Origin of the sequence: uncultured Muribaculum sp., from assembly GCF_910583865.1 — a bacterium.
Lineage (GTDB): Bacteria > Bacteroidota > Bacteroidia > Bacteroidales > Muribaculaceae > Muribaculum.
In genome coordinates this window covers 1-57,671 of the sequence record NZ_CAJTYX010000006.1, presented here as the reverse complement: position 1 = coordinate 57,671, position 57,671 = coordinate 1, and the positions used below count along the sequence as shown (strand labels likewise).

Annotated in this window: 46 protein-coding genes and 1 pseudogene (1 of these 47 running past the window's edge); 27 read left to right on the top strand and 20 right to left on the bottom strand. The window is 53.4% G+C overall.

Features of this window, described 5'->3' with window-relative positions:
* The 11 genes from QZ303_RS02530 to QZ303_RS02480 form a co-directional block, all read right to left on the bottom strand.
* Positions 1–652, bottom strand: partial view of an alpha-amylase family glycosyl hydrolase gene (locus tag QZ303_RS02530; protein ID WP_295728626.1) — the beginning only. Its footprint begins 1,061 nt before the window's first position; only the first 652 of its 1,713 coding nucleotides appear in the window; its start codon is at positions 650–652; its stop codon lies beyond the left edge, outside the window.
* Positions 653–659: 7 nt separating this feature from the next.
* Positions 660–1,454, bottom strand: a complete 795-nt coding sequence (locus QZ303_RS02525; RefSeq protein ID WP_295728622.1) for a patatin-like phospholipase family protein — start codon at positions 1,452–1,454, stop codon at positions 660–662.
* A gap of 164 nt (positions 1,455–1,618) precedes the next feature.
* Complete coding sequence (locus tag QZ303_RS02520) at positions 1,619–2,050, bottom strand: GtrA family protein (RefSeq protein ID WP_295728619.1); 432 nt, start codon at positions 2,048–2,050, stop codon at positions 1,619–1,621.
* A gap of 40 nt (positions 2,051–2,090) precedes the next feature.
* Positions 2,091–2,756, bottom strand: a complete 666-nt coding sequence (locus QZ303_RS02515) for a trimeric intracellular cation channel family protein (RefSeq protein ID WP_295728616.1) — start codon at positions 2,754–2,756, stop codon at positions 2,091–2,093.
* 21 nt (positions 2,757–2,777) lie between these two features.
* On the bottom strand, positions 2,778–3,458 hold the full coding sequence (gene nth / locus QZ303_RS02510) for an endonuclease III (protein ID WP_295728613.1): 681 nt from the start codon (positions 3,456–3,458) through the stop codon (positions 2,778–2,780).
* A 14-nt stretch (positions 3,459–3,472) separates the two neighbouring features.
* Positions 3,473–4,495: a phenylalanine--tRNA ligase subunit alpha gene (pheS, locus tag QZ303_RS02505; protein ID WP_295728610.1), complete on the bottom strand. Its 1,023-nt coding sequence runs from the start codon at positions 4,493–4,495 to the stop codon at positions 3,473–3,475.
* Between the two features lie 37 nt (positions 4,496–4,532).
* Positions 4,533–6,506: a dihydrofolate reductase gene (locus QZ303_RS02500; protein ID WP_295728705.1), complete on the bottom strand. Its 1,974-nt coding sequence runs from the start codon at positions 6,504–6,506 to the stop codon at positions 4,533–4,535.
* A 56-nt stretch (positions 6,507–6,562) separates the two neighbouring features.
* Positions 6,563–7,747, bottom strand: a complete 1,185-nt coding sequence (locus tag QZ303_RS02495) for a class I SAM-dependent rRNA methyltransferase (RefSeq protein WP_295728608.1) — start codon at positions 7,745–7,747, stop codon at positions 6,563–6,565.
* A 22-nt stretch (positions 7,748–7,769) separates the two neighbouring features.
* Positions 7,770–9,134: an RIP metalloprotease RseP gene (gene rseP, locus QZ303_RS02490; RefSeq protein WP_295728604.1), complete on the bottom strand. Its 1,365-nt coding sequence runs from the start codon at positions 9,132–9,134 to the stop codon at positions 7,770–7,772.
* A 3-nt stretch (positions 9,135–9,137) separates the two neighbouring features.
* Positions 9,138–10,304 carry a 1-deoxy-D-xylulose-5-phosphate reductoisomerase gene (locus QZ303_RS02485; protein ID WP_295728601.1) on the bottom strand — a complete coding sequence of 389 codons (1,167 nt, stop codon included), beginning with the start codon at positions 10,302–10,304 and terminating at the stop codon, positions 9,138–9,140.
* Positions 10,305–10,541: 237 nt separating this feature from the next.
* Positions 10,542–11,414, bottom strand: coding sequence for a M23 family metallopeptidase (locus QZ303_RS02480; protein ID WP_295728598.1), 873 nt, complete (start codon positions 11,412–11,414; stop codon positions 10,542–10,544).
* A gap of 346 nt (positions 11,415–11,760) precedes the next feature.
* On the opposite strand from QZ303_RS02480, the gene QZ303_RS02475 reads away from it, so the two are divergent.
* The 4 genes and pseudogenes from QZ303_RS02475 to QZ303_RS02460 all read left to right on the top strand — a co-directional run bounded on the left by QZ303_RS02475 (position 11,761) and on the right by QZ303_RS02460 (position 17,406).
* Complete coding sequence (locus QZ303_RS02475; protein WP_295728595.1) at positions 11,761–12,969, top strand: OmpA family protein; 1,209 nt, start codon at positions 11,761–11,763, stop codon at positions 12,967–12,969.
* 641 nt (positions 12,970–13,610) lie between these two features.
* Positions 13,611–14,258: pseudogene (locus QZ303_RS02470) on the top strand (succinate dehydrogenase cytochrome b subunit); the annotation flags it as partial.
* Positions 14,259–14,654: 396 nt separating this feature from the next.
* On the top strand, positions 14,655–16,634 hold the full coding sequence (locus QZ303_RS02465; protein WP_295728703.1) for a fumarate reductase/succinate dehydrogenase flavoprotein subunit: 1,980 nt from the start codon (positions 14,655–14,657) through the stop codon (positions 16,632–16,634).
* A 22-nt stretch (positions 16,635–16,656) separates the two neighbouring features.
* The gene (locus QZ303_RS02460; protein ID WP_295728593.1) at positions 16,657–17,406 is read left to right on the top strand and encodes a succinate dehydrogenase/fumarate reductase iron-sulfur subunit; all 750 of its coding nucleotides are present in this window, start codon (positions 16,657–16,659) and stop codon (positions 17,404–17,406) included.
* A gap of 103 nt (positions 17,407–17,509) precedes the next feature.
* Here QZ303_RS02460 and QZ303_RS02455 read toward each other — a convergent pair whose 3' ends face one another.
* Both QZ303_RS02455 and QZ303_RS02450 read right to left on the bottom strand, forming a co-directional pair.
* Positions 17,510–18,286, bottom strand: a complete 777-nt coding sequence (locus QZ303_RS02455) for an N-acetylmuramidase family protein (RefSeq protein ID WP_295728591.1) — start codon at positions 18,284–18,286, stop codon at positions 17,510–17,512.
* Positions 18,287–18,381: 95 nt separating this feature from the next.
* The gene (locus QZ303_RS02450; RefSeq protein WP_295728589.1) at positions 18,382–19,842 is read right to left on the bottom strand and encodes an aminoacyl-histidine dipeptidase; all 1,461 of its coding nucleotides are present in this window, start codon (positions 19,840–19,842) and stop codon (positions 18,382–18,384) included.
* A 370-nt stretch (positions 19,843–20,212) separates the two neighbouring features.
* On the opposite strand from QZ303_RS02450, the gene QZ303_RS02445 reads away from it, so the two are divergent.
* Positions 20,213–20,806 (top strand): OmpH family outer membrane protein, encoded by a 594-nt coding sequence (locus QZ303_RS02445; protein WP_295728587.1) that lies wholly within the window; start codon positions 20,213–20,215, stop codon positions 20,804–20,806.
* Positions 20,807–20,898: 92 nt separating this feature from the next.
* Here QZ303_RS02445 and QZ303_RS02440 read toward each other — a convergent pair whose 3' ends face one another.
* Together QZ303_RS02440 and QZ303_RS02435 are read right to left on the bottom strand one after the other, a co-directional pair.
* Positions 20,899–21,492 (bottom strand): sigma-70 family RNA polymerase sigma factor, encoded by a 594-nt coding sequence (locus QZ303_RS02440; protein ID WP_295728584.1) that lies wholly within the window; start codon positions 21,490–21,492, stop codon positions 20,899–20,901.
* Positions 21,493–22,094: 602 nt separating this feature from the next.
* Complete coding sequence (locus QZ303_RS02435; protein ID WP_295728581.1) at positions 22,095–23,114, bottom strand: hypothetical protein; 1,020 nt, start codon at positions 23,112–23,114, stop codon at positions 22,095–22,097.
* 209 nt (positions 23,115–23,323) lie between these two features.
* Between QZ303_RS02435 and QZ303_RS02430 the strand changes: the two genes are divergently transcribed.
* The 10 genes from QZ303_RS02430 (at position 23,324) to QZ303_RS02385 (ending at position 36,477) form a co-directional block, all read left to right on the top strand.
* Entirely contained in the window at positions 23,324–24,439 is a 1,116-nt protein-coding gene (locus QZ303_RS02430) for an N-acetylmuramoyl-L-alanine amidase (RefSeq protein WP_295728577.1), read from the top strand.
* Between the two features lie 56 nt (positions 24,440–24,495).
* Positions 24,496–25,395: an MlaD family protein gene (locus QZ303_RS02425; protein WP_295728573.1), complete on the top strand. Its 900-nt coding sequence runs from the start codon at positions 24,496–24,498 to the stop codon at positions 25,393–25,395.
* A 646-nt stretch (positions 25,396–26,041) separates the two neighbouring features.
* A complete protein-coding gene (dnaA, locus tag QZ303_RS02420) occupies positions 26,042–27,433 on the top strand; it encodes a chromosomal replication initiator protein DnaA (RefSeq protein ID WP_295728569.1) in 1,392 nt (463 codons plus the stop codon).
* Positions 27,434–27,635: 202 nt separating this feature from the next.
* Positions 27,636–28,070: a dUTP diphosphatase gene (gene dut, locus QZ303_RS02415; protein ID WP_295728700.1), complete on the top strand. Its 435-nt coding sequence runs from the start codon at positions 27,636–27,638 to the stop codon at positions 28,068–28,070.
* 51 nt (positions 28,071–28,121) lie between these two features.
* Positions 28,122–29,948 carry a tetratricopeptide repeat protein gene (locus QZ303_RS02410; protein ID WP_295728566.1) on the top strand — a complete coding sequence of 609 codons (1,827 nt, stop codon included), beginning with the start codon at positions 28,122–28,124 and terminating at the stop codon, positions 29,946–29,948.
* Positions 29,949–29,991: 43 nt separating this feature from the next.
* Complete coding sequence (locus QZ303_RS02405; protein ID WP_295728564.1) at positions 29,992–30,843, top strand: DUF4292 domain-containing protein; 852 nt, start codon at positions 29,992–29,994, stop codon at positions 30,841–30,843.
* Positions 30,844–30,850: 7 nt separating this feature from the next.
* On the top strand, positions 30,851–32,227 hold the full coding sequence (locus QZ303_RS02400; protein ID WP_295728562.1) for a peptidoglycan DD-metalloendopeptidase family protein: 1,377 nt from the start codon (positions 30,851–30,853) through the stop codon (positions 32,225–32,227).
* Positions 32,228–32,272: 45 nt separating this feature from the next.
* Entirely contained in the window at positions 32,273–33,745 is a 1,473-nt protein-coding gene (locus tag QZ303_RS02395) for an oligosaccharide flippase family protein (RefSeq protein WP_295728559.1), read from the top strand.
* A gap of 261 nt (positions 33,746–34,006) precedes the next feature.
* The gene (locus QZ303_RS02390; RefSeq protein ID WP_295728556.1) at positions 34,007–35,758 is read left to right on the top strand and encodes an LTA synthase family protein; all 1,752 of its coding nucleotides are present in this window, start codon (positions 34,007–34,009) and stop codon (positions 35,756–35,758) included.
* On the top strand, positions 35,755–36,477 hold the full coding sequence (locus QZ303_RS02385; protein WP_295728553.1) for a phosphatase PAP2 family protein: 723 nt from the start codon (positions 35,755–35,757) through the stop codon (positions 36,475–36,477). The genes QZ303_RS02390 and QZ303_RS02385 overlap by 4 nt, the downstream gene beginning before the upstream one ends.
* A gap of 193 nt (positions 36,478–36,670) precedes the next feature.
* Here the strand turns inward: QZ303_RS02385 and QZ303_RS02380 are convergent, their stop codons facing one another.
* Positions 36,671–38,215 carry an endonuclease gene (locus QZ303_RS02380; RefSeq protein ID WP_295728551.1) on the bottom strand — a complete coding sequence of 515 codons (1,545 nt, stop codon included), beginning with the start codon at positions 38,213–38,215 and terminating at the stop codon, positions 36,671–36,673.
* Positions 38,216–38,510: 295 nt separating this feature from the next.
* Here QZ303_RS02380 and QZ303_RS02375 point away from each other — a divergent pair, with 295 nt between their 5' ends.
* The 11 genes from QZ303_RS02375 to QZ303_RS02325 all read left to right on the top strand — a co-directional run bounded on the left by QZ303_RS02375 (position 38,511) and on the right by QZ303_RS02325 (position 51,822).
* Positions 38,511–39,764, top strand: coding sequence for a TrkH family potassium uptake protein (locus QZ303_RS02375; RefSeq protein ID WP_295728548.1), 1,254 nt, complete (start codon positions 38,511–38,513; stop codon positions 39,762–39,764).
* A gap of 109 nt (positions 39,765–39,873) precedes the next feature.
* On the top strand, positions 39,874–41,421 hold the full coding sequence (locus QZ303_RS02370) for a sulfatase (RefSeq protein WP_295728545.1): 1,548 nt from the start codon (positions 39,874–39,876) through the stop codon (positions 41,419–41,421).
* Between the two features lie 156 nt (positions 41,422–41,577).
* Positions 41,578–42,234 (top strand): chromate transporter, encoded by a 657-nt coding sequence (locus QZ303_RS02365; RefSeq protein WP_295728542.1) that lies wholly within the window; start codon positions 41,578–41,580, stop codon positions 42,232–42,234.
* Positions 42,231–42,761, top strand: coding sequence for a chromate transporter (locus tag QZ303_RS02360; protein WP_295728539.1), 531 nt, complete (start codon positions 42,231–42,233; stop codon positions 42,759–42,761). The genes QZ303_RS02365 and QZ303_RS02360 overlap by 4 nt, the downstream gene beginning before the upstream one ends.
* A gap of 31 nt (positions 42,762–42,792) precedes the next feature.
* On the top strand, positions 42,793–44,100 hold the full coding sequence (locus QZ303_RS02355; RefSeq protein ID WP_363322799.1) for a folylpolyglutamate synthase/dihydrofolate synthase family protein: 1,308 nt from the start codon (positions 42,793–42,795) through the stop codon (positions 44,098–44,100).
* 60 nt (positions 44,101–44,160) lie between these two features.
* Complete coding sequence (locus QZ303_RS02350; RefSeq protein WP_295728696.1) at positions 44,161–44,889, top strand: 1-acyl-sn-glycerol-3-phosphate acyltransferase; 729 nt, start codon at positions 44,161–44,163, stop codon at positions 44,887–44,889.
* A 37-nt stretch (positions 44,890–44,926) separates the two neighbouring features.
* Entirely contained in the window at positions 44,927–45,478 is a 552-nt protein-coding gene (locus QZ303_RS02345) for a hypothetical protein (RefSeq protein WP_295728537.1), read from the top strand.
* Between the two features lie 282 nt (positions 45,479–45,760).
* A complete protein-coding gene (locus QZ303_RS02340; protein WP_295728693.1) occupies positions 45,761–46,546 on the top strand; it encodes a DUF5715 family protein in 786 nt (261 codons plus the stop codon).
* Positions 46,547–46,566: 20 nt separating this feature from the next.
* Complete coding sequence (locus QZ303_RS02335) at positions 46,567–49,965, top strand: AsmA-like C-terminal region-containing protein (protein ID WP_295728534.1); 3,399 nt, start codon at positions 46,567–46,569, stop codon at positions 49,963–49,965.
* A gap of 4 nt (positions 49,966–49,969) precedes the next feature.
* Positions 49,970–50,719 (top strand): HAD family phosphatase, encoded by a 750-nt coding sequence (locus tag QZ303_RS02330; RefSeq protein ID WP_295728532.1) that lies wholly within the window; start codon positions 49,970–49,972, stop codon positions 50,717–50,719.
* A gap of 44 nt (positions 50,720–50,763) precedes the next feature.
* Positions 50,764–51,822 carry a 3-dehydroquinate synthase family protein gene (locus QZ303_RS02325; protein ID WP_295728529.1) on the top strand — a complete coding sequence of 353 codons (1,059 nt, stop codon included), beginning with the start codon at positions 50,764–50,766 and terminating at the stop codon, positions 51,820–51,822.
* 129 nt (positions 51,823–51,951) lie between these two features.
* Here the strand turns inward: QZ303_RS02325 and QZ303_RS02320 are convergent, their stop codons facing one another.
* Positions 51,952–52,149: an entericidin gene (locus tag QZ303_RS02320; RefSeq protein WP_295728526.1), complete on the bottom strand. Its 198-nt coding sequence runs from the start codon at positions 52,147–52,149 to the stop codon at positions 51,952–51,954.
* A gap of 272 nt (positions 52,150–52,421) precedes the next feature.
* Positions 52,422–53,912 carry a succinate CoA transferase gene (locus tag QZ303_RS02315; protein ID WP_295728523.1) on the bottom strand — a complete coding sequence of 497 codons (1,491 nt, stop codon included), beginning with the start codon at positions 53,910–53,912 and terminating at the stop codon, positions 52,422–52,424.
* A gap of 125 nt (positions 53,913–54,037) precedes the next feature.
* On the opposite strand from QZ303_RS02315, the gene miaB reads away from it, so the two are divergent.
* Positions 54,038–55,420 carry a tRNA (N6-isopentenyl adenosine(37)-C2)-methylthiotransferase MiaB gene (miaB, locus tag QZ303_RS02310; protein ID WP_295728520.1) on the top strand — a complete coding sequence of 461 codons (1,383 nt, stop codon included), beginning with the start codon at positions 54,038–54,040 and terminating at the stop codon, positions 55,418–55,420.
* A 37-nt stretch (positions 55,421–55,457) separates the two neighbouring features.
* Here miaB and QZ303_RS02305 read toward each other — a convergent pair whose 3' ends face one another.
* Both QZ303_RS02305 and QZ303_RS02300 read right to left on the bottom strand, forming a co-directional pair.
* A complete protein-coding gene (locus QZ303_RS02305) occupies positions 55,458–56,144 on the bottom strand; it encodes a Crp/Fnr family transcriptional regulator (RefSeq protein ID WP_295728517.1) in 687 nt (228 codons plus the stop codon).
* 66 nt (positions 56,145–56,210) lie between these two features.
* Positions 56,211–57,134, bottom strand: a complete 924-nt coding sequence (locus QZ303_RS02300) for a transporter (protein ID WP_295728515.1) — start codon at positions 57,132–57,134, stop codon at positions 56,211–56,213.
* Positions 57,135–57,671 lie beyond the last annotated feature (537 nt).

Genomic DNA, 57,671 nt, shown 5'->3' with positions numbered 1-57,671 from the left:
GCTTGACGGTCTCATACCAGTCATATTGCGAGGGGAATGCTGTGAAACAGTCGTTGCCCGAGGCTTTGGCGGGAAACTCCACGTATGCGTTGTCGCCCGAACCGAGGTTGATCGATGGCGCGAACAACTGGTGAGGTATGTAGTAGAAGCTGTTGTCGCGGGCAAAGAAGCGATTGCGGTCGTCGCCTACTCCGAAATCCTTTACTTTCGGAGGCTTGGCGTCGGAAATGTATTGGCGGGACACATGGTTGGGCACGAAGTCGATAATGACTTTCATCCCGGCATCGTGAGTACGGTCGACAAGCGCCTGGAATTCCTCGATACGCTTGTTTACGTTGACAGCGATGTCCGGGTCGATATCATAGTAGTCCTTTATCGCATACGGCGATCCTGCGCGTCCTTTTACGATGTATGGATTGTCGCGGGGTATGCCATAACGGCTATAGTCGGTCTTGTTGGAGTGCTCGATAACTCCGGTGTACCATATGTGTGTGACACCAAGTCCTTTTATGCTTTTGAGCACTTTCGAGGTGATGTCGTTCATCTTTCCCGAACCGTTCTGCTCAATGGTGCCGTCGGGCACGCAATGATCGCACGGGTTGGCAAACAGTCTGGGAAGAAGCTGATAGATGATCGGTTTTTCGGTGGTCATAAAACGGTCATAGGATTGAAAATGACGACTTCGGAATCGGAGATTCTGCGAGCGCTTTCTTTGTTGCATAGTAGCCGCTCTTGAACATCCTTTCCTTTTCTTTTAATGTAAACACGCCCATGTCGGCGATTGAATCTACCGACACTACAGTATCGCACAACTGTATGTCGGCAACGGCATTGTTTCTCGACATCAGGTGGAATGATCGTGTGGCGACATCCAGTATGTTGCCTGAGGAACGCTCGGGTTTTATCTGCGGGCTTACGTTTATCCCTATCAGGTGTGAGGTGTCGTCGCGTATTGCCCATGACGGCAGATTGTGGAGCACTCCACCATCGACATAATGTATTCCTCCGATGACTACCGGCTTGAACACTACAGGCATGGAGCATGAGGCGAGGACACGCTCCGATATTGAGCCTTTCCGCCACTGGACCGGTTTGCAGTTGTCGAGGTCGGTGGCGCATATCACTGTCGGTACGGGGCATTCTTCAAGTCTCCTGACTTTAAGATTCTCGTTGATGAAAGCGTGGAATCCTTTCATCGTGAAGAATCCTCCGCTGGGGACACCTATTTCGCAGAAGTCCCAGAAACGGGCCTTCATGAAGCAGCGCATTATCTCCATCGGGCGGAGTCCGCTTCCGTAGAGAGCCGCGGCTATGCTGCCGGCACTTACTCCGGCCACGATATCGGGATGTATACCCTGCTCTTCCAGGGCATACAGCGCGCCCAGATGGGCGAATCCTCTGGCTCCTCCTCCGCTGAGCGCAAGACCGATTTTATAGGGTCGACGTCGAAACATTACCATAGGTCTTATTTGTGAAATCAGATTTATTAAGTCATCTCACAAATATAACAAGTGAACACACAAATTTAGTTCTTTCAACTGAAAGAGTATGGGTCGTCGGGGAATAAAAAGCGGGCGTTGTGTATTAATGAATGTTAATAGCTGCACGTCCTCCTTGGTCAGCTGCGGAATGTGATAAGCTTGTTGTAGATGTAGTACGACACTGTGTATATGATGTTGCCGCAGACTGTAGCTATTCCGTAGCCGGAGAGGGTGAAAGAGAACAGCGTGTATTCCCATGTCCGTAGTCCGGTCTCATTGAACAGAAGCCACACAGTGAGGAGTTGCACGCCATAGCACACGGCCGCTCCCGACAGGAATGCTATCGCCTCACGGGCGTAGTTGCCTGATGTGCGGAACACCCACCGCTTGTTCCATATGAACGAGTTGACGATGCCGCAGATGTAGCCAAGGGCGTTGGATAACCATGGATTCAGGCCGAGGATTGATTTGCACAGAATAATCACACCGAAAGTCACGAGCGTGTTAATTACGCCTACGCAAGCGTATTTTATGAATTGTAGCGCTGACTGGTTTAGCGGGAGTTTCATGCTTTGTGTCTGTGATGTTTCCACGGGGGATTATGGTTGTTTATTTTTTGTCGCAGTCTTTGTGGTTCTGACGGTCGGGGGTGTCGAGGCAATATGTGTCGCCGAGTACGGGGAGCGACCATCCGTAGCGCAATGCGAGCACTCTCATGGCTATTACCGTGGCCGCGCATGCTATTCCCTGCACAGTTACCGGCGCGCCGAACGCGATCAGCATTCCGTAGACCAGCCCTCCGGCGAGGCATGCCGTGGCATAGAGGTCCTTCTTGAACAGGAGCGGCTCGCTGTTGATTAGTATGTCGCGTATCACACCTCCGATGGCTCCTGTGATTATTCCCATTATTATGGCCACCCATAGGGGATAGTCGGCGTCGATGGTCTTTTGTATGCCTATCACTACGAAAAGGGCTAACCCGATTGTGTCGAAGATGAAGAGCACGCGGGTGTGCACGAGTATGCGTCTGAACACTATCACCACAATCAGCGACAGCCCTGTCACAGCGAGATACCACCATGTCTGCATCCAGAATACCGGTATGTCGAGGAGGATGTCGCGCAAAGTTCCTCCGCCTATGGCAGTGACCAGCCCCACGGTATAGGCCCCGAACCAGTCGAACTGCTTTGCCGCTGCCATTCTTATGCCGGATATGGCAAACGCTACAGTGCCGATTACCTCGATGATGAATAGGAATGCCTGCTCGTAGTCCATGATGACGGGTCGTTATTTGGCTTATCTGTCTTGCCGAGGCATCTTGTCGGATACCGGCGCTTTCCTGGTGCCGTCAGAGTAATATCGGCAGACTTCGGTTAAATAACAGTTGAGGCAGTCGGGACGCCGGGCCTTGCAGACGTATCGTCCGTGTAGTATGAGCCAATGGTGGGCCTTGGGGATGACCTCCTCGGGGATATTGGCGCAAAGGGCCTTCTCGGTGGTGAGCGGATTCTTTGATCCGGTGGTCAGGCCGATGCGTTCGCTCACACGGAACACGTGGGTGTCTACAGCCATGGCGGCCTTGTTCCATACAACGGCGAGCATCACGTTGGCGGTCTTGCGGCCTACTCCCGGCAGGCGCATCAGCGAGTCGATGTCGGATGGCACTTCGCCACCGAACTCATCGACAAGCATCCGTGCCGCGCCCAACAGGGAACGGGTCTTGTTGTTGGGATATGATACGGAGCGGATGTATCCGAAAATCTCCTCCTCCGTGGCTGCAGCCATGTCGGCAGGGGTAGGGTAGGCCTCGAAGAGCGCGGGTGTGACCATGTTTATGCGCTTGTCAGTGCATTGTGCAGACAGGATTACCGCCACCAGAAGGTGGAACGGCGTGTCGTAGTGTAGTTCGGTCTCCGCCACGGGCATGGCCTTGTCAAAGATTTCCAATACCCGTCGGTAGCGCTCTTTCGTGGTCATGTCGTTGGCTCTTTTTATTTATGTGCCGCAGTGAACTCGTCGAGGAATCTTGTGTCGTTCTCCGAGAAGAGACGCAGGTCATTGACCTGGTATTTCAGGTTTGTGATACGCTCGACACCCATGCCGAGTGCGAATCCGGAATATACCGAGCTGTCTATGCCGCAGGCCTCGAGCACGGCAGGGTCGACCATGCCGCAACCGAGGATTTCGACCCATCCGGTGTGTTTGCAGAAAGAGCATCCCTTGCCTCCACACAGGTTGCAGGAGATATCCATCTCGGCCGAGGGTTCGGTGAAGGGGAAGTAGCTCGGGCGCAGGCGTATCTTTGTCTCCGGGCCGAACATTTCACGTGCGAAATACAGTAGGGTCTGGCGTAGGTCGGCAAACGATACGTTCTTGTCGACATACAGGGCCTCCACCTGATGGAAGAAGCAGTGGGCACGTGCCGATATGGCCTCATTGCGGTAGACGCGTCCGGGGCATATGATGCGTATAGGTGGCCGCGTGGTCTCCATCACGCGCGACTGCACAGACGATGTGTGGGTGCGCAGCAACACGTCGGGCGAGCGCTGGATGAAGAATGTGTCCTGCATGTCGCGTGCCGGATGGTCGGCTGCGAAGTTCATGGCCGAGAACACGTGCCAGTCATCCTCGATTTCGGGACCTTCGGCAAGTGTGAACCCGAGGCGCGAGAATATATCGATGATTTCTGCACGCACGAGCGACAGCGGATGGCGGGTGCCAAGCGCTAAGGGGGCTGCGGTTCGGCTCATGTCAATCGACACTTCGGAGGCCTCGCCGTTGTCGAGGGCATCGCGCAGGGCGTTGATCTTGTCGGTGGCGAATGTCTTTAGTTCGTTGAGCGGGGCGCCGATGGCGCGTTTCTCGTCGGGGGATAGCGCGCGGAAGTCGTTGAACAGTGCGTTTATCTCACCCTTCTTGCTGAGGTATTTGATGCGCAGTGACTCCACTTCGGCTGCGTCGGCGGCTTTCAGACCGTCGATTTCGGCATGGAGTGCTTGTATCTTGTCTAACATTTGCTAAGTAGATTTTACGGATGCAAAGTTACGGTTTTTATTTCAAAGTACGGTAGTCGCGTGAATAGCGCAGCATCTGCGGAATGTAATCTTCGGAGTAGGAGACTGTCACGTCGGTGATGGCGCCGTCGGAGTCGCGCACGAGTGAATAGACCGGGTTTACGAATCCACGGTAGGGGGCGATGTCGAGATGGCTGTAGCGCTCGAGCACCTCATTGTGGATGGCGGGATCGACCTTCACGGCATATTTTTCCACAAGGTCACGCCCGGCCTGATAGTCACCTTCACTCTTTATGCGCTGTATCTCTCCAAGGAGCTGTCCGAAGAGCTGTCGCAGCTTGGCATAGTCATTGATGCGGATGTAGGTCTTGCCGTCGCGTTTGACATATTCAATCACGTTGTCGGGCTTGCCATGCTCGTAGGCCCATTCCGAGATGAGCTTGCGGTTGCGCATGTGAGCCTCCTCGACATCCTTTCCAGGCTCTATGCGCATGAGCTGTGTCATGAGTCCGTTGAGGATATACTTATAATATTCGGCCTTGTAGGCGTCGGGGTTGTCGAGCAACCCGAGTTCGAGCAGCTTGGGGTCGGCCAGGTAGTAGAGCGCGAACAGGTCGGCGCGGGCCTCCTCAAGAGTGGAGCCGTGGGCTTTGAGCGCGTCGGGATCGACACCCGGGAGCAGACGGCCCGATGCATGGCCGAGGCATTCGTGGAGGTCGGTATGGAGATTATCGGTGATGAACAGATAGTCGTCGAGCAGCTTGGACGTGGCGTCATCAATCACGAACTCCTGATTGAAGCCGTTGCCGTGTGATGCCTCGTCGTAGGCCTGGGTGATATTTTCCAGTGTCACGGACTTAGAGCCGTGTGCCGCGCGAATCCAGTTGGCGTTGGGGAGATTGATGCCGATAGGTGTGGCAGGGTAGGCGTCACCGGCGAGAATGGCGGCGGTGATTACCTTGGCGGTCACCCCTTTCACTTTCTCCTTGCGGAAGCGCGGATCGACAGGCGAATGTTCTTCGAACCACTGGGCATTTCCGCTGATGGTCTCGGTGCGCTTAGATGCCGGGATGTTCTTGAAGTTGACGATAGATTCCCACGAGCCGGTCATACCGAGCGGGTCGCCGTAGCTTTCGATAAATCCGTTGATGAAGTCTACCTGCGAGTCGGTCTCCTCGGCCCAAAGGATGGAGTAGTCATCGAAGGTCTTGAGGTCGCCGGTGGTATAGAATTCAATGAGTTTGTCGATATAAGCTTTCTGAGCCGGATTCTCGGCATAAATCGAGGCGAGGGAGAGTTCGCGTACTATGCGCTGGATGGCCTTTGTGTATAGACCTCCCAGTTTGTAAGGGAGCTCCGTGACCTTGCCGTTGACTTTCACTTTCTTCGTATTGAGCCCGTAGGATACGGGAGTGAGCGAAGTGGTGTCCTTTATGGCATTGAAGTAATCCTCGATTTCTTTCTGGGTGAGACCTTCCTCATACATGTTGACAGCCGATGTCATGATAAGATCCTGACCTTCGGCCTGGTTGACGCGCTTGGCCATGAAGTCGGGATTGAATATCAGCTTTATGAGCTGTGGTTCGTGGGGTGGACGCTGATTGTCGGGAATCTTCACGAGCTGTGTCATGATCCACCGGCGTGAGAATTCGGGCTTGAACTTGTCCATCGAATAGTGGTGGTGGACGCCGTTGGCAAACCATACCTGCTTAAGGTATTTCTCGAACGCCTTGAATTCAGGATCCTCACGATTGCCGGTGTAGCCGGTGTAGATTTTTTCGAGCATGTCGCGCAACTCGAGGTTGAGTCGGCAGTTCTGATCCCAAAGTATGTCGCGTCCGGCCAGTGCGGCCTCGGTAAGGTGGTAGACGAGCATCTTCTGGCTCAGTGACAGTTTCTCGAAGTCGGGCACCGGATAGCGCAGTACCTCTATATCGGCGAACCGGTCGACCACGTAGTCGAATTTCTTATTGTCGGAGGCCATTGCGGATGAGGTTGAAGTAAGTGCCATGGCCGCTATGCAGCCGCAGGCGATATGTCGTGATATGTTCATGATGTACGGTTATTTCATTCTACATAAAGGATAAGCCCTTTGAGGTATTCGCCTTCAGGATGGTAGATGTTGACCGGATGGTCGGCGGGCTGTGTGAGCTGGTGGAGTATGCGCACCTTGCGGCCGCTCTGGGCTGCGGCGGAGAACACGGCGAGCCTGAACTGTTCGCGGCTCACAGCCTGTGAACATGAGAACGTGAACAGGATTCCTCCGGGGGCTATCTTGGCGAAAGCTGCGGCATTGAGACGCCGGTAGCCTGTGAGCGCGTTCTTTAAGGCGCTGCGGTGTTTGGCGAAGGCCGGAGGGTCGAGGATGATGAGGTCGAAAGCCCCACGCTCCATGCCGGCGAGATAGTCGAACGCATCCTGCGCTATAGCCGTGTGGCGTGTGTCGTCGGGGAAGTTGAGCGCAACATTTGCTTCGGTGAGCGTCACGGCCTTGGCGGAACTGTCTACGGAGCATACGGATGTCGCTCCTCCGCGCATGGCATAGACCGAGAATCCTCCGGTGTAGCAGAACATGTTGAGTACCCGTCGTCCTGCTGAATATTTTTCGAGCAGGGCGCGGTTGTCGCGTTGGTCGACGAAGAACCCTGTTTTTTGTCCTTTGAGCCAGTCGATATTGAATCGTAGCCCGTTTTCCATCGCCACGTTTGTGGAGAACGTGCCTATGATGTAGTCGTTCTGTGGATCGAGGTGAGCCTTGTAGGGGAGTGTTGTCTCCGACTTGTAGTAGACATTCTTTATGGCCGCTTCGGGAATTTCGGTGAGACACCGGGCTATGGTGTCGCGCATGAAGTGCATGCCCGGTGAGTGGGCCTGCAGTACTGCGGTGTCGCCGTAGATGTCGACCACGAGCCCCGGAAGAAAATCGCCTTCACCGTGCACCAGGCGGTAGGCGTTGTTGTCGGGACGTATCAGGCCGAGAGCACGACGCAGGCTGAAGGCCGCTTTCAGCCGTTCGGCGAAAAATGTCTCGTCGATGACGGCATCTCCCCACCGGAGAATGCGCACGATGATGCTCCCTATCTGGTAGTGTCCCACACCGATGAGACGTTTGTCGCTGCTTTCTACGGCCACCACGTCGCCCTCCTCGATCCCGTCGGGGATATGGGCGACAGCTCCGGAGAACACCCAGGGATGGAAACGCTCAAGCGATTGTTCTTTGCCGCGTCGTAGCGTGATGCGAGGATATTCCATAATTATATAGTCGGAGAGGGTGTTATTTTATGAAAAAACGGTAGATGTCGTTGGCATTGGCGTAGAGCAGGAGCATGACCAGGAACGCCATGCCGCATATCTGTGCATACTCCATGAATTTTTCCGACGGTTTTCGGCGAGATATGATTTCGTATAGAAGGAACATTATGTGGCCGCCGTCGAGCGCCGGGATTGGAAGAATGTTCATGAAAGCGAGCGCCACCGACAGGAATGCTGTGATTTCCCAAAATGAGATCCAGCTCCACCTGTCGGGAAACATGCTGCCGATGGCTCCGAATCCGCCGAGACTTTTAGCTCCCTCGGCTGTGGCCACATACTTCATCGAGCCGATGTAGGCCGACAGCTTGCCTGTGCCGTTCTCCCATCCTTTGGGGATTGACTCAAGCAGTCCATAGCGCTTCACATGCACGGGATATACGTCGGTGAGGGGACGGAGCTGTATGCCTATCTTGCCACCTTCGGTCGGGGTTATGGCTACGTTGACGCTGCGTCCGGAGCGCTCGATTCCAAGGTCTATCTGCTTGCCGCCGTTCTCGGCGAGCAGACGGGTGAAATCCGTATAGGACGATGCCCTTTCCCCGTTGATGGTCCTTATTTTGTCGCCCGGCTGTAGTCCTGCCTTGTCGGCAGGTTCACCACCCACAGTGTTGTCGACAACCACAGGGAGACGGTAGGTAAAGAAGCCTTTGTCGTCGTTGAGGCGGAATATGAAGTTCTCGGGTATTGCGATCTCCACCGAGTCACGCCCGTCGCGCAGCACTGTCACGGTCTTTGCCTCGGCCATCTTCATGAGGCTCGAAGGATCGGAGGCGTACATCTCCTCTCCGTCGGCCAGCAGCGGTATGTCACCGTCGCGGAATCCTATGTCCTTGGCCGACTGCACGAATTCCATTCCTTCGCTCGCGTCGCGGTACTCGATGTATTTTTCGCCCCAATACCATGCTATGCCGGCGTAAATCACTATGGCAAGGATGAAGTTCATCAGCACTCCGGCCACCATCACAAGCAGTCTCTGCCATGCCGGTTTTGAGCGGAATTCCCAAGGCTGTGCGGGCTTGTTCATCTGCTCGCGGTCCATCGATTCGTCGATCATGCCTGCGATTTTCACGTAGCCTCCGAGGGGAAGCCATCCTATACCGTACTCCGTGTCGCGCCATGTGGCCCGGCTGTCATCCTTGCCGCCCGGCAGGGCTTTCTTTTTTGGACGCCATTTCACCAAAGAGAACCAGGGGTCGAAAAAGAGGTAGAACTTCTCGACCTTTATGCCGAACATGCGGGCGAAAATGTAGTGGCCGAACTCGTGAATGATCACAAGCAGGGCGAATGCGGCGATCAGTTGCGCCGCTTTTATCAGAAATGCTTCCATTTATTATTTCTTGTTTTTGGAATGCTCGGCGGCGATACGCCTTGCGAGGGTGTTTGTGGCTACATAATCGTCGTAGCCGGGGTTGGCGATGAATGGCACGTCGGCGAGTGTCGCCTCGATTATGCGCCGGATGTCAAGGTAGCCGATACGCTCATGAAGGAATGCGTCGACGGCCACTTCGTTGGCGGCATTGATCACGCATGCCGTGTTGCCTCCTCGGCTCAGTGCGTAATATGCCATGTTGATGAGCGGGAACTTTTCGGTGTCGGGACGGAAAAATTCCAGCCGGGCATAGTCCTGGAGCCGTAGGCCGGGACGGTCGGTGGCGAGACGGGTGGCGTCGCCAAGTGCATAGCGTATGGGGAGATGCATGTCGGGCACGCCGAGCTGGGCTTTCACCGCCCCGTCGGCAAACTCTACCATTGAGTGGACTATCGACTGGGGATGTACAACGGCTTCTATCCTGTCGGGTGTGATACCGAAGAGCCATCGTGCCTCGATTATCTCGAAGGCTTTGTTGAGCATTGTAGCCGAGTCGATGGTAATCTTGGCTCCCATCGACCAGTTTGGGTGTGCGAGTGCGTCGCGCACTGTCACGCTTCCAAGATCCTCGATGCTGCGGGTACGGAACGGTCCTCCGGAGGCTGTGATGAGGAGACGTTTCACTGTCGATGGATCCTCTCCCTGGAAGCACTGGTATATGGCTGAATGTTCGGAATCTACCGGTATGACACGTGATGCCGAGCGTGCGAGGCGGCTTGTCACCAGCTCTCCCGCCACGACCATTGTCTCCTTGTTGGCGAGTGCTATTTGCTTGCCGGCATCGATGGCCCGAAGGGTAGGGGCCAGGCCGCTATATCCTACTGTTGCCGTGACTACGGTATCCACGTCATCCCGTTCCATGGAGTCGGCTATGGCTTCAGCTCCCGCCGCCGTCTCGATTCCCAGTGGCGACAAGGCGGCGTGCAGAGTGGGATATAGGCTTTTGTCGGCTATAACGGCCAGGGCCGGTTTGTAGCGTCTGGCCTGGTCGATGAGTCGATCCACGTTGTGTCCGGCCACGAGCACGGTGGCACGGAATCTGTCGGGGTATTCCGATATGATGTCGAGTGTCTGTACTCCGATAGAGCCTGTGCTCCCGAGTACCGCTATATTTTTCTGTGAATTCACGTATTAATATAAATATATGTGCAAAGATACGAATAAGTCGAGAGAAAAGGACAAGTTTACTTGTACTTTTCCGAGCGTGAGTATCTAAGGCGATAGCCAAAGATACGGATAAGTCGAGTGCAAAGCCAAATTTATTTGAGCTTTTCCGAGCGTGAGTATCTAAGACGATAGTCAAAGATACGAATAAGTCGAGAGCAAAAACAAATTTTATTTGATTTTGCCGAGCGATAGTATCTCTTACGGCGTCATGAAACGGAGCGGATCGATTTTGACTCCGGCGTTCCACATCTCTACGGTTATGTCGGAGATTGTGTCGGTTAGGCCTATTGTCTCTCCGGCGGTCACGTTCTTTCCCCGTTCGATTGTCGTCTCGGAGATTCCTCCTATGCGGGTCACATATCCGTCAGGATGCTGGATTATCACAGTCCATGCATCTTCGGGGGAGTAGCTTCTATCGACTATACTGCCTGAAGCGGGGGCTGTTACTGCCGAGTTGCGCGGGGCTGCTATGGACACACTTGTGGAGGGTGGTGCTGCGGTCAGCCTCCCTCCGCTCACCGGAAGGTGGAATAGTGCGGATCTTCCCGACGAAGGGGCGCGCTTGTCGAGTGTGTAGCGCTTTCGCTCCTCGACTCTGTGCACGAGTGCCTTCTCGGCTTCCGATGCCGGCATGAGCGAGTCGGGTGAGACGGCATGGTCCATTACGGCCATCCTGTTCGATTCCGAAGCGATTGTCGCGATGGTGTCGCTACGCAATATTGTCCCTAATGAGCTCAGGTAGCCGGAAGTGGTGCGTGCCGAGGTGAGCAGTGAATCGATACGGAACAGGTTTATAGTGTTTTCCTGCCTTTCCTCCTGCTTCAGGTATCCGGGTAGAAGGGTGCGTAGGGGCGTGAACACTATGAGGGTCGCTGCCATGCATCCGACTGCCACGAATATCAGTATGATGCATGCGACGACTTTTCTCTGCGACATTCTTATGGTCCAGACTTCATTGAAAGTGTTTTCGTTGATGAACGACAGGCGGAAACGCCGATGGGTGCGCAGTCGGTGGCGCACGTGGTTTTCAGTATGTGTCCTGTCTTTCCTGGGTATGTCGTTGCTGCTCATTGCGGTGATTTTGAATTTTGCAAATATAAGCATAAATTATGGGATTTGAAATTAACAATAGAATGAATGTAAATTGATAATTTTCTGATTTATAATAGTTTGCTAAAATGGATGTGGGCCGGTTTTTAACATTAGAATGTTAAAAACTGTCGAAAAAAGTTGCAGAGATTCTAATTAAACTTTACCTTTGTGAAAATTTTGCTGAACAAAGGAGAATGGTCCGGCGTTACAATAGCAAAATCACAAAACAACAATGGCTGCCATCTACCGGCGGTCGGCGGCGGATGAATAATCAACCGCATAATGAAGGGTTAAAACAATAGTATAAATCAAAAAACTAAAGAGAATGAAAAAGAACATCCTTTCCGGTTTTGCTGCCTGCGGCGCAATGCTGCTTTCGGCAAATGTCGCTACCGCTCAGGAAGCTGTGGCTGTTGAGGAAGTTACCATCACCGAGACTGAGGCCGTCGAGTGTGTCGACCATTACTACTCGGAGCGCGGAGCCAACTGGTTCCTCCAGATTGGCGCAGGTATGGAACTACCTATGACCGATCGTATCTCTGACGGTCAAGAGCACCACCGCCACATTACTGCTTCCTACAACATTGCATTCGGCAAGTGGTTTACCCCCTATTTGGCTTGGCGTATTGGCGCTACGGGCGGTGCTTACCATTTTGATGTTGATGAACTTGGTTACAACAAGGCTAAATATATCAATGCCAACGCCGACCTTATGTGGGATATGTTCAACAGCTTCGGATCAGTGAAGGCTGACCGCTTCTTCAGCGTTGTTCCTTTCGTGGGCGTAGGCGTTTCCCGCTCATGGGGTTGGGCAAAGGGTCCGGCTGTCACAACACAGCACGGTGCGGTAAAGAGCCGCATCTGGGAGTTCCCCGTATCTATGGGTCTCCAGCTCCGCTTCCGTCTCTGCAAATATGTTGACTTCTTCGCGGAAGGACGTTTCGGTCTCTTTGGTGATGAATTTGACGGTTCTCCAATCGGACAGAATGTTGACATGAACCTTAACGTTCTCGGTGGCTTCAACATCAACTTCGGTGGAAAGGAATTCAAGAAATTCAATCCTTGCGACTATCTGGGATATGTCAACCAGCTCAACGGTCAGGTGAATGACCTCCGTGGCGCTCTCGCCACATGCGGTGCCGCTCTTGCAGCCGCCGAGGCCCAGCTTCCCTGCCCCGAGGTAGTAGCTCCCGAATGCCCCGACGCACAGGCTCCTCTGCTCTCTACCGTTCGTTTCACCATCAACTCTGCCAAGATCACCTCTACCGAGACTGTCAATGTGTTCAACATCGCTCAGTGGATGAAGGCCAACCCCAACAGCAATGTAGTCATCAAGGGTTATGCCGACAAGGACACCGGTACTGCTGCTTACAATATGAAGCTTTCAGAGCGTCGCGCACAGAACGTCTACAACATGCTTACCAAGGAGTATGGCATTCCTGCCGACCGTCTGACCATCAAGGCTGAGGGATCTGATTCTCAGGTTTACGATGAGAACAACTGGAACCGTATCGTAATCTTCTCGCAGGACTAATCTCGGCGATACAGATAAATAAGATTATATAGAGTGGCACTCCGGATTTCCGGGGTGTCACTTTCTTTTTACCTTCCTGTGCGTTTCACCTATAAAAAAGCAGACGGCATTGCTTATCACAAGCTCTGCCGCCTTTCCATTCATGAGAAATCTATCTACTGTTTTAGAGTTCTTAGAATGAAGTTCTTTTAGTCCTGGTGTATTTAAAGGTATAGTCAGTATAGATAATTATTGTGTAAAAGCCATTGTCTATTCGCAGGAAATCCGATACATATCATATGTAGGTTTGTGCGAAATCATGTGCAAGTTTAGCGCTTTTTGATAATATGCGCATAATAATAAGTCAACAAAATTCAAAAATATGTTGTATAACATGTTTTGTGCCCGTAAGAACTCGGTAATCGCACCGTGGGAGGTAGAATACCGTGGTGTCATTATTCCTTTTGATTAGTGAATTTTTTCTTTAATGTTTGTATCGCTATGTAAATTGTCTTAAATTTGCATATCCAAGACGGTCATGTCTTTCAGTCTGCATCTTTTATTGAGTTAATGCAGAGGAATATGTGTAATCCGTCGGGGAGCGTACAGGCAGCATTACAGAACATCAATTACATAATTAACTTAATCCAAATTACACTACTATGTGGTTAACAAGCTCGTCTATAGGACGCAAGCTGGTAATGGCAGTTACCGGCATCTGTCTTGTCCTATTTGTAACTTTCCACTGCTTGATGAACGCGGTAGCGCTCGTGTATCCCGCCTCCTACAACGTGATCTGCGAGTTTCTCGGTGCCAACTGGTACGCTCTCATAGCGTCGATGGGGCTTGCCGTCCTCTTCATCATTCACATTATCTATGCCGTGTGGCTGACCCTTCAGAACCGCAAGGCCCGTGGCAATGACCGCTATGCCATCAACAGCATTCCCAAGGGGGTGGAGTGGTCGTCGCAGAACATGCTCGTGCTCGGCATTGTCGTGCTCGCTTTCCTTGTCGTGCACCTGATCCAGTTCTGGGCAAAGATGCAGCTCGTCGAGATTCGTGGCGTGGAAGAGGTGCTTCCACCCTCGATGGGTACTATCTTCATTCAGGAAGCATTCAGCTGTGTTGCCACTCCCATCATCTATATAATCGGTTTCGTAGCCCTGTGGTTCCATATGAATCACGGTTTCTGGTCGATGCTCCACACTGTGGGATGGGACAACAACGTTTGGATCGGTCGTCTGAAGAAGATCGGTTGCTGGTGGACATCGATTGTCGTTGTGCTCTTCATCGCACAAGCCATCGTATTCACCGTGCTTGCAAACCAGGATTTCTATAAGAAGGATGCCGCACTTCGTGACCAGTACAAGGAAGTGCTCGGCAAGATGGTAGGCATTCCCGCCGATCGTTTCGATTACGACCAGCTTCCCTCGGCTGAGGAGCTGAAGAACGCAGAGGCTCAGATGCAGGAGCTTAAGGGAAATCCCGAGATGGCCGCACAGTATCAGGCTACTCCAGAGCGCATCGAGAAGCAGATCGAGACTATCGGTCAGTGGCGTCGCGTGCTCGATTTCGTGGACTATCTCAACGACACCAAGGCTGCGTGCCCCGTGGCTGCTGAAGGTGACGCTGCCGCCGAAACAAATGTTGAACCTGCTAACTAATCAAGCGATATGGCAACTACAGATTTAGACAAAGTAAAAGTGATGAATCCGGCCGATTCTAAGATCCCGGAAGGTCCTATCGCTGAAAAATGGACCAATTATAAGGCTCACCAGAAGCTCGTCAATCCCGCCAACAAGCGCCGTCTGTCGGTAATCGTGGTCGGTACGGGTCTTGCAGGCGCCTCTGCCGCCTCCACCCTCGCCGAGATGGGCTTCAACGTGCTCAACTTCTGCATACAGGACAGCCCCCGCCGCGCCCACTCCATCGCAGCCCAGGGTGGTATAAACGCCGCCAAGAACTATCAGAACGACGGCGACTCCGTGTATCGTCTTTTCTACGATACCGTCAAAGGCGGCGACTATCGTGCACGCGAGGCCAACGTCTACCGTCTGGCCGAGGTGTCAAACAATATCATTGACCAGTGTGTGGCACAGGGTGTGCCTTTCGCACGTGAATACGGAGGCCTTCTCGCCAACCGTTCGTTCGGCGGCGCGCAGGTGTCGCGTACATTCTATGCCAAGGGACAGACCGGCCAGCAGCTCCTTCTCGGCGCTTACAGCTCGCTCAACCGCCAGATCAATCTCGGCAAGGTAAAGAGCTACAACCGCTATGAGATGCACGACGTGGTGATGATCGACGGACGTGCCCGCGGAATCATCGCCAAGAACCTCGTCACCGGCAAGTTCGAGCGTTTCGCGGCACATGCCGTGGTAATCGCTACCGGCGGCTATGGCAACGCCTACTTCCTTTCGACCAACGCTATGGGCTGCAACTGCTCCGCTGCGATGGCCTGCTACCGCAAGGGCGCTTATTTCGCCAACCCGTCATATGTGCAGATCCATCCGACATGTATCCCCGTGCATGGCGACCAGCAGTCGAAGCTGACGCTCATGTCGGAGTCGCTCCGCAACGACGGACGCATCTGGGTGCCAAAGGACATCGAGGATGCTAAGAAACTCCAGCGCGGTGAAATCAAAGGCTCCGACATCCCCGAGGATCGTCGCGACTACTATCTCGAGCGCCGCTATCCGGCATTCGGAAACCTTGTGCCCCGCGACGTGGCATCACGTGCCGCCAAAGAGCGTTGCGACAAGGGCTTCGGCGTGAACAACACCGGACTCGCCGTGTTCCTTGACTTCTCCGAGGCCATCAACCGTCTCGGCATCGATGTGGTGCGTCAGCGCTACGGCAACCTCTTTGACATGTATGAGGAGATTACCGATGTGAATCCCGGCGAAAAGGGCAATGAGATCAACGGTCAGGTTTACTACAACCCGATGATGATTTTCCCCGCAATCCACTACACTATGGGTGGTATCTGGGTAGACTACGAGCTGCAGACATCGCTCAAGGGCCTCTTCGCTATCGGTGAGTGCAACTTCTCCGACCACGGCGCCAACCGTCTGGGCGCGTCTGCCCTCATGCAGGGTCTTGCCGACGGTTACTTCGTGCTTCCATATACTATCCAGAACTACCTCAGCGACCAGATTACCGTTCCTTGCCCCGGCACCGACGGTCCCGAGTTTGACGAGGCCGAGAAGAAATGTATCGCAGCCCAGGAAGGATTCCTCAAGATTCAGGGCAAGCGCTCCGTCGATTCCCTTCATAAGGAACTTGGCCACATCATGTGGGAGTATGTCGGCATGGGCCGCACAAAGGAGGGTCTTACCCTTGCTCTCGACAAGCTCAAGGCTCTCCGCAAGGAGTTTGAGACCAATCTCTACGTGCCCGGCACCGCCGAGGGCATGAACAACGAGCTTGACAAGGCTTTCCGCCTCAAGGACTTCATCACTATGGGCGAGTTGGTTGCCTACGATGCTCTCAACCGCAACGAGAGTTGTGGCGGCCACTTCCGCGAGGAGTATCAGACCGAGGAAGGCGAGGCCAAGCGCGACGATGCTAACTACTTCTATGTGGCATGCTGGGACTATCAGGGAAGCGACGAGAAAGCTCCCGAGCTTATCAAGGAGCCGCTCCACTATGAGGCAATCAAGGTGCAGACACGTAACTATAAGTCGTAACTCTTAAAGAATTTTCTACAAAATGGCAAATATGACTGTTAATCTCAAGGTCTGGCGTCAGGCCGGTCCTAAGGAAAAAGGTGAGTTCCGCACTTATACCGTGGAGACCGATACCGACACCTCGTTCCTTGAAACTCTCGATATACTCAACGAGCAGCTCGTCAACAACCATGAGGAGCCTATCGCATTCGACCACGACTGCCGCGAGGGTATCTGCGGCATGTGCTCGCTCTACATCAACGGACATCCCCACGGACCCGCCACGGGAGCGACCACCTGCCAGCTCTACATGCGTCGCTTCAAGGATGGCGAGACAATCACTGTAGAGCCGTGGCGTTCTGCCGCATTCCCCGTGATCAAGGATCTTATGGTCAACCGTAACGCTTTCGACCAGATACAGCAGGCCGGCGGTTATGTGTCGTTCAATTGCGGCGGCGCACAGGATGCGAACTCGCTCCCCATCTCCAAGGTCAACGCCGATATGGCTATGGACTCCGCCACTTGCATCGGGTGTGGCGCATGTGTGGCAGCCTGCAAGAACGGATCGGCCATGCTCTTCGTGTCGGCCAAGGTCAGCCAGTTCGCACTCCTTCCCCAGGGACAGGTAGAGCGCAAGCGTCGTGCCCGTGCCATGGTGAAGAAGATGGACGAACTCGGTTTCGGCAACTGCACCAACACCGGCGCATGCGAGGCCGAATGCCCCAAGTGTATCAAAATCAGCAACATTGCGCGCCTCAACCGCGAATTTATCAAGGCAAAGTGCGCTGAGTAAGCAAATCCTGACCGTGATGGCGGTCATTTAAATCATAAGCGGGATTCGAGTCGACATAGACTCGAATCCCGCTTGGTATATTGGCGGATGTCACCGCAGTGATTCACTTCTTTCCGGCTTTCTCCTCCTTGCGGTATTTCTCGTAGGCTCTGGCGAGCCTTGTGTGGTAGCGGCGTTTGGCATACCCCGGTCCGTTGTAGCGACGCGCGAAGCCGGCCCAGTCCTTTTTCTGTAGATATTTGTCGAGGCCCTGCGATTTCACGAACTCAACGAATAGTTCCAGCTGCTCATGCTCGCTGGCCGACATGCGTTTTACAAACTCCTTTACCGATGATGTGCCGCATTTCTTCCAGTTGAATCCTCCGATCTGGAACATACCCCAGAAGCTGTTTTCCATGGCTGTCACGGAATCTATCGCCATGGCATCCTCCAGGCGCGCGTATTGGGCGGCCTGGTAGCTGCCGTAGCGGCTTCTGTCGGGACGCGCGAATGCCGTGGTATGTTGTTTCATGTATGGCGCAAGATTTATGCCCCGTCTGCGTGCGCCTCGCTTGAACATGGCGAGGTCGAAATTTAGAAGAGGTTTTCCAGGAGCATGAAATCCTTGGTGGGTGACCCCCGCTTCTATCGACACGACCGCTTTCATCGAGGCTACGTCTATACCGAGTTCGTTGGCGGCCATGCGGAAGTCATCTTCGTCCAGGCGCTTCACTGTGTTTCTCGCCGTCTCCGACCATGGATTCTCAGGGAGTTCCCATAGGTTCTCGGGCAGTATGTGCAATGAGTCCGGTGGCGTCACTCTCGGTTGCCGTGCTTCTACGGAATATGCAATCGTCGCTATAGCAAGCGCACCGAGGAGATATTGGTGGATTGTGCTCATGGTAAGGGATGAAAATCCCCGGCACGATAGCACGTCGCATGTACCATGCCGGGGAGTGTTATGGTTAAAATCTTGATTTTACGTTTTTTGCGGTATCAGCCCTTCAATTCCGCTACTTTGCGCAGGATTGTGGTCAGCTGGTCCCAGAAACGTGCCACGGCGGGTATGTGCATCTTCTCGCTCGGCGAGTGCACTCCACGTAGCGTCGGGCCGAATGATACCATGTCGAGGTGTGGGTATTTCGTCAGGAACAGCCCGCACTCGAGTCCGGCATGGATGGCGGTGATGAGTGGCTCCTCGCCGTAAAGCTCACGGTAGGTGTCGGCGGCAATCTTCATGATGGCTGAATCCATATTGGGCGCCCATCCGGGATACCCGTCACCGTGGGTTACCTTTGCCCCGGCCAGTAGGAACATGGCCTCTATCTGGTTGGCTATGTCATATTTGCGGCTCTCTACCGAGCTGCGCTGGCTTGTGGTGACGAGAATGGTGTTGTCGGGCTGCATCTTCACCGATGCGAGATTGGTCGATGTCTCCACGAGGCCTTCGAGGTCGTGGCTCATTGATATCACACCGTGGGGGCATGCGTAGAGCGAGCGTATAAGGCGCAGTGTGGTGTCGCTGTCGATAGCATATTCCGGCTTGTCGGTGGTGGCGATGGTGATGTCCATCGTCGGGTCGGTGTGGGAATATTCGTTCTTCACCTGCGCGACGAATTCGTTGAAGGCCACCATCACGTCCTCTTTCTTGGAAGTGTGCACGCCCACTATGGCATGTGCCGCGCGCGGTATGGCGTTTCGAAGGTTGCCGCCGCTTATTTCGCTAAGCACTATGTCGTGCTTCTGCGACAGGCCGAAGAGGAAGCGGGCCAGCAGCTTGTTGGAGTTGGCGCGGCCCTCGTGGATGTCACCCCCGGAGTGGCCTCCACTGAGGTTGGCGAGTTCGATGTCAAACCAGTGGTAGTCGGCAGGTGCCATTTCGCGCTTGTAGTCGAAAGTGATGGTAGTGTCGATTCCACCGGCGCATCCGATGAAGAACTGGCCGTCATCCTCCGAGTCGAGGTTGAGCAGTATAGAACCGTTCATCATGTCGGCTCCGAGATTGTTGGCTCCGGTCATGCCGGTCTCTTCGTCGACGGTGAACAGCGCTTCCAGCGGACCGTGCACGAGGCTGTTATCGGCCATTACAGCCAGCGATGCAGCCACGCCGATTCCGTTGTCGGCGCCGAGGGTGGTGTTGTCGGCATGAACCCACTCTCCGTCGATGATGGTGGTGATGGGGCTGTTGTCGAAATCGAAATCCTTCTTGTTGGACTCGCACACCATGTCCATGTGTCCCTGCATGATTACAGTAGGGGCGTTTTCATGGCCCGGAGTTGCGGGCTTGCTGAGCACGACGTTGCCTACCTCGTCGGTCTTGGCGGCGATGCCATGTTTCTTTGCGAATTCGAGAATGTAGTGGCGTATCTTTTCCTCTTTCTTGGAGGGACGCGGCACCTGCGTGATCTCGTCGAAGATCGTCCAGACTGCCGTCGGTTTGAGATCCTTGATGGTCATAGTCATTATGGAATTTAGTCAGTTAATTGTCGCTTTGAATTGTATAAAATTGTTAAATTCTTTGCTTTTCGCACTCTAAGTTACAAAATAAAATTTAGATAATTCCAGATTTGTAATTCCTTTCTTATATTTGCAGTGCAAAAACATAGTGACACAGTGAAAACAGTGTTGTTGACCATCGCCATCATAGCCGTGTGCGTGGTGCTTTTGGGAGTTAAAGTGCTTTTTGTCAAAGGCGCACGCTTCCCATCAGGCTATGTTCACGATAATGTGGCGCTCCGTCGCAAAGGGATTTCCTGTGCTTCGGGCCACGGACAGCGTCCGACGGATAGAAAAATAACAAAAAATACCATACATTAAGCAACTTACAATGAAGAAAATCGCACTTTGTGCAAAGACACTCATCGTGGCGCTTGCCGTAATGGCGGTGTCATGCTCTTCGGGCAAAGAGGATGCCGCTCCCGTAGCGTCGTCCGCCGACAAGGCTGTCGCCGCTGCGGTAAACATCCGCTACATCGATGCCGATTCGATTGCCGCACACTACAACCTTGCCAAGGATTTCAAGGAGGCACAGCTGCGTCAGATTAATAAAATCGACAATGCCCAGCGCACCCGTGGCTCCGAACTACAGAAACTCGGCAACCAGATACAGCAGAAAATCAACAACAACGGCTACCTCTCCCAGGAAAGTTTCCAGTCCGACCAGGAGACGTTCAACAAGAAGCAGGCCGAAGCCCAGAACTATCTCGCCAGCCTTCAGCGTGAGGCCGAGCAGGAGATGATACAGCAGCAGATACAGCTTACCGACTCGATCGAGGCTTTCATCAAGGAATACAACAAGAAGAAGGGCTATGATGCGATTCTTTACAAAGCTGCAGGTGTCTACTTCAATCCGGCTCTCGACATAACCAACGAAGTCATCGATGGACTTAACAAGCGCTACAACAAAGTCGCTGAAAACTGATTCTCCGATTTTAACCGTAATACATAAAAGAGCGGGACACCAATTGGTGTCCCGCTCTTTTATGTATTCTCATCATGCAGGATTGACGGCGGTCAGGCGGTGGTGAGCTGGATGTTGTGCTTTGCCGCCATACGGCGCATGTTCAGCAACGCGTAGCGCATGCGTCCCAAAGCCGTATTGATACTTACTTCGGTGGCTTCGGCTATCTCCTTGAAGCTCATGTCGCGGTAATAGCGCATGGTGAGCACCTCGCGTTGAGGCTCGGGAAGGGCGTTTATCAGACGTCGCACGTCGGTGTGTATCTGGTTCTCGACAAGCCAGTCCTCTATGTTGGTGTCGCACAGGTCGCGGCGGTTGAGCATGTCCGTGTCGGTGTCGTCGGTCGATACGGTGTTTTCCACTCGTTCCTGGCGATAGAAGTCGATAATCAGGTTGTGGGCGATGCGGTGCAACCAGGCCGAGAACTTACCGTTCTCGGTGTAGCGTCCTTGCTTTAGCATCATGATAATCTTGACGAATGTCTCCTGGAAGATGTCGTCGGCGATGTCGCGGTTGCGCACGATGCGCATGATATATGAAAACAGTTTCGATTGGTGGCGCAACAAGAGCGCGTCGAAAGCTTCGTTGTTCCCTTCAACATACGATTTCACCAGCTGTTCGTCGGTGAATGAAGAAAAGATTTGCATTACTTGTGATTTTTTGATTTGAAGTAATGGTCGTCGCTATAGGCACTGAGATTTTTGGAGTAAATACTATATTTGCTGTGAGGTCTAGATTTGCCTCTGTCGAGGAGGATACGGTTCGCTATTGTCGTCGTGAATACGTGTTGTCGAAAGCGAATGTATCTAATGATGGCTCAAAGATAGGAATTAGCTACGTGTCCGGCAAATTATTTAAGAAAATTTTTATAGTTTCACACAATATTTTTGCATTTGCGTAGTTTGTGAGGCGATAGTTTTAAACGACCTCTTAATGAACTGAAAGTTTCCACTATGGTGGAGTAATAAAAGTCGGTTTCCGAGCGTTTAAGAGGTAAACCGCCAATACGTCTGCCTATGCTTAAAAAGTCTACATCGTATCTTACCGCCGATGACCGTCGTGTCTCGGCTCGCGATTCAAGGCGCGAACATGTCATGCCTCGGGAGTCAACTCTTGCATTTATCCGTCAGTTTGCGAGAGCGTACCATTTCGAATGCGCCCTTGCTCCGTCCCATGCGGGAATCGTTCTTAACTGATCTGCCACTTTAGGGTTGTTGGAAACGCTTAGAGGTTGTTTTTAAACAATCTCTTATTTGCCGAACGGATTATAGCCCGATTCTACGAGCGTCAAGGCATTGCCATAGAAATCTTTATTCAGGAGTTCCACGGCTTTCATGTCGGGATGACCTTTCATGTATGCGTCGACGATGCGCATTCCGATCCAGGTGCCGATTCTCCCCGGTGCCTCAGGGTTGATAAGCGGAGTTGCCGGCGCGGCCTGTGTGATGCGTTCTCCCATTGTCGGGTCGGTAGAATAGAGTATCTTGCGGTTTATCATTGATTTCCATACACTGGCTTCGTTGTCTGCCGCCCATCTCTTGTCGCGATCGTCCCATCCGAGCATTGCGCCGAAATCGTCGGTTGCGGTCAGTCTGGCGGTAATCCATTCCACCGCGCCGGTGTATAGCATGCGGCTCAACGCCGTTTCATCCCCCTCTGATGGGGCATACGGCATCTGTGTGTTCAGCAGGGATTCAGTGAGGTGTCGAGGAAGTACCCTGAGGCATTTTTCTTGCCTGATGTAGCTGTCAAATCCAAGGTATGCCTCGTCATCAGTGCCGAGATAATGGTTGGTACCTATGAGGGCCACGGAGTCGCCGCATAGTATTATCGATTGTGAATAAGATGATATTACGCCGTACAGGCGCGGCCATTTAATTTCCGGAATCAGCGTCATTGCCTGTCGGGATGCCGCTCCTAAGGCATGTTCCACCGAGTCAAGGCTTCCGAGACGTTCGCGTATGGCGCAGCCGAACATTCCGACGCCTCTGCTTGTGGCATACGCAAGGATGGTTGAATCTGTCGTCTCTGGCCTCACTTCCGGATGGCTTGAGGCATAGAGGCGTATCATTATATCGTTTATTGCGGCATATCGCTCTCGGAAATCAGCGCGCTCTGTTGAGTCTGCTCCCGGGTAGGCGCTGAGTCCCAGGTCATAACGTTCTATCTCCATCTTCTCGGCATCTCCTGTTCCGGACTGCCTCCAATCGGTGCATCCTTGGGCCGCGATAAGCGTCCCGATGAGGAGCAACGGTAAAATCAGTTTCATTATAGTGGTTGTCTTTTGATGACTTGCATGACTGCAAAAGTACTATTTTGCATGTGACGAGACAAGTCTGTTGGTCGAAACTTCTCTGCTTTTGGATAGAAACAGCCAAATTATATGTCCATCTTGCCATAATTAGCACATGTTTTCTTAATTTTGTACCGTAAATCATGCTTCGCAGACTATCCCTACATATTATATATAATATATGCATGCTGCTCGTCCTCCCGGTAGGGATCATGGCGCAGGAGCCTTTTGTCGTAGTGCTTGATGCCGGACACGGAGGGCATGATCCGGGCACGATAGGGAACAAGGCCAAGGAGAAGGACATAAACCTTGGTGTTGTACTGAAACTGGGAGAGATGATCGAGAAGAATCTTTCTGATGTGAAGGTCGTTTACACTCGCAAGGGTGATTATTTCAAGACGTTGCAGGAACGATGTGACATCGCTAACGATGCGAAAGGGTCGTTGTTCATATCCGTTCATGTGAATTCGGTAGATCGGAAGAACCGTCGCCGGTCCACTATACATGGCGCGGCTACCTATACCCTCGGTCTCCATCGTTCCGCCGACAACCTTGCTGTGGCCAAACGTGAAAATGCCGTGATGATGCTTGAGGATGATTATTCCGAGCGCTACTGCGGCTTCGATCCCAACTCCACGGAGTCATATATAATATTTGAATTAAATCAGAACAAGCACCTCGACCAAAGCATTGAATTTGCCGGAAAGGTGCAGAAGGAGTTGCGCACAACCGCGTCACGTGCCGACAACGGCGTGCGCCAGGCCGGATTCTGGGTATTGGCCAAGACCGGTATGCCTGCCGTGCTTGTCGAACTTGATTTCATCTGCAATCCTGCTTCGGAGGCTTTCATGGCATCAGAGTCAGGGCGTCGCAAGCTCGCCACGGCTATATACAATGCCGTGGACGACTACAAACGGGCTTATGATATATCGACGGGAAAGAAGGTGCCGGAAAAGAAAGTCTCATCCAAAAAGCAACGTCGGCAGGAAACCGGTGCGGAGGAAGCGCCGTCTGTCGAGTCCGCGACGGGCGGTTCGCCCTCGGTGGTTTCTCCCGGATCCGCATCGTCTGTACGCACTTATCGCGTGCAATTCATGACGAGTCCGCGGAAGGTCCCAAAAGGCTCAAGCAAGTTTCGTGGCATCGACGAGTATGTCGAGTACCATGAAGGCTCGATGTGGAAATACTCATCTACCGATCTCGCCGACATGCGGTCCGCGCGCCGTAGGCTTGCCGAATTGCGGAAAAAGTTTCCTGACGCGTTTATTATTACCATTGTCGACGGCCAACGTGTCAACTGAATTTGTTTAATAGTCAATAAGTGCTTTCACGGCATACTGCAAAAAAGTAAAAAACAATGAAACGTTTCTCTCACGAACTTATCATCGGACTCTCGGTACTGATTGCCGGTCTTGTGCTTTTCTTCGGTATCAACTACCTAAAAGGCATCAACATATTCAAAGCCGCCAACTACTATTACGCGTCCTACACCAATGTGGCAGGACTCAGCGTCTCATCACCGGTCACCTTGAATGGCTTCAAGGTGGGACAGGTACGCGATATTACGTATGAATATGACAATCCCGGTCATGTGCTTGTGGAGATGAGTCTCGACAAGCAACTGAGGGTTCCTGCGGGGTCGAAAGCGATGATTTCGTCCGATCTGCTCGGCACTGCTTCGGTCGTCCTGGAGTTTTCCAAATCCACAGATTTCCATACTGTAGGGGAGCGTCTTATAGGTGGGAATGCTCCCTCTCTCATGGAGAACGTCTCTACGGAGATCATGCCTACCGTAGGTGCGATATTCCCGAAAGTGGATTCGCTACTCACATCGGTCAATCGTCTCGTGGGTGATTCCGCGTTGCTTCAGTCGATAAAGAGGCTCGACGCTATCACGGCCAATCTTCAGGCCACGACCTTGTACCTTAACCGCACGATGGCTACGATGCCCGGCACTATGAAAACGGTCGACGGCGTGGCTCACAATCTTGATTCGATCACGTCGGATCTCGCAGTCTTGTCCGAGGAGCTTAAGACGATACCACTGAAGTCGACCATGGACAATATAGACCGAACCATGAGCAATATAAATTCCATCACCGCCAAGATGGATCGTCCTGACAACTCGATAGGGCTGCTTCTTAACGATCGTGCCCTTTATGATCATATAAATGGAGCCGCAATGGGACTTGACAGCATCATGTGGGATCTAAAGAAGAATCCGCGACGCTACGTTCCGCCAATCAAGATATTCTGATCAAGGCGTGGCCCTCTTCCTTTTAAACAACCTTTTGAATATGTCCGTCCGGCGATGCGTCAAATGTTGATGCATCGTCGTTTTTTATACGTATGTCCTGTGCTCTCAGTATTGATATATAATATGCAATACCGAAATAATTATTTAGAATTATTCCAAATAGTTGATAACTTTTTGGCAACGGGTGTTCCACGTCTTAAACGCCTATCTTTGCCATGTTAAGTAGTTCCACGTCTTTGCATCTGTTTGGAATGTTGATAACTTTGCTTTGTAATTTGTTGATAATCAAATTTAATTATAGTTATCATCATTTAAATGTTGATAACTTTGCCGAAAAACATAAACTCCTGAGATTCACCCGACTTGTATTTCGCCCGACTTTTCCAAATTTTACGCTGTTTGTTTTTGAAAAAAATATGGATGAAATTTGCAGTGTAGAAAGGGTGGATGATAAGGCCCTTTCAGGTACATTTTTATAAGGAGATTTGCTATCGCATTAAGATTTCAGGACGATCTTGAATCCGGAATTTTGTCGGCATCCGCAAGCCTGCCTCATGAATATGTGTCAACTTTCTTCTCGCACGAATTTTAGACGGGATCTAATCACTGTGCCTCTATCCTCTAAGAATTACAACCAACCATTGACATGGAAAAGACCCATATACAATTGTGGGAAGAGTGTCTGAAGATTTTTTCCGACAATCTCTCGCAGCAGCAATTCGACACTTGGTTTCGCCCGGTGACGTCGCTCGGATTCGAGGACGGCAATCTCACCCTGAGCGTACCTACCGCATTCTTCGTGGAGCAACTCGAGGAGCGCTTCATGCGTATAATAGCTCCTACGCTGATGCGTGTATATGGTGCCGGTGTAAAGCTTTTCTATGTATATAATCCCGTTAAGGAAGCGCCTGAGGCCACGGTCACGCAGCAGTCTGAGCGACCGAGTGCCGCAGTACAGCCCCGTGGTGTGTCACCATTCCAGACAGTAGTTGCTCCTGAATTCGATTCGCAGCTTAATCCTAAGTACACTTTCGAAAACTATTGCGGAAGCGTCTCCAACAAGATCGCCCGCTCGATCGGCGAGGCTATAGCCACTAATCCCAAGTGTAAGACGTTCAATCCTCTATTCGTTTTCGGCCATACCGGTGTCGGCAAGACGCACCTTATCCAGGCCATCGGAATCCGCATCAAGGAGCGTAATCCTCAGGCGCGAGTATTGTATGTGTCAGCCCGTCTTTTCGAGAGCCAGTACACCGCCGCAGCAATGGCCAAGCCGAGTCGTGTCAACGATTTTATCGCTTTCTACCAGTCGATTGACGTGCTCATCATCGACGACATCCAGGATCTGATGCACAAACCGGGCACGCAGAGCGCATTTTTCCATATCTTCAACCATCTCCACCAGAACCAGCGTCAGATAATAATGTCAAGCGACTGCGCGCCTTCTGACATGAAGGATATGCACGAGCGTCTGCTCTCGCGCTTCAAGTGGGGAATGACCTGCGAGCTTGAGAGTCCCGATTTCGATCTGCGTCGTGAAGTGCTTCGCCAACGTGCGTCGCAGGACGGTCTCGACATACCCGCTGATGTGCTTGAATACATTGCGGCCAATGTCACCGACAGCATTCGTGAGCTTGAAGGCATAGTGGTCTCGCTCCTGGCCCATGCCACGGTGCTCAACCGGGAGATTACAATCGATCTGGCCCGCTCCGTACTGAACAATGCCGTAAAGTTGCAGAAAAAGACGGTCAACTTCGACATGGTGGCCCAGAAGGTCTGCGATTACTACAACATCGACTCCGACAAGCTTTTCACCAAGAGCCGCAAGCGTGAGATTTCCGACGCGCGCCAGATGGTGATGTACCTCGCCAAGCGCCACGTAAAGATGCCCGTAACAGCCATCGGCACACGCCTCTCGCGTAGCCATGCCACTGTGCTCCATGCATTGAAGAACATCGAGGAACGTCTTTCGCTCGAAGCCACTTTGCGTGTCGACATCGAAAAGATCGAGGCCTCCCTCACTGCCGCTCCGGTATGACCGCTTCCCTCCGATAAAGATAAATTATGGCACATAAAAATAAAGGATGACGCACCGAAATCAAAATCGGGGCGTCTTTTCTTTATATGCAACATTCGGCGTCGCGGAGTGTTTATATAAAAAAACGAGGAAGTGCATGGAAAATACGCCGAATTTGAGTATTTTCGCATGTTTTTGACTGAACAACCGCATTATGGAACGCATTAAAGTAAAGATAATCAACCGGTCGGGACACGGACTCCCTGCATATGAAACACCCTCGTCCGCCGGAATGGACGTGCGGGCATCCCTGAAAGCTCCCGTCACACTTATGCCTATGCAGCGCGCTTTGATTCCGACTGGTCTGTATATCCAGCTCCCTCACGGTTATGAATGCCAGATGCGTCCGCGATCGGGTCTCGCTCTTAAAAAAGGAATTTCCCTGGTGAATACTCCCGGCACCGTCGATTCCGACTATCGTGGCGAAATCGGTGTGATACTGATAAACCTAAGCGATGAGCCTTTCGTGGTAAACGACGGCGAGCGCATATGCCAGATGGTGATAAAGGAGTATACGCGCGTCGACTGGGAGCCGGTCGAGAAACTCGACGAGACCAAGCGTGGCGAAGGTGCGTTCGGCCATACGGGGGTGAATTAATGGCTTCCCGTCTGGGGGTGCTGTATTTTCTATGTAAAAAGATAAGATTATATGCGCGTAGATACACGTCGACATAAGGCTAAGGCGACGGCTATTCTCGGAATGGCCCTGTTTTCGGCCATCACAATGAAAGCAAAGGCCGTAATCCTTAGCGCATTGGTCGCTGCCTCGACAGTGCTCGCCATGAATGCGGGTAAACTGCCCCGTAAGGAGCAGCCTTCCGATGCCGACCGCCGCAAGGCCGACTATATATTCATGGAGGCTACCAGGCAGCATGCTCTCGGCAACGATGACTCATACTATGCGCTGCTGAAGCGCGTCAATGAACTGAATCCAGATGACCACGCCGCAGGATATTATCTCGGCTACTACTCGGTGATGACCGCCGGCAACGACTCCGCGCGCTTCGACGAAGGTTACCGTATGATGAAGAGGCACTTCGACCTCGCCCCGTCCGACTATTATCCTGCATATACCTACGGTGTCATCAACGATCATCTCGGACGCATCGACGAGTCGCTGAGAGTGTGGAACACTCTCGACTCGCTCTACCCGGCCAAAACCGAGGTGACATTACGTCTGGCCGACGCCCTTTTCCAGACCGGCGACTCAGCCGATATGCGACGCACGATTGATGTTTACAACCGCATAGAGCGCACGCAGGGCAGGAGCATCCCACTTGCATCGCGCAAGATACGGAGCTATCTGTCGACGCAGGACACCGTAGCCGCCATCGGCGAGGTGTATTCACTTCTGGATTCCTCACCGACAAGCACGGAAAACAACGTGTTTGCCGGCGACGTGTTCGCTCTGTTTTCTGAAAACGATTCGGCGCTCGCCTATTACGACCGCGCATGCGAACTTGACCCCTCCTCCGGGCTGGCATATTACTCGCGCGCCAACTTCTATAAGTCGATTGACGACAGTGTGGCCTACGACAGGGAGGTGTTCCGCGCCCTCAAGATGGAGAGCCTTGACCTCGACACCAAGCTCGAGATCATGACCAACTACGTGCGGGAGCTTTACTCCGACCCGGCCCAGCAGCCGCGCATACAGGAATTGTTTGCCTCTCTTTTGGAGCAGCATCCCCACGAGGTGAGTGTGCACGACCTCTATTACTCCTACCTTCTTGCCATTGAGGACTATCCGGCGGCAGCGGAGCAGGTGGGATATTCACTTGACATAGATCCTTCCGACGAACGTAAATGGGGTGCGTTGATGAGCCTGTGCATGCAGATCGACAATCCTACCGGCGCTGTCGATGCGGGCACACGTGCGCTTTCCTATCATCCTGAAAGCGCCAATCTCACTTTCTTGCGCGGGGTAAGCTACGGACAGATGAAGGAGTATGACAATGCGTTCAATGACTTCGAGCATGCCATAGAACTGGCCGACTCCGGCGACGTGAAGTTTGTTTCCGAGGTACTGAGTTCAGAAGCCGACCTCTATTCCACTTCCGACCGTAAGCCTCAGGCTGAGGAGCTTTACAAGCAGGCGGTGGCGATCAACCCCGACAACCTTCTGGCGCTAAACAATTATGCCTATCTCCTTGCTGTAGAAAACCGCGATCTTGAGCGTGCCGAGCGCATGAGCTACCGCACTATACAGGAGCGTCCGGACGACATAAACTCGCTCGACACTTACGCGTGGATACTTTTCCGCCAGAAGAAATATACCGAGGCTCTTGTCTATATCCAGAAGGCTCTCGACCTCGCCAAGGAACCCGCCGAGGAGCTTTATTCCCACGCAGGCGACATATATTTCTGGAACGGCGACCATGAGAAGGCCGTGGAGCTATGGAAGGTGGCGTTAACCCTCTCGCCTGACAACGACCTTCTGAAGCGTAAGGTACGCCACAAGACTTTCTTCTTCGAATAATACGGTACTAACATAAGACTTTGACTATATTCGCACATTCCTAATGAACAGGTTATCATACATGGCACTCGTGGGAGTGGTGATACTCTCCGGCTCTTTGCTTCCCGGGTGTAAATCATCACGGGGAGTCGCCTCTTCGGGCGACTATCCTTCAGCGGGCGTCGTGCAATCCTCGCTGCCTTATTCTTTGGAGACTGTCGCCGCAAACTATCGTGAATGGACTGATGTAAGTGTGCCGGTGACGTTGCGTCTTACCACGCCTAAGAATCTTTCTGTGGGCGCCCGTGCCCGTATGGTGCGCGGCAGATGTATCGACCTTAGTTTCCGCATGCTCGGATTCGAGGTGGCACGTGTGTGGATCACTCCCGATTCATTGGTTGCCGCGTCGAGACCCAAGAAGGTATATCTTTCCGAGAGCCTCACTAAGATTACTTCGGGATTGCCCGTCAACCTGGAGAACCTGCAGGATCTGCTTATCGGGCGTCCGTTCATACCCGGCGGCTCCACCCTTGCGTTGGCAGATTCGACGACTATGTTTCTCGACACTTCGTCCGGCTCCGTGAGGCTTTTGCCGAGGGCGTCACAGCCGCTGGCCGACTATGGCTTCGTGCTCGATCTCCCGGCTGTGGTCACTGCCCTTGGCGTCGTGGCCGAGGAGCATGACGTGACATTCACAGCATCCTACTCCGGGCCGCAGCCGCTCACTCCGGCCGGCAACGTCATGGACAATGTGGATTTGTCGGTGTCTACCCCTCGTGCCGATTATGCGGCTTCAGTGGCGTGGCGGTGGAAGAGCGCCAGATGGAACGAGGCTATTTCCGTTGATCCTCCCGTCACCGAGGGGTTGCGTCGTGTCACGTCGTCGCAACTCATGAAAATAATAAAGGATATGTAGTCAGCACATGCGACACATTGCCATACTACTTCTCACGGCTGTGATAATCGCGGTTTCGGCTCAGGATGCCGATGCCGCAAGGCGTCGTTCACGCCAGAAGCAGCGTGGCATAGAGACTGTCAAGAAGGAGCAGCGTGACACGCGCAACGCCATAAGGCAGACTGCCGAGCAGATTGAGTCGAACAAGCGCAATACAGCCCGTTCGTTAAGCCGTCTTGAGTCCCTTGATGCCGACATGGCGGTCAACGCCCGTTCGATCGAGCGCATTTCTGCCCAGGTCGACAGCATCGACAGTCGTATCCGTGCACTGACCGATTCCGTAGATGCCCTTGAGAAAAAACTCGGGCAGATGCGCGAGAGCTACGGGCGGATGGTGAGGCGCATCCATGAGCATCAGCGCGGGACAACGTCGGCTTTGGCATTCATATTTTCCGCCGAGACCGTATCGCAGGGCTACAGGCGCATGCGTTACCTCAAGGAGGTGTCGGCGTGGCGCGAGCGTCGCAGTCAGGAAATTGCCGGGCGTGCCGACACATTGCGTCGGCAGAAAGAGCATCTCTCGGCTATGCATGCCGAGAAGGCGGCATCGCTCTCGCAGCTCGCCGCGGCTCGCCGTGATCTTAAAGCGTCGCAGGAACAGACCGCTCGGATTGTCGACCAACTGAAGAAAGAAAGTACTTCGCTCCGGCAGGTGCTTAAAGAAAAGGAAGCCAAGGCTCGGGCGCTCGATGCCGAACTTGACCGTCTGATTGCAGAGGAACAGCGCCGTCAGGAAGAAGAACAGCGCCGCGAGGAGGAACGAAGGCGTAAGCTTGCCCTCGAAAAGCAGAAGAAAGAATCATCCTCGCCGGCTCCGAAAGGTGACAAGAAAGGGAAGGATGCAGGCAAAGCCACACCTTCCGCACCATCCAAGACTCCCGACAGGCAGCAGCGCACCTACGCCACCGCCGACGAGACGCGCGCGCTCACCGGCTCGTTTGAAAGCAACAAAGGGAGGTTGCTTTTCCCTGTGAGCGGACGTTATCGCGTGGTGCGCCCGTTCGGTCGCAGGCAGCATCCCGAACTGCCACATGTAGTCACTGAAAATGCGGGCATCGACATCGAGGTAAGCGCCGGAGCCACGGCACGTGCCGTATTTGCCGGAAAGGTTTCCGCGATTTTCCGCCAGCCCGGCTACAATACTATCGTGATGGTGCGTCATGGCCGTTATCTCACCATCTATGCCGGCCTTACCGACATAACAGTGCGCAACGGGCAGGAGCTTAAGCAGGGGCAGACCATAGGGAAAGTGTTTGCCGACCCTGACGATGAGGGTAGGGCGGTGCTCCATTTCGAACTGCGCCGGGAGAAAGAGAAGCTCAACCCTTCGCTGTGGGTAAAATAATATGTGTGTTTACGCCGTTTCCTTTATGTAGCAACCGAGGGAAGGATGGCTAACGAATCAACTATCGTCAAGGAGAACAGTTACCGGAGCATTATGCGTGGCATGTCGGCATTTGGTGGAGTCCAGGTGCTGCAGATTGCCATAAATGTGGTGAGAGGCAAGTGTGTGGCGTTGCTTCTCGGTCCTGAGGGGATGGGCATATCGCAATTGCTCGTGTCATCGACCAACACACTCAAGCAGGCTGCCTCATGCGGGCTGCCTATGTCGATAGTGCGCGAAGTCGCTGCTACCAGGGATGGCGACGCATCTGCCCTCGACACGGATTCTGTCGTGGCTGTGGCCCGTCGGGTGGTGCGTTGGACGGCGCTCCTTGCCATGCTCCTGTGTGGCGCCTGCTCGATGCTTCTCAGCCGGCTGACTTTCGATAACGACCTCTATACATGGAGCTTCGTCGCCCTGTCGGTGATGATGCTCTTTTCCGTCATGGCCGACGGCGAGATGTCGCTTCTTCAAGGGTTGCATGAGGTGAAGCGGCTGTCGAAGGCGTCGCTCGTTGGTGCGCTCACCGCCCTTGTCGGAGGAGTGCCGTTATACTGGTTTTTCGGCTACGGCGGTATCGTCCCCGCCATGATACTAATGTCGGTGGTCACGTGGGCTTTCTTCCGCTACAACATGGGCAAGACGCATCATTCTCCCCGCGTTGATGTGGCCCGCGACGTGCGCAAGGCCTTGACGCGCCGCCTTCTGGCGCTGGGGCTTGTGCTGATGGCCGGGACAGTGCTCACAACCTTGACCGGTTATCTCGTCAACATGTGGGTGCGTTCGATCGGTGGAGTGGCCGACGTCGGCCTTTTCCAGGCGGCAAACAGCATTGCCGGACAATATGTGGGAGTGGTCTTTACGGCTATGTCGCTCGATTATTTCCCGCGTCTGTCGGCGGCTATTTCCGATAACCGGCGCATGACCGTCATCGTCAACCGCCAGTATGAGCTTGTCGGGCTGATCGTGGCTCCTCTTGCCATAATCCTCATGCTTACCGCCCCGGTGCTGATAAGGGTGCTGACATCGGAAGCCTTTATGGGGGTAGTGCCGTTGGTGAGATGGATGGCTCTTGGGCTTTTCTTGCGCGCGATGGCCTATCCGCTCGGCTATATCGCTTTCGCCAAAGGCAACAAGCGGCTTTATTTCTGCTTGGAGGGGGTGTTCGGATGCAGCGTGATGCTCGTTGTTAACTGCCTGTGCTACTGGTTGTGGGGGCTTGTAGGACTCGGTGTGGCCATGGTTGTGGTGCATGCGGTGGATGTGGCGGCCTACTATGTGGTCAACAGGCGCGCTTACGGCTATCGTATCGACGGACCTACTTTAAGGCTCATGATAATATTATTCGTACCTGTACTCCTCTCTTTTCTTGCAACGCTTATTTCCGACATCCGGATTGGCTCTGTAGTGACAGCTGTGCTCCTTGCCGTCACTTTGGTAACTTCGTTCCGCGGCATACGTTCCAGGCTGAGCCGATAGCCTTATTTGTGGATTTTATCGGAAAACATACTGAAAAGTTATTAAACTGGGATAAAAGTTGGCAAATAATGCGCTGATATTGGTCGGAATAGTATAACTTTGCAGTCGGAAAAGTGAAGCACCCCATTTAATATGAGGGTGCGTTATAGTAATCACACGGTGCATTAGTAATACGCAGTGAAGCAGCGGGTATCCTTATTCGTAATCATATTTGTGCAGTTGACGGTCATTTTTGTGATTGCCAAGTGTGCTTTCGTGCTTATGAATTCCTCGATTTATGCCGGTCTTGGCGTCGGTGGATTCGCTGCGATAGTGTGGAACGGCCTTGCCATGGACCTTGCCATGGCAGGCTACCTTACGGTGCTTCCCGCGCTTTTGCTTGGTGCGAGTGCCGTCGTTGCCTCACCTCGTGCGGTCAAGACGCTCTCTATTGCGTTGAAATGTGTGCTCGCGGTCGAGGCGTTTGTCACGGCACTTGCTGTGTCGGCCGACGCGATGCTCTACCCTTACTGGGGGTTCAAACTCGACACAACTCCGTTGTTCTATTTCATGTCGTCGCCATCTGCGGCTTTGGCGAGTGGAGGCACCGGTGGCGGACTCGTGATGGTTCTGTTGCTCAACTTGCTTTTCACGGCCCTGCTGTTGATGTGGATGCGCTTCGTGCCGCTCACACCCGTGCCCGGAACGATGGCGAAGCGCCTGCGTGTGGCCGGAGTGATGACGGTATGCACAGCCATGCTTTTCCTTCCGATACGCGGCGGCCTTACCGTCAGCACCATGAACCTCAGCCGCGCCTATTTCAGCAGCGATACACGCATGAACCATGCAGCCGTCAACCCGCTGTTCTCATTCTTATATTCGGCATCGCATCAATCCGATTTTGATTCGCAATTTTCGTTCTATGCCCCCGATGAGGCTCGTGGGATTGTGGAAAACCTTGAAAGGGAGTGCGCCGTCGATACCGTGGTGGCTCCGCTTCTATCCACCTCGCGTCCCGACATATGCCTGGTGATACTCGAAAGTTTTTCTGCCCATCTGCTCCCGTCGCTCGGAGGGTCGCCCGTGGCCATGAGGCTCGATTCTATAGCTTCGGAGGGTGTGCTGTTCACGCGTTGCTACGCCTCCGGATTCCGCACCGACCGTGCTCTTCCGGCCATACTCAGCGGCTATCCGGCGCAGCCCACCACGTCGATAATGAAGTTTGTCGACAAGACCGACAATCTGCCGTCGCTTCCGAAAGCCCTGAAGAATGCCGGCTACGATCTGGCATACTACTATGGCGGTGACGTGAACTTCACGAGCATGAACGCATACCTCGTTTCGGCCGGATTCGACAGGATAATCTCCGACAAGGATTTTCCGGTGACGGAGCGTGTGAGCAAATGGGGTGCTCCCGACCATCTTGTGTTCGACCGCGCGCTTGCCGACGCGGATGCCGGCACTCCCGCTTGTGCTCCGCGCTTCACGGTGATACAGACATCAAGCTCGCATGAGCCTTTCGACGTGCCATACACCTCCGGCTTTTCCGACGAACGCCTCAACGCGTTCGCTTATGCCGACAATGCGCTCGGAGAGTGGTACGACGCCATGTCGCGCACATCGCGTTGGGACAGCACCCTTGTGGTCATCGTCCCCGACCATTTTGCCGTGTGGCCCGACACTCTGACCGATCAGGCGTCGCGCCATCACGTGCCACTCATCATCGCGGGTGGCGCCTTGCATTCGGCTCCGGCGCGCGTCGATGCCGTAGCGGCACAGACCGACATAGCCGCCACCCTTCTCGGGATGCTCGGGCTTCCTGCCGGAGAGTTCCCCTTCAGCCACGACGTTTTCAGTCCCTCTGCTCCGCGCATGGCCTTCTTCAGCGATGCCGAGCATGTCTCTATAGCCGCCCCGGAGTGGACGGCGACACTCAATATTTCCTCCGATACCGGCGAAGCGGGCGATTCCCTGCGCATCCGGGCTGTCAGAGCTTATCTGCAAACACTTTATAACGATTTACAACAGAGATGATAGATTTTCTCTCCCAGCTTGACACCGAGTTGTTCCTTTTCCTCAACTCGTTCCATACGCCGTCACTCGACCAGTTCATGATGCTCCTGTCGTCAAAGATGGTGTGGGTGCCCATGTATGTGATGATATTCGCTATGGTTGTCCACCGTTTCGGCTTCGCCGGAGGGGTGATTGTGGCTCTCGGCGTGGCATTGACAGTCACGCTTGCCGACCAGACATGTGCCACGCTTATCCGCCCGCTTGTCCACCGTCTGCGCCCGGCGAATCCCGATAACCCGATTTCCGACCTTGTGCACATAGTGTGGGGATATCGCGGAGGCAGCTACGGATTCCCTTCGTGCCATGCCGCCAACACATTTGCCGTAGCCACATACCTTTCCTACGTGTTCCGCCATCGGCGCGTTGCAGTCGTGTCGCTTTTCGCATGGGCTGCGGTTAACTGCTATAGCCGTGTGTATCTTGGTGTCCACTATCCCGGCGATATCCTCGTGGGAGCCTTGATCGGCGCTTTCATGGGCTACGTCTCGTTTCGTGCCGTCAAGATGGCGGGATTGTGGATTTTCCACCATCCGTTGAAGCCTAACCGTGACATCGTGCACCTCAGTTTCGGTTCGGGCATACCCGAACTGCATATGAGCAACTCAGTGCTCATATGTGCCACCGGTGTACTGACCACTACCGTGCTGCTTTTCATTTCCCTTTACGCATATTTCGCGTAGGGAGAAAACGCCACATAGCACACAGAGCGCACAGAGAATAAGACAACGCTACATAATATTGAGAGCACAGAGAATAACAGGCTTCGGCCTATCGTCTCTGTGCTCTTCTTTATTAATGTACTGTCTATTTATTCTATGTGCGCTCTGTGTGCTATGTGCGTTTTTATTAAGTTACGCCTTGAGAAAGGGATGGTTAGCGCATGATCTTGTAGATGCGGCCTTGCTGGCGCACGATCAGCACCCCGCGGGCCGAGGCATCGGTGCGGCGTCCGTCGATGGTGAAATACTCAGCCGGCAGGGTGGGGTCGAATTCCGGAGCGGGAGTGTCGTAAATGTCATCGATTCCGGCAGTGGATCCGCCGCGAACTTCAATGTTCTTGATTTCCCATGCACCGCAATTGCCGGTCGTGCTCGTATAGCGGAATCCGAGACGCACCTTCTTTCCCGCATAGGCCGAGAGGTCGATCACGCCGGAGCTTACGAAATTCCAGGTATTGCCTGCCGGCCATACTGTTTTGTCATTGATGTTGGTTGTCACATCGTCGCATTCCACCATCACCGTAAGATAGTCAAGATACTTGCCCGGGAGGAAGTTGACGGCGTGCTCAAACCTGACATAAGCGTTGGTCAGTCCGTCAAGGTTGATTTCTGCGGTGTATATCGTGCCATCGCTCTCATAGCGCGTCCCGTTTATGTAAGAGTTTGCTACCCAGCCGTATTTTGAGTTGCGCTTCCACACGGTGGCATATGTGCCCGGGGCTTTAACGGTCGTTTCCGTGGCGTTGAAGTCACCCTGTGTGTAGTCGGCATAATATATCTGGTCCATCATGTCGAAATGGTCGGGATTGGTCGGGTCGAGTTTATCCGGGTTCATTGGGTCGTCGCCCGGGGTGTACATGCCGCCACCGGCCACAACCGTCTTTTCCGGGTCGAACGCGTACGCCGTGCTGTCGCCCCACAGGTATTCAAAAAGGTTGGGGAAGTCGATATAGGGGTTGCGGTTGCCCTGTATCTTGTAGATTGCGTCGTTGCGGTCGATTTCCACCCGGTCCGGCTTATCCAGGCGGCACCATGACGAATAGAGCTGTGCCGCCCAGTCGAACAGCGCCGGATAGAGGTCGTTGTTCATGAAGTTGACGGCGCGGCTTGTGAAAGTCACGTCGTTCTTCCATGCCGTTATCATATACATGTACCCGCGCGAGAAGTCTCCCTTATATGAGTCGTTAGGCTCCCACGCCCACGCTTCCGAGGTGTGGCTGCTCGTGCCTATCGTGGTATAGCCGTCGCTCTTGTCAGTGTTGGCCACGGCCACTTTGTCCATGATATAGTTGCTCTTGTCGCCGTTGGTGGCGGAAGGTGAGGGATACAGGTTGAACAGATCGTTGTCAGGTGCTTTCCCCTTTCCGCCGAACCATGAGCGCGGGAATGAATGCTCGATGTTCATTCCAGTCGCGGCATCTCCGCGTGAGCCTACGGTGAACGTCTCGTCGCTGTAGCGGTTGCGCCATGTCTTTCCGTCAGGCATCCGGTCGGTCTCCCAGAAGTAGTACCATGTGCCACCGTAGCCCGATCCATAGCTCGGGGTGCTCTTGGGGCGTGCTGTCTTTGTCAGGGCGTTTTTCAGCTCAGCCCCCTTCAGGCCCTTCAGAGAATCGTAGTATCCCTTGGGGATTTCGGCGGACAGGGTGGCGGGCACCATCGCCATCGCCGCCATCGTCAGTAGGTAAAGTTTCCTCATGCAGGTAAAGTTGGTTTGTAATATTGTTGAATGTATAAGATTGGAGTGTACAAAGCTACGTATTCTTACGCAGAAAACATGCGTAATCATGATGGAAATTTAAGGCTTGCTGTAGACTTGCAGTCGGCGATAAACCACATTGAATAGTTGGATGTTTTATTACAAAAATATTCTCGTGGATAAGAAAGAACGCATTAGAAACGCATTGTCATGTGTGTTTCCGATAAATCGTATTATATTAAGCAAACGTTCAGACAACCCGGAGCGACGGATATTGCTTGGTTATCTGATATATATGTTCATCGGTTTCCTGTTGCTGATGCTTCCGGTCTCACGAAATACCGACGCGGGGTGGCTCGATAATCTTTTTACCGCCGTTTCTGCCATGTCGACGACCGGGCTGGCGACATTGGATATCCCGGCTACATACACCATTTTCGGGCAATGCGTGATACTGTTGCTGATACAAATCGGCGGTATAGGCTACATGACCATGAGTTCGTATATATTCTTCCGGATATCGCACCATGCCGGCGGTGGAAGCCGCTTTCTGATAGACTCTTCTTTCTCGCGTCCTGACGGAATGCCGCTTCGAGATCTGGTCAGCAACATAATCCATTTTACGTTCATCTTCGAGCTATTGGGATTCCTCTCTTTTTTCTTCGCGCTTCATCATGCGGGAGTGCCATTGGCGGGGTGGAACGCATTGTTCCTTTCGATATCCTCATTCTGCACAGCCGGATTCAGTCCCTTCAGCGATTCCCTATGTGGTTTCAGCGACAATATCGCAATAAACCTTACGGTAGCGGTTCTGAGCTATGCGGGGGCAATGGGTTTCATCGTGATAACGGATATCCTATACAAAATCAGGAAGCGGGGCTACTCTCTTACGTTCACCACACGGGTTATTATGATTGTTACCGCCATAATGACCGTCGGTGGTACGCTGATCCTATACTTCAGCCCCACCATGTCGACCGTTCACGGGTGGGGCGACAGGATGCTGATGTCGTTCTTCCAGACAATGTCGGCAATGACGACGGTGGGCTTCAATACCGTGGATCTCGGTGCGCTTAAAGTTGGTCCGATACTTGTATTCTCGCTAATCATGTTTATAGGCGCTTCACCTTCCGGTACGGGAGGCGGTGTGAAAAGCACGTCCGTCTCAGCCGTATGGGGGTTCGTGATCTCCAAACTTGGCTTACGAAATAAAGTCACTTTCTTAGGCCGTGAAATACCGCATTATCGGGTGGATACTGCTCTTACAAGCATCATTGTGTACGGAGTGATGATATTCCTTGGCTGTATAGTGCTGTCTTATTGCGAACCGTTCCCGTTGTCTCAAATCCTGTTCGAGGCTTCGTCTGCAATAGGCACGGTCGGGTTGAGCACCGGGATAACCCCCGCGCTTTCCGTGGCCGGGAAAATAACCATAATAGTGCTGATGTATGTCGGGCGTATAGGTGTCATAACATTCGGTACGGCACTGCTTGGCAGACTTAAAGGGAAGAAGCGTGACAGGCCTCGGAAAGAGGATCTTGCAGCGTAGAATGTAGTTTTATAGCCATGGCTGATGAATGTGAAAGTGTTGCGGACGTGAGGATATTTGATGAGAATGTGCTAAATTCGCATAAATCAATCATGGAAAATTTACAGCAATGAAAATGAGGAGCATGGTATGGCCGTTTCTTGCGGCTATGGGTTGCGGCGCAACGGCGGCGCAGGATAGTGCCGGGAAGCGTCCGAACATAATGCTGTTCATGGTCGACGACATGGGGTGGCAGGACACGTCGGTGCCGTTTACCCCCGAGGCTACGGACAACAACCGGAAATATCTTACTCCCAACATGGAGCGCCTTGCCCGGAGCGGAATGCGTTTCACGCAGGCATATGCGTGCGCGATCAGTTCTCCTTCGCGTTGCAGCATGCTCACGGGAGCGAATGCGGCGCGCCACGGTGTGACCAACTGGACGCTCCACCGCGACCGTCCGGAAGATGGCCGCAACGACTCCATAGCCATGCCCGACTGGAACTACAACGGCATAAGTCGTGTCGGGAGTATCAACAACACGTTTGTCGGTCCGTCGTTCGTGCAGGAACTGAAGGATTCGGGCTATCATACCATTCATGTGGGAAAAGCGCATTTCGGGGCGTTCGACACTCCGGGCGAGAGTCCCCACCACTGGGGCTTCGAAGTCAATATCGCGGGCACTGCCGCAGGGGGACTTGCCACCTACCTCAGTGAACGCAACTATGGCCACGACGATGCCGGCAACAAACTTGCTCCCAATGCCATCGAGGGACTTGAAAAATATTGGGGTACCGGCACGTTTGCCACCGAGGCTCTCACCCGGGAGGCGATAAAGACGCTCGACAAGGCGAAAAAGTACAACCAGCCATGGTTTCTCTATATGGCGCATTATGCCATACATGTCCCTATTGACCGCGATCCGCGTTTCTACCGGAAACATCTCGACCGCGGGTTGTCGGAGAAGGAGGCAGCCTACGCCTCATTAATCGAGGGGATGGACAAAAGTATCGGAGACCTGCTCGACTGGGTGGAGGCCAACGGCGAGGCCGACAATACGATAGTCATATTCATGAGCGACAACGGCGGACTGGCGGCCTCGACCGAGTGGCGCGACGGCGAGCCGCACACGCAGAATGCTCCGTTGCGCTCCGGCAAGGGTTCACTGCTCGAAGGTGGCATCCGTGAGCCGCTTATCGTGAGATGGCCCGGGCATACACCATCCGGGTCGGAGTGCGACCGCTATGTCATGATTGAGGATTTTTATCCCACCATACTGGAGATGGCCGGCATTGATCCCGAGGCGTCAGACCATTACGGTCACGCGATTGACGGGCGTAGTTTCGTGCCGCTTATAGACGGCACAGGTGACCCTTCGGCCGACCGTGCCTTGATCTGGAATTATCCTCACGTGTGGGGACTCGAAGGCCCCGGCATCGACCTTAACTGCGCGATACGCAAAAATCGCTGGAAGCTGATCTACAACTATGCCACGGGACGCAAGGAGCTGTATGACGTGGTGTCGGACATAGGCGAGACCCGTGACCGTGCCGCTGAACTGCCCGATCTGGTGAGGCAGCTTTCTGTCGAGCTGTCCGACTCTCTCCGGAGCGCCGGCGCCATGCGTCCGATTCTGAAATCCACCGGCAAGCCTCTTCCCTGGCCTGACGCCCGCTGACCTTTCCCGCGTCCGTCCGTTGCCCTTCGTCGTATCCCACGTATCTATCCTGCTCCGCATAGATGACTTCTCGGATTCATTTTTGCAATATTTTGAAAAGGAGAGCGAAAATGAGTAATTTTGCAGCCACATAAGCCAAAATGCAGATTAGAGCATATGAACGATTTGGAACAGCGTCCTGCCGACGATGACGGTAGTGACGGTAATGTAGTTCGGGGAGGTATCTATGGACCTCTTTTCTGGACTTTTCTGAAGATAGGCGCGTTTACCTTCGGAGGCGGATGGGCGATGATATCGATTATCGAGCGCGAGATTGTCGACAAGCACCGGTGGATCAGACGCGAGGATTTCCTCGACCTGCTCGCCGTGTCGCAGTCGCTTCCAGGCATCCTGGCTGTCAACATATCCGTGAGCATCGGCGACAGGCTGCGTGGCCTCCGGGGCAGCGTGGTGGCGGCTCTCGGCACTATCCTCCCTTCGTTTCTGATAATCCTGGCGATAGCGGTCTTTCTCACTCCCGACATAATAAAGGAGAACGCCGTGGTCAGCGCCATATTCAAGGGGATACGTCCATGTGTGGTGGCTCTTATCATAGCTCCGGTAATTACTTCGGCGCGTTCGGCCAAAATAGGGTGGCGCACGGTGTGGATTCCCGTTGTGGTGGCGCTACTTATCTACTTTGGCGCCAACCCTATATGGTTTATACTTCTCGGTGGTGTCGGCGGCTGGCTTTGGCTCAGACGAGCCAACCGCAGACTGCGCGAGAGCCGTGAGGCTTCGGCCGGCGACGATGAGAAAGGAGGTGGGCGATGAGCGTGTATCTCAAGCTGATATGGGCGTATCTTAAGATCGGGCTGTTCGGTTTCGGAGGCGGTTATGCCATGCTTGCGCTCATCGAACGCGAGGTGGTGGCGCCGGGATGGATCACCGAGCAGACATTTACCGACATTGTCGCCATTTCGCAGATGACTCCCGGCCCGATCGGGATAAACAGCGCTACATATATAGGCTATGTGGTGACAGGTAGCGTGTTAGGCTCGATTGTCACCACGCTTACCGTGATGCTGCCGTCATTCCTCCTTGTGCTCTATGCAAGCCATTTCATCCATCGTCACCGGGAGTCGGAGGTGATCAAAGGCATATTCGCCGGATTGCGTCCGGTGGTCATCGGGCTTATCGCCTCTGCGGCATTGCTCCTGATGAACCGGCAGAACTTTCCCGACAATACTTTCAGCATACTCATCTGCTGCATCTCGTTCCTGCTGGTGTATTTCACTAAACTCCACCCCATATGGATCATATGTCTCGCCGGGTTTGGCGGGTTTTTAATATATTACTGATCAGGGTTCAAGAAAATAATCCATTTCATATATGGCAATGACTTACGAGCAGGCGCTCGACTTTCTCTATACGCAGCTCCCCATGTACCAGCGTCAGGGCGCTCCGGCCTATAAGCCGGGTCTTGACACGTCGCGGAGGCTTGCCGCTGCCTTCGGCAATCCCCACCGCCGTTTTCGTTCAATCCATGTGGGTGGCACCAACGGCAAAGGCTCCACGGCACACACGCTTGCGGCCATGCTTCAGTCAGCAGGTTATCGCACTGGCCTTTATACGTCGCCCCATCTGGTCGATTTCCGTGAGCGCATACGCGTGGACGGCGAGATGATCGGCAAGGATGCCGTGGCCGACTTCGTGGAGCGCTATCTGGCGCTCCCGGAGGATGTGCGTTCTCTCCATCCATCCTTTTTCGAGCTTACCATGGTGATGGCGTTCGACTATATGGCGCGCCGCGATGTCGATGTGGCCGTGGTCGAGGTGGGTATGGGCGGACGTCTCGACAGCACTAACATCATCAGTCCCGACCTCTGTGTGATAACCAACATATCGCTCGACCACACTCAGTTTCTCGGCTCCACTCTCCCGGAGATAGCCGCAGAGAAGGCGGGGATAATCAAGCCCGATGTGCCCGTGGTGGTAGGCGAGGCCGAGGGCGACGTGCGCCGCATGTTCGCCGAAAAGGCCGCATCGGTCGGCGCTCCCGTCATGTTCGCATGCGATGCTCCGGCCTATTCCTCGGCAGAGATCACCCATGACGGCATAATTTACCGCGACACACCCTACGGCACTCTACGCGGGCAGCTCACAGGCGACTGCCAGCCCCGCAACGCCGCCACTATACTTGCCGCCGTCGGCAAGCTGATCGAGCGCGGCTATAATGTCGGCTCCGCCGACGTGGCGCGCGGCATGGCTCATGTGTGTGACGATACCGGGCTGATGGGCCGGTGGATGGTGGTCGGGGATGGTCCGAGAATCGTGTGCGACACCGGCCACAACGTAGGCGGCTGGCAGTATCTCGCCCCGAGGCTCGCCGCACTTCCCGGCATCAAGCATATGGTGATAGGCTTTGTAAGCGACAAGGATGTGGCCCACATCCTTGAGATGATGCCGAAATCCGGCGTTAGGTTCTATTTCACCCGCGCTTCCATCGACAGGGCCATGGACAGCACACGTCTGCGCGGGATTGCCGCAGACTTCGGCCTTCGTGGCGACGCGTATCCCACCGTGGCTGAGGCTGTGGAGGCCGCCTGTGGCAACGCCGCGCCCGGTGACACCGTGTTTGTCGGAGGCTCGACATTCGTCGTGGCCGATTTCCTGGCCACTTTCCCTCACGAAAAATAGCGGTAAAAAATCTCGGGACTATTGCAATTTAAACCATAGGTCATTAAATTTGCATCCGTGATGCTGATACTTTACCGCATATACCAGATTCTGATAATGGCGCCCGTCCTGCTGGCGGCCACTATCCTTACAGCCACGCTTTCAATCATCAGCGCCGTGCTTGGTGTGGGACGGTGGGGCGGTTACTTCTTCCCCCACTGGTGGGCGCGTCTTTTCTGCGTGATGACTTTGGTAAGGGTGAAGGTCAGAGGTCGTGAGAATGTGCGCCCGGGTACGTCCTATATGTTCGTGGCCAACCATCAGGGCGCTTACGATATATTCGCCATCTACGGCTATCTTGACCACCAGTTCCGGTGGATGATGAAGAAGGCGCTTGAGAAGATACCCCTCGTGGGATATTCCTGCAAGGTCACCGGACATATCATGGTCGACAACTCGTCGCCGTCGGCCACGCGCCGGACCATGGAGCGCGCCGAGCAGCAGTTGCGTGGAGGCATGTCGCTTGTGGTGTTCCCCGAGGGCGCGCGCACGTGGGACGGCCATATGCGTCCGTTCAAGCGCGGAGCCTACATGTTGGCCATGGAGTTCGGGCTGCCGGTAGTGCCGATTTCGATTGATGGTGCATTCGATGTGATGCCTCGCTTCAGGAAGATACCCCGTTGGGGAACGATCACCCTTACCATACACAAGCCTATAGAGCCTGCCCATGACGGGCGTCACGACCTTGGCGAGCTGATGACCGAGAGTGCGCGGGCCATCCGGGAATCGCTTCCGGAACGCTTCCGCTGAGTACATAAAAGTGATAGAAATATAACATTACATACCAATGATATTCAACTTCAGAATAGTGTCGGACGAAGTCGACAATTTCCGACGCGAAATCAACATTGACGCCGACGCCACGTTCCTCGATCTTAAAAATGCCATCTGTGACAGCGTCAATTATGACAAGAATCAGATGTGCTCATTCTTCCTTTGCGATGACAACTGGGAGAAGGGCAAGGAAATCACGCTTGAGGACATGGATGCCGACTCCGACCAGGAAGTGTATCTTATGGACGAGACCGTGCTCAGCGACTATGTCGACGATGGCCAGCGTCTGATATTCGTGTTCGACTATCTTACCGACCGTTGCTTCTTTATAGAGATGAAAAAGAGCATTGCCGGAGAGAATCTGAAAGACCCGATTTGCGTGGCCTCGCGCGGCACGGCTCCCGCTCAGGTGATGGATATAGAGGAGTTTGAGACCAAGGCCGCAGCCTCTACTGCCTCAGCTTCGGAGGATTTCGACGAGGAATTCTACGGCTCAAGCGAATACAACGATGATGAGTTCGATGCCGCCGGGTTCGACGAAATGACTTTCGACGACAACATGTAATAACATATAACCATGACCACATGTGCGGCACTGCCGCATCATGCCATTCAATGTCTTTATAGGCAGGCTGTGACATGATGCGGCAGTGCTGTGTCGTTGAATAGATGTATATTAGGAGCTTGATTGCGATTTACCATCTAAAATAAATTGAAAAGGGGAGGTGGCGGGGCAGGGGATGTTGGCGGAATGTGGGGATTTTGGTAACTTTACGGTGGAAAAAAGAAGGTAATTGAAGATACAGAAGTAATAATGTCATTGAAACGTATTTACAGGCGTTTGAGAATGAGGCGTGTGGCTGCGGTCGGTGCGGTCGTTGCCGCTTTGGTGTCTGCCGCCGCTGTCGGTATGACGGGCGGATGTTCGTCGAGTCGTAGTGGGTCGGAGGCTGCTGCGCATGATACCGTCTATGTGATGGTCAAGGAGGGCTACGTAGGAGTGAACCCTTATGAACGCCACATGGACACGATGCCCGATGACGGATGTGTGAAGATGAAAATCAATCCGGTTGGAGGGACACTCGGCAAAGTGTTCAACGACAGCAACTACGTGCATCTCGACGAGGCCGAGCGTATTGGTATAAGTCCGATAGAGACTTTGGCCGACGTTTGGCGTGTGCGTCGCCCTGTGTGCCGTATAAAGAGCTGCCGCGAATATGTGGTCGACTCGCTGACCCATTCGCTCCCTTACCTCGTGCCCGAGGCGGCCGCTCTGCTAAGAGAGATAGGCGCGAGATTCAATGATTCGCTCGTTGCCCGTGGCGGTGGTGCTTACAGGCTGAAGGTGACGAGCGTTTTGCGCACCAAGGCCGGCATAAAAAGCCTGCGAAGGCGCAACGGTAATGCCGTCGAGGCGTCGGCCCATCAGTTCGGCACTACTTTCGACATAAGCTATGCGAAATTCATATGCGACTCCGTGACTGTTAACCGTACTCAGGAGGATTTGAAGAATCTGCTTGGCGAGGTGCTCAAGGCCGTGCGCGACGAAGGCGGCTGCTATGTGAAATATGAGCGCAAGCAGGGTTGTTTCCATATCACCGCGCGTGACAGGCGCAAGGATTCCGAAATATGATGCGCGTTCTGAAAAAAATATTGAAATGGACTGCCTGGATTGTCGGCACATTCACTGTGTTGCTGCTTGCGGCGCTCACATTGCTCGTATGGATCATGACACCGGCACGTCTTACCCCGATAGTGGAGCGTGTGGCCAATGATGCGCTTGACGCGCGTGTCGATATAGGGCGTGTGGAGCTTACGTTATGGCACACATTTCCGCATCTTACCGTTGATGTCGACTCGCTTGCCGTGGTGTCGAAGGCTTTCGACAAGTTGTCGCCCGGGGTTCGCTCCGTTTTGCCCGCCGGGAGCGACACTCTGCTCAGGGTGGGACGTTTCCATGGCTCTGTCAATGTGCCGGCGCTTCTTGCCGCCAAGGTGCATCTCTACGACATAGAACTTGAAAGTTCCCGCATCAACGTCGTGGCTCTCGACTCGATTCATGCCAATTACGATATTTTCCCCGCTTCGGAAGATGTGCATGAAGATGACGGGATTGCGTTCGTCCCCGACGTGTCATTGAGCCGTTTCACAATAACCGACTCGCTACTCGTCAGCTATCGTTCTGTGGCCGACAGTTGCGGCGTGAGTGTGGTCATAGCCCGAGACTCGGTGGTCGAGAACGCCGATCCCGACTATCTGCTCAGGCTTGCTTCCACCGTGAGGGTGGAGATGCCCGGAGAGGTCATGGCCGGGGAAATAGGTCTGGATCTCGGTGGAACCGTGAAGTGGGACAGTAGCGAGCCGATGCTGGTGGATATAAATGATTTCGGATTGAACGTAGGCACCGGTGGCAACGGATGGATAAGATCGGAGTGGAATGCCGAACTGGACTTCGATGAGCCGCTTACACTAAAGAAGCTGGACTTTTCTGTAGGTCCGTTTTCACCATTAGCGGCTCTCGGTCTGCTCTCTGACAGCATCCGTAGCCGTATCGGCCCGCTTGACACCGACATGATGGTGAGCGTGAGCGGACGCCTTACCGTTCCTTTCCGCCCGATGACAGACACGCTGCCTGCCATGGCGGTAAATGTGAAGATACCGCGCTGTCGGGCCGTGTATGACAAGATGTTGTCGTTCGACCGTATAGAGAGCGACATAGACGTGGATTTACCGGCAAGTGTCGATTCGGCTGTCGTGACCGTCAAAAAACTGGAGTTGGCAGGCATGGGGGGCGCACTTGCCGTGGAAGGGCGGCTTAGTGACATGATGGACAATCCGTCGTTCGATGGCAAGGTGGTGGTCGAGAGCCGGCTTGGCGCTCTGCCCCGGAAGTTGCTCGCCATGCTTCCCGACTCGTCGACGTTGAGCGGACGTGTACGCCTCGACACTGATATGCGCTGTTCGCTAAGTGACTTCACTGTGGATAATTTCCATCGGCTGCTTTTGCGTGGCACTCTCTCTGTAGATGACCTGGAATTTGACGCGCCGCATGCCGACATGGCGTGCCACACACGCCATACGGAAGTGAAGCTCGGCACTGCCGGTAGCTTCGTTGCCGCCAACAATGTCAAAATCGACTCCTTGCTGACCATGTCGGTGAGCAGTGACACACTTTCCCTTGCATTAGGGGGGATGGATATAAGGCTGAAAAACGCCAGGATGGGTGCCGGATGTCTCAATCGTCCGCCTTCGTCCGACAGCACGGTAGTGATACCTTTCGGAGGCATCCTCAAAGCCGACCGTGTGAGCTATACCGATATGGACTCTTCGATTATACGCCTCGGCGATATAGCGGCCAGAATTGCGTTGCGCCGCTACGAGCACAATGCGCGTCTGCCACATATGAAGATTGAAGCCGATGCCGGAAGGATATTCTTCACCGACCGCAAGAATTTCATGGGGCTGCGCAAGAGTCATTTCGATCTGGACGCGTACATAAAACCCAAACGTGAGCGGCGTGTGATGACAGCCGAGGATTCGGTGCGCATGGCCGCACGGCGTGCCGGACGCGAGGCGGAGCGTGCCATGCATGTCGGAGCCGATAGCCTTGACCTGACTGTCGATGAATCAACAGGCCGCCTCCTTCGTCGGCTTCAACTTACCGGCCGGCTGACTGCGGAGCGCGGAGGCATGTTCTCACCATATTTCCCGCTGCGCAACCGCATATCGGACTTCGACGTGGAGTTCTCTACCGACAGCCTTGTGCTGCACAATGTGCGGTACAGGTGCGGAAAATCGGATTTCACCGTCAGCGGCTCGGTGCGCAACATACGCCGTGCGCTCACTCGCGGCGCACCTATCGAGCTTGACTGGAAGCTTCACAGCGACTCGCTTAACGTGAACGAGATCGTGCAGGCATTCTATGTCGGGGCCGATTATGCGGCCAAGGACTCCCCGGACATGGATGTGACCGACGCCGTGTCGGATGCGGATCTCGACCGTCTTGCCGACGGGGTGGATGCCGACAGCATCGCTGCCGTGCTGATACCTCTGAATCTTGAAGCACGTCTCGACGTAAGGGCCGACAATGTCGTCTATTCCGACATGGACATGCACGACTTCCGTGGAGAGCTGCTCGTGAGCGAGGGCGCGATCAATCTTCATGACCTGCGCGCCGCTTCCGAGATGGGCAGCGTCAGGCTCAATGCGCTATATTCAGCCCCCGACAAGGAGGAGATACGCTTCGGCATGGGGCTTGACCTCGAAGGTATAGATGTCAAGAAATTCATCGGCATGGTTCCTGCCGTCGACTCTCTGATGCCGTTGCTCAAAAGTTTCGAAGGTGTGATCGATGCTAATATAGCCGCTACGGCAGATATCGATTCGACAATGAACATTGTGATGCCGTCGCTCGATGCGGTGATAAAACTTGCAGGACGCGAGCTTGTGCTGCTTGATGCCGAGACGTTCCGGACAATAGCCAAGTGGCTTATGTTCAAGAACAAGAAGCGTAATGTGATAGAGCATATGGAGGCTGAGATGCTCGTCAGGAACTCTACCGTGCAACTTTTCCCGTTCGTGTTTGATTTCGACCGCTACCGGCTTGCGGTGATGGGGAGCAACGACCTCGACTTGAATTTCAAGTACCATATCTCCGTGCTGAAGTCGCCGTTGCCGTTCAAGTTCGGCATAAACTTGTCAGGCAATCCCGATGACATGAAAGTAAGGCTCGGAGGGTCCAAGTATAAGCCCGGCAGCGTAGGCGAGAGCCTGACCATCGTAGACAATACGCGCGTCAACTTGCTCAAGGAGATCGACAATGTGTTCCGCAAGGGATCTCGTGCAGCACGCCTTGGAGCGCTGAAGGTCGACGGTGTTGGCGCAATAGCCGGCGATGCCGCTGCCGATACCATCTCGGCGGCTGATTCGCTGGTGTTTATCAAGGAAGGGCTTCTTCCTGCGCCTCCTCCGGCGGTCAGCGACTCTCTCCCCGATAACTCCTTGAAGGCTTCTACTAAGAAATCCAAAAAAGAAAAGAAGAAAAAGAACTGAATAGATGGCAATTACTCCCGAACAAGATGCTGTGTGCCGCTACCTGCGCCGCCACGATCTGATGAGCTTCGCACCAACAGCTGCGCTTATAGATATGGACGGAACTCTTTACGACTCGATGCCCGGGCATGCCGATGCCTGGTATCGCCTTATGACGGAGGAGGGTGTCGAGTGTGAACACGACGAATTCTTCCTATATGAGGGGCGCACGGGGCGCGATACCATACGGATACTTTTCCGACGGGCTTTCGGCAGGGAGGCCACCGATGAGGAATGTGAGGCGCTTTATCACCGAAAGACTCAGTATTTCAGCGAGATGCCTCCTGTGAAGCCTATGCCCGGCGCCGACAGTATGGTGGGTGAATTCATGCGTCGCGGTATCGCCACCGTCCTCGTTACCGGCTCCGGGCAGCGCTCCCTTATCGACAGGCTTGAGCGTGACTATCCCGGGGCGTTCCCGCCGGCGATGCAGATAACTTCGCGCGACGTTGAGCATGGCAAGCCGCATCCTGAGCCGTATCTTCGCGCTATGGAGCGTGCCGGAGCGTGTCCCGAAAGCAGCATAGCGGTCGACAATGCGCCGATGGGTGTCATCTCGGGGGCGGCTTCCGGGGCGTTCACTATCGGGGTCACAACCGGCCCTATACCGGAGAAGGAGCTTATGGATGCCGGTGCCGACATCGTATATCCGTCTATGCCCGTGCTTGCCGAGAGGCTTCCCCTCCTTCTTGACACGTTCGGCATGTCGATATAGCCGTTGTAATTCACTCTAAACTGACAATCTAAAAATTCGCTTGTATGCAGACACTTGTATTTACCAATGACGTGGCCGGAGAGCTGGTGCGCCGCATAGATGAGGCCCAAGCCTACGGGACATATGCTCTTGCCGACAGCAATACCGCACGCCTGGTATGGAATCGTCTGGTGGAGTGTCGCCCCGAACTTGGGGCGGTAAAGCTCATTGTAATCCCCGCCGGAGACATGAATAAGAATATCGATTCGCTCACACATATATGGAGCGAGCTGCAGGGTATGGGCGCCAACCGTCATTCGCTGATGCTCAACGTGGGTGGTGGTATGGTCACAGACATAGGTGGCTTTGCCGCCTCGACTTTCAAGCGCGGCATGCGTTTCATGAATGTGCCAACCACTCTGCTCGGTGCTGTCGATGCTGCCGTAGGTGGCAAGACCGGGATAAATTTCGGTGGCCTGAAGAATGAGGTAGGTGTGTTCAATGAAGCTGAGGCTGTTGTCATATCCACATGTGTGTTTTCATCGCTGCCACAGATGGAGCTGTACTCCGGCTATGCCGAGATGGTGAAGCATGGTCTGCTGGAAGGGAACGAAGCGTTGTCGCGTCTGCTGGAGTACGATCCCGTGTCGGCTGACTATGACAGGTTGCTGTCGCTGCTTGAGGAGTCGGTAGGCGTGAAGCGCCGCGTTGTCAGCGAGGACCCTTTTGAAAAAGGGCTGCGCAAGTCGCTCAATCTTGGCCATACGGTGGGTCATGCCTTCGAGAGCCTCGCTATGGAAAAAGGCTGTCCTGTGCCACACGGCTATGCCGTGGCATGGGGCATCGTGGTCGAGCTTGTGTTGAGCCACATGCAGAAAGGGTTTCCGAGCGATTGCCTGCGCCGCATCTCCGATTATGTGAGGCTTCATTACGGGACGCCTGCCGTGGGATGTAACGATTATCCGCGATTACTTGAATTGATGCACCACGACAAGAAGAATCTTGACGCACGGATAAACTTCACGCTGCTGGAGGCTCCGGGGGTAGTTGCGCTCGACTGTACGGCGGATGAAAACGAGATAATGACTGCTATGGACATTTTCCGCGACCTCATGTCGATATAGCCTGCGTTATTCCGAGTTCATGTATGGGCATAAAAAAAGCTGATCACTTGTGTGGTCAGCTTATTTCATGCTGTGAATTCCTCCAGACGAGACTTTCGGAATGCACTGCCGTGTTGGGGCAAGCAAAAATTACTGGGCAACAGCAGCAGAGTCAGCGGGAGCAGCTACGCTGTCAGCGGGGAGGCTGTCAACAACTGCAACTTCCTCTACGGCAACTTCCTCTACAACTACAGAGTCAGCAGCGTTAGCCTCGGCGTTCTTGTTACCACCGCAAGAGAAAAGTGATACGCTGAATACAACAGCAAGTAATAAAACTAACTTTTTCATTTCGTTTTGTAATTAATAATAAAACAATTTTTTTAGCTTCAAAAACGATGCAAAGGTAATACAGTTTCCTGAAACTGCAAGCGCTTTTTTCTAAAATTTTTGCATGAAGCGGTGTTTTTTGCCAAAAAAACGAAAATGGGAGATTTTGATGTTAATGAAAGTTAACGGGCAGAGGCTCGTTTAACAAATGTGCGATATGCCAAGGAATGGCATATCGCACTGAATATCTGTAGTGATTTGATCGGTCATGATGGCCGATGCCTGGAACTGTCTCAGAGATATTTCCCGAAGTCGGTGAGGTGCATGTCGCCTTGCGAGTTGAATGTCTCGTGCATGGCGAATGCGGCGCGCAGTGTGTGGGGAGTCTGTCCCGCACCGAGGCGCAGATACTCGCGAAGCATAGGACGGTAGTCGGGATGGGCGCAATTTTCGATGATTGCCTCGGCGCGCTGCACGGGATCCTTGCCGCGCAGATCGGCCACACCCTGCTCGGTGATGATTACGTCGACGGAGTGTTCGCTGTGGTCGACGTGCGCCACCATGGGCACGATTGCAGAAATCAAGCCGCCTTTTGCCACGGACGGGCAGGAGAATATGGATATGTAGGCGTTGCGGGCGAAATCGCCGGAACCGCCGATGCCGTTCATCATCCTTGTGCCGAGCACGTGGGTGGAGTTGACGTTACCGAAGATATCGGCCTCAAGAGCGGTGTTCATGGCGATGACTCCGAGTCGGCGGATTACCTCGGGATTGTTTGAAATCTCGCTGGGACGGAGAAGTATCTTGCTGCGGAAGAACTCGATGTTGTCGTAGACGTGACGGATTACATCATCTGTGATGGTCATGGCGCATGTCGAGGCGAACTTGCAGCGTTCACGCTCCATGAGATGGATCACGGCATCCTGGATGACTTCAGTGTACATCTCGAACGGCGGAATCTCGGTGGCGTCGGCCAGACCGAAGAGTACGGCGTTGGCCACGTTTCCTACACCGCTCTGTAGGGGAAGGAATTCCTTGGGTATCCCGCCTTTGCGGTATTCACTGATGAGGAATCCGGCCACGTTGGCCCCGATGCGCTTGCTGATGTCGTCAAGTTCGGCGAATTTCTTCACGCCGTCGGTCACGTCGCTCTTCACCACACCGATGATTTTTGACGGGTCGACACGCAGCAGTGTGTCACCTATGCGGTCGCTGGGCTTGTATATTGGTATCTCGCGGCGATAAGGCGGATCGAGAGGTACGTATATGTCGTGGAATCCTTCAATTTCGGGAGAGATGGTCTCGTTAAGCTCTACCACGATTTTCTTTGCCATGCGGGCGAGGGTAGGGATGTTGCCCACACCGGTGCCGAGCACTATGTTGCCTTTCTCATCGACACTTGCGGCATCGATTATGGCATAATCTATTCCTCCAAGTTCACCGTAGCGCAGCGTCTGGGCCAGCTCGGATATGTGCATGTCGAAATAGTGTGCGTCGTGTGAGTTGATGCGTTTGCGCAGATCGGGTGTGTTCTGGTATGGCGAGCGGCGGTTCAGCGCGTTTGCACGGGCCAGGGCGCCGTCGGCGTGTTCCTGGGTGGATGCGCCGGTATAGACGTTTACTTTGAATGGACGGCCGGCTGCATGCTCGCTTTCGGCTTTTGCTGCCACTGCCTCGGTGACAAGTTTCGGTGTGCCGGATGCCGTGAAACCTGACAGACCTAAGGTGTCCTGGTCTTTGATCAGTTCGGCAACTTCCTGTGGATTGAGGACGGGGAATGCCATAGCTTGTTTTTTATGATAATAATTGTAACACCACTTTCGGGAAATGGTAGGGTTTTTGTAATTTTGCACAAAATTAGGAAATAACCCTCCATCAAGCAAATTTTCGTTGCACAAAGTTGTCAGTAATGAGCAATAATACATATGGTAAGATGGTGGCGGAATCTGAAAACCGTCGCAACCTATATATAGAGACCTATGGCTGCCAGATGAATGTGGCCGACTCCGAGGTGGTGGCCTCGGTCATGGGTATGGCCGGATATTCCGTGGTCGATAATGTGGATGACGCCGACGCCGTGTTGCTTAACACCTGTTCGATACGCGACAACGCCGAGCAGAAAATCGTGGGCCGCCTCCAGGCCCTCGCCGCCATCAGGCGCAAGCGTGGCGGAGGGCTGATAGTGGGCGTGATAGGATGCATGGCCGAGCGCGTCAAGGATGAGCTGATTTCCTGCCACGGTGTCGACCTCGTTGCAGGCCCCGATTCCTACCTGTCGCTTCCCGAACTGTTTGCCTCTGTGGAGGCCGGTGAGAAGGCTATCAATGTGGAGCTGTCGACCACCGAGACTTACCGTGATATCATCCCTATGAAGATTACGGGCAACCGTGTGAGCGGCTTCGTGAGCATAATGCGCGGGTGCAACAATTTCTGCACCTACTGCATCGTGCCTTACACCAGAGGACGTGAGCGTAGCCGTGAGCCTCGGAGCATACTCGCCGAGGTGGCCGATCTGCGCGCACGAGGCTTCAAGGAGGTGACCCTGCTCGGGCAGAATGTGAACTCATATGATTGGAGCGACGGTGATGGGGCGCACACGGACTTCGCATCGCTTCTGTCTGTAGTGGCCGAGGCTGCTCCCGACATGCGCATACGGTTCACCACAAGCCATCCGAAGGACATGACCGATGATATAATCGCCGCAATAGCAAGTCATCCCAACGTGTGCCGCCACATACACCTCCCGGTGCAGTCCGGTTCCGATTCGGTGCTTAAGAGTATGAACCGCCGCTACACCCGTGCGTGGTATCTCGACAGGATAGCGGCCATACGCCGGATGATACCCGATTGCGGCATCTCCACCGACCTGTTCACGGGTTTCCACGGAGAGACCGAGGAGGATTTCAGCCGGACTCTATCTCTGATGGAAGAAGTGGGATTTGACTCGGCATTCATGTTCAAGTATTCTGAACGGCCCGGGACTGTGGCCGCCCGCACTCTTCCCGACAATGTGCCGGAGGAGGTGAAAATCGAACGTCTTAACCGGATGATAGCATTGCAGAACAGGCTGTCGGCCGAGTCAAACAGCCGCGACATCGGGAAGGTGCTCGATGTGCTCGTGGAGGGCGTGTCGAAACGCTCGAAAGATCAGATGGTAGGCCGCTCGAGTCAGAACAAGGCTTGTGTGTTTCCACGCGGAGACGCCAAGGTCGGCGACTTTGTGAAAGTGAAAGTGACCGGAGCTTCGTCGGCTACGCTGCTATGTGAGCTTATAGGGAGTGCCGGTGCGTGACCGGGCTGTCTCTATGGGGACATTTTTTTACACCCTCTTACTCTGCGGAGGTGTTGAGTATTTCCAGAAGTGAGTCGCGTGAATTGATGCGGATCTCCTGATTGTCATATTCAATTATGCCTCGCTGTTTCATTCCGTCAAGAGTGGAGATGAACGATGTGCGTTGCACTCCGAACAATGCATAAAGGTCGCGTGCCTTGCATGTGAGGGCTATGTCGCGGCCTCCACGTTGCGTGAGCGATATTATCCAGAATGCGATGCGTTCTTCAAGAGAGCCGGATGTTATGGCAAGGATGCCCTCGACGGCCTTCTGGGCGTTCATCGATAAAGTGTTCAAGAAGTTGTACATGAAAATCTCGTTGGTGTTGAGAATTTTCATGTAGTCGTTTTTGGAGATTTGCAGCAGCCCGGTAGGCTCTATTGCCGTTACCGTGTTGGGATAGAAGGGCGCTTTCCCGAACAGGAACTCAGGAGCTATGACGCTCGGCGCGCATAGTGTCTGTGATACCTTGAATCTTCCGTCGGAGTTGGCGATTGTCGAGCGGACGCTGCCGCTGATCACGAACTTGATGTGGGTGCATGGGTCGTGGGCGTTTATTATCGTGCTCCCTTCCGTGTATTTGAGAAAGTGGAATTTCGCTTTCTCCACGATTTCCGAGATCTTATCATGACTTACCCCTTTGAATAGCGGCAGTCCCATGAGTATTTCATACATGCTGTCCATAATGCGCCTTTATTTATGTTATATTAACACCTGTGGTACGTAAAAGTTCCGGCACAGGTCAAACTTCTATTTTTGTATGGCGCCTGCGTTTGGGCGTCCTTTGAAATACAGTTGCAGGGAATTGATGGTGTTCTGCCAGGCGACATATGCGGCAGGTCCTATCGATGCGATGGGATTGAGGTAGGTAAGCGCCATCCATATGGCCAATACCGTGTTTTTCTGTCCCAGTCCCTGTGCGCCCGATATCTTGTCTCCATATTTCTTTCCCACCAGGCGTCCGATTCCGAACTGCATTACGCACATCGCAAGTGATGCCGCCGCTATGGCAAGCATCTCCGGGATGCGGCCGGATGGCTCGTGGATTACGAAGCTCACGGCATTGCCTACCACTATTATCAGTGCGGCTGCCCATAGGTAGAACGAGAGGGACTGCCGTGACGCTATGTAGGAATGTACTTTTGGTGTCCATGCTTTCATCAGCAGCGCTACTGCCAGCGGGGTCATGATCAACGGAAATACTCTGCGGCTGATAAGGATTGCCGCGTCGAAAAACGATAGGTCGGAATGTGCGCCGATGATAGTGAACAGCATCGGTGCAAGCAGCGCTACCGAGATGTTGCTGATGAGGGAGTAGGTGGCGAGCAGCGTTATTGAGCCGCCCAACATTGCTGTAATGACTGGAGCCGCCGTAGCAGTAGGACAGAAAACACAGATGAACGCCCCTTGGGCGATGTCGGTGTTAAACGGCGCTATCGCAAGATATACAGCCATTGATCCGAGAATCTGTATGGCAAGCAGAATCCACACGAAACGTCCTATGTGGAATTCCTCCGGTCTGATTCTGCAAAATGTGATCAGAAGCATCGTGAATATCAGGTAAGGGGAAAGAAACGACAGATAATGTATGCTGTCATGAAACAGCACCCCGGTCAGCATGGCTATAGGGAGCATCCATGGCTTTATTTTCTGTCGGAAATCTGTATATTTCATTTCTCGGATTATTTTGTCTTATGTAACGCGGCTGCAAATTTAATGAATTTTCAATAGATGGCAATTCTGGTATGGCGCAAGTGAAATTCTCTTATTGAAGGAGCTTTCCCATGTGTCCATACGGGTGCGCGTGATTGCTCTCCGCCTTGTCAAACGCTCTGTATATCTCGATTGATAATCTATATTTAAAATGTACAAATACTTGATATACAAATAATATTATCTATATTAATACCGTTTTAAACTGTACACTGATATAGCTTTTATGGATATTCGCGAAATTATGATTTACTTTGTACTATCAGAACGAATAATCTTTGATTCGTGTAGAAAAATTGGTATTAATAATTATTTTAGGGTTAGTATAGATTGTTAGAATCAATTAATGCGACGAATGTAAATAGTGCATAAAAGTAAATGTGTTTTATGTTAGGTTTGGAAGCCTTTAATAAGGCAACAATGAAGGCCATTTCGTGAGAAACGGCACGGCAGACGCATCTTAAATAACCTTAACGGCTGTTGACCAATAAAAACCGG

Coding starts and splice junctions, on each gene's coding strand:
- rseP (WP_295728604.1), bottom strand. CDS start 9,134: ATGGAAGCATTTCTGATAAAAGCGGCGCAACTGATCGCCGCATTCGCC.
- QZ303_RS02440 (WP_295728584.1), bottom strand. CDS start 21,492: ATGCAAATCTTTTCTTCATTCACCGACGAACAGCTGGTGAAATCGTAT.
- QZ303_RS02400 (WP_295728562.1), top strand. CDS start 30,851: ATGCGACACATTGCCATACTACTTCTCACGGCTGTGATAATCGCGGTT.
- QZ303_RS02455 (WP_295728591.1), bottom strand. CDS start 18,286: ATGAGCACAATCCACCAATATCTCCTCGGTGCGCTTGCTATAGCGACG.
- QZ303_RS02480 (WP_295728598.1), bottom strand. CDS start 11,414: ATGAGCAGCAACGACATACCCAGGAAAGACAGGACACATACTGAAAAC.
- miaB (WP_295728520.1), top strand. CDS start 54,038: ATGAGCAATAATACATATGGTAAGATGGTGGCGGAATCTGAAAACCGT.
- QZ303_RS02315 (WP_295728523.1), bottom strand. CDS start 53,912: ATGGCATTCCCCGTCCTCAATCCACAGGAAGTTGCCGAACTGATCAAA.
- QZ303_RS02405 (WP_295728564.1), top strand. CDS start 29,992: ATGAACAGGTTATCATACATGGCACTCGTGGGAGTGGTGATACTCTCC.
- QZ303_RS02365 (WP_295728542.1), top strand. CDS start 41,578: ATGAACGATTTGGAACAGCGTCCTGCCGACGATGACGGTAGTGACGGT.
- QZ303_RS02320 (WP_295728526.1), bottom strand. CDS start 52,149: ATGAAAAAGTTAGTTTTATTACTTGCTGTTGTATTCAGCGTATCACTT.
- nth (WP_295728613.1), bottom strand. CDS start 3,458: ATGACCACGAAAGAGCGCTACCGACGGGTATTGGAAATCTTTGACAAG.
- QZ303_RS02475 (WP_295728595.1), top strand. CDS start 11,761: ATGAAAAAGAACATCCTTTCCGGTTTTGCTGCCTGCGGCGCAATGCTG.
- QZ303_RS02305 (WP_295728517.1), bottom strand. CDS start 56,144: ATGGACAGCATGTATGAAATACTCATGGGACTGCCGCTATTCAAAGGG.
- QZ303_RS02345 (WP_295728537.1), top strand. CDS start 44,927: ATGATATTCAACTTCAGAATAGTGTCGGACGAAGTCGACAATTTCCGA.
- QZ303_RS02395 (WP_295728559.1), top strand. CDS start 32,273: ATGGCTAACGAATCAACTATCGTCAAGGAGAACAGTTACCGGAGCATT.
- QZ303_RS02435 (WP_295728581.1), bottom strand. CDS start 23,114: ATGAAACTGATTTTACCGTTGCTCCTCATCGGGACGCTTATCGCGGCC.
- QZ303_RS02520 (WP_295728619.1), bottom strand. CDS start 2,050: ATGAAACTCCCGCTAAACCAGTCAGCGCTACAATTCATAAAATACGCT.
- QZ303_RS02495 (WP_295728608.1), bottom strand. CDS start 7,747: ATGGAATATCCTCGCATCACGCTACGACGCGGCAAAGAACAATCGCTT.
- QZ303_RS02330 (WP_295728532.1), top strand. CDS start 49,970: ATGGCAATTACTCCCGAACAAGATGCTGTGTGCCGCTACCTGCGCCGC.
- QZ303_RS02300 (WP_295728515.1), bottom strand. CDS start 57,134: ATGAAATATACAGATTTCCGACAGAAAATAAAGCCATGGATGCTCCCT.
- pheS (WP_295728610.1), bottom strand. CDS start 4,495: ATGTTAGACAAGATACAAGCACTCCATGCCGAAATCGACGGTCTGAAA.
- QZ303_RS02450 (WP_295728589.1), bottom strand. CDS start 19,842: ATGACCATCAAGGATCTCAAACCGACGGCAGTCTGGACGATCTTCGAC.
- QZ303_RS02515 (WP_295728616.1), bottom strand. CDS start 2,756: ATGGACTACGAGCAGGCATTCCTATTCATCATCGAGGTAATCGGCACT.
- QZ303_RS02465 (WP_295728703.1), top strand. CDS start 14,655: ATGAATCCGGCCGATTCTAAGATCCCGGAAGGTCCTATCGCTGAAAAA.
- QZ303_RS02370 (WP_295728545.1), top strand. CDS start 39,874: ATGAAAATGAGGAGCATGGTATGGCCGTTTCTTGCGGCTATGGGTTGC.
- QZ303_RS02355 (WP_363322799.1), top strand. CDS start 42,793: ATGGCAATGACTTACGAGCAGGCGCTCGACTTTCTCTATACGCAGCTC.
- QZ303_RS02350 (WP_295728696.1), top strand. CDS start 44,161: ATGCTGATACTTTACCGCATATACCAGATTCTGATAATGGCGCCCGTC.
- QZ303_RS02375 (WP_295728548.1), top strand. CDS start 38,511: ATGTTCATCGGTTTCCTGTTGCTGATGCTTCCGGTCTCACGAAATACC.
- QZ303_RS02380 (WP_295728551.1), bottom strand. CDS start 38,215: ATGAGGAAACTTTACCTACTGACGATGGCGGCGATGGCGATGGTGCCC.
- QZ303_RS02445 (WP_295728587.1), top strand. CDS start 20,213: ATGAAGAAAATCGCACTTTGTGCAAAGACACTCATCGTGGCGCTTGCC.
- QZ303_RS02340 (WP_295728693.1), top strand. CDS start 45,761: ATGAGGCGTGTGGCTGCGGTCGGTGCGGTCGTTGCCGCTTTGGTGTCT.
- QZ303_RS02525 (WP_295728622.1), bottom strand. CDS start 1,454: ATGTTTCGACGTCGACCCTATAAAATCGGTCTTGCGCTCAGCGGAGGA.
- QZ303_RS02390 (WP_295728556.1), top strand. CDS start 34,007: ATGAATTCCTCGATTTATGCCGGTCTTGGCGTCGGTGGATTCGCTGCG.
- QZ303_RS02385 (WP_295728553.1), top strand. CDS start 35,755: ATGATAGATTTTCTCTCCCAGCTTGACACCGAGTTGTTCCTTTTCCTC.
- QZ303_RS02410 (WP_295728566.1), top strand. CDS start 28,122: ATGCGCGTAGATACACGTCGACATAAGGCTAAGGCGACGGCTATTCTC.
- QZ303_RS02430 (WP_295728577.1), top strand. CDS start 23,324: ATGCTGCTCGTCCTCCCGGTAGGGATCATGGCGCAGGAGCCTTTTGTC.
- QZ303_RS02460 (WP_295728593.1), top strand. CDS start 16,657: ATGGCAAATATGACTGTTAATCTCAAGGTCTGGCGTCAGGCCGGTCCT.
- QZ303_RS02425 (WP_295728573.1), top strand. CDS start 24,496: ATGAAACGTTTCTCTCACGAACTTATCATCGGACTCTCGGTACTGATT.
- QZ303_RS02500 (WP_295728705.1), bottom strand. CDS start 6,506: ATGGCACTTACTTCAACCTCATCCGCAATGGCCTCCGACAATAAGAAA.
- QZ303_RS02360 (WP_295728539.1), top strand. CDS start 42,231: ATGAGCGTGTATCTCAAGCTGATATGGGCGTATCTTAAGATCGGGCTG.
- QZ303_RS02325 (WP_295728529.1), top strand. CDS start 50,764: ATGCAGACACTTGTATTTACCAATGACGTGGCCGGAGAGCTGGTGCGC.
- dnaA (WP_295728569.1), top strand. CDS start 26,042: ATGGAAAAGACCCATATACAATTGTGGGAAGAGTGTCTGAAGATTTTT.